Origin of the sequence: Psychrobacter sp. AOP7-A1-24 (assembly GCF_052376235.1) — a bacterium.
GTDB lineage: Bacteria > Pseudomonadota > Gammaproteobacteria > Pseudomonadales > Moraxellaceae > Psychrobacter.
This window is the reverse complement of record NZ_JBQSVM010000004.1, coordinates 57,672-115,342: the sequence shown is the minus strand read 5'-3', so window position 1 is coordinate 115,342 and position 57,671 is coordinate 57,672. Positions and strand designations below refer to the sequence as shown.

Genomic DNA, 57,671 nt, shown 5'->3' with positions numbered 1-57,671 from the left:
TTGCTAGTACTAAGTTGTTTGCACCCCAAGGGCGGCTTGGATCTTCATAGAACGATAGTAGGTATGTGTATACCCAATCATCGCCACGCAGTCGCGTCTCAAGTGATAGATCAGGAGGCGCTGCACCAAACCAAGATGCTTGTACATCAGGATCGATTTCAGCATCGATATGGTCACCGATTTGATCGGTAGTGACCATCAGATACTTTTCAACCAATTCAGGCGGTATCTCTAAATCTTGAGCAATACGAGAGTGTCGAACATACTCTGCTGAGTGACACCCAGCACAGTAGTTCATAAAGATTTTAGCACCGTTTTGTAGTGAGCCCTTGTTGGTAAAATCAATTGGGGCTGTACTACAAGCCAAGTGTTCTTCCACACCTTCAGCGTTGACGAATGTACCACATCCACCACCGCCAGCTGCCATTGCGCTACCAGCAGTTAAGATCAATGCCGCGCCGAAGCCTAGTCCCGCTAGGGATTTAATTAGCGTGTTCATTAGTGACCTCCGGTAACGCGTTCTGGTGGCTGTTTACACTTCTCAATGGCAGTGTAGAACGGCATCAATAAGAAGAATAAGAAATATAGAATCGTAAATACACGAGCCATGATAGTTGCCGTTGGTGTAGCAGGCGTCGCACCTAAGTAGCCTAGTATTACAAAGCTAATAGCAAATACAGTAAGCGCTATTTTAGATAAGATGCCTTTGTAACGCATAGAGCGTACAGGTGATCTATCAAGCCACGGAATCAAGAACAATACAGCAATTGCAGCACCCATTGCGATAACACCACCGAGCTTATCAGGAACAGCACGTAAGATAGCGTAGAAAGGCGTGTAGTACCATACTGGTGCAATATGCTCTGGTGTTTTCAGCGAGTTCGCTGTCTCAAAGTTTGGTGGCTCAAGGAAGAAGCCGCCGCCTTCTGGGAAGAAGAATACCACTGCAAAGAAACAGATAAAGAACACGACAATACCAACCATGTCATGCACAGTGTAGTATGGGTGGAACTCAATACCATCTAACGGTATGCCGTTTTTATCTTTTAGCTTCTTGATGTCGATACCATCAGGGTTGTTTGAACCCACATGATGCAACGCCACAATATGCATAAAGACTAAGCCTACCAGTACTAATGGAATAGCAACAACGTGTAGCGCAAAGAAGCGGTTAAGCGTGATACCTGAGATGATATAATCACCACGTACCCATTCAGCAAGACCGTCACCAATCACAGGTAGCGCCGCAGGAAGGTTCAAAATAACCTGAGCACCCCAGAATGACATGTTGCCCCAAGGTAGTAGGTAACCAAAGAAACCTTCTGCCATTAATGCTAGGTAGATACCCATACCGATAAGCCAAATAAGCTCACGAGGTTTTTGGTATGAACCGTATAGCAAGGCTCTAAACATATGCAGGTATACAACAACGAAAAACGCAGACGCGCCAGTTGAGTGCATATAGCGGATGAGCCAACCACCTTTTACGTCACGCATGATATATTCAACAGACGCAAATGCCCCTTCGGCACTTGGGTTGTACATCATCGTCAGCCATATACCAGTCACCAATTGGTTGACCAATACAATCATTGATAGCACGCCAAAGAAGTACCAAAAGTTAAAGTTCTTTGGTGCGTAGTACTTTGACATATGGTATTCATAGGTTTCAGTCGCTGGAAAACGCGCGTCCACCCAATGCATTAACTTTTTACCCATACTCATATTAAGCCTCCCCAACCGTCAAGATGGTACCATCCATACCATATTCTGGAACGGGTAAATTAAGTGGTGCAGGGACGCCACTATATACGCGACCTGCTAAGTCATATTTTGACCCATGACACGGACAGAAAAATCCGCCGTACCAATCATTACCACCTAAATCTACCGCGCCCACATCAGGACGATAGTTTGGTGCACAGCCCAAATGTGTGCAAACGCCTTCGACAACCAATACGGTTGGATCTAAAGAGCGAGTAGGATTTTTGCAGTATTCAGGTTGTAGAGAGGCGTCAGATGCAGGATCAGATAATAGAGGTTTGACTGACTCTAGTCCTGCAACCATGTCTTCGGTGCGCTTAACTACGTAGATAGGTTTACCACGGTATTTGACAACAATCATCTGTCCATCTTCGATAGAACCAATGTCTTGGGTCACTGCAGCCCCTGCAGCCTCAGCTTTAGCGCTTGGATACCAAGAACGGACAAAAGGTGTCGCCACGGCAGCTACCCCAGCTGCACCAATCGCGGCAGTTGAGGCAATAAGAACTCTACGGCGTTGTACATTAACGCCTTCGGCTTGGCTCATTAATACTTCCTCCAGGTGAATGAAATGGGATTATCCCACACTGGGTTTGTGGCTTAGAAAATATACAATATCAAGCCACTTTAGCTGTGCCTAATTTTGCTAATTGTTACTATTCTAAGCTATTTCGGTGATAAAATAAATTATTGCGTTAAAAATCAAGCAACCTTAATAGGACATATTAGAAGGTTGAATGTGACAATTAAACCAAAACAGTTGGATTATCAACGTTTAACGCTAACTTTGCTTTAATAAGGATTATGATGTAATGACCTTATAAATAATAAGGGTTTTCAGCAATAGCGAATGATACTTGAAATTAAGGTAATGTTCACTAACTTTCACCATCTAACTACTTTGTAAGTTGCTGTAAAACGAATATCACCACTCTATATAATAAAGTGGTGACATCTTCACGATAACTAACGATGTTTTTAAAATAGAAGAGACTTGCTTATTGAGATTCGCAATACAAAGCATATATACGACATTCCGATAAACGCAGCTGAGTGTTATCCATATTAGCCCTCAAGCTCGCTCCAACGTTCAAGCTTATGCATCATCTCATCTTCTATAGTTAATAGACGTTCACTAGCAGCTGTTGCAGCGTCAAATTCAGTATTGAACCAAGAGCCATCAGCGAGCTTTTCTTGTAGTTGAGCTTGTTCAGCTTCGAGCGCGGCGATTTCTTTCGGCAGGTTGTCCAGTTCGCGCTGATCATTATAATTTAGTTTTTTGGCTGTCTTATTTGGTTTCGTAGCTGTGCCAGACTTGTTAGCCGCTTTGCTATTGGTTGCATTGTTAGCAGTTGATTTGGCAGCACGAGCGGTTTCTTCACGGTTCTTTTGTACGAGGTACTCTTGATAACCACCTACATACTCACTGACCACTCCTTTGCCATCTTCATCTTCGCCAAACACCCACGTAGAGGTAACGACGTTGTCCATGAATGAGCGATCATGACTGATCAACAAAATCGTACCACCAAAGCTGGCTACCGACTCTTCCAGTAACTCGAGCGTCGCCATATCTAAATCGTTAGTTGGCTCATCGAGTACCAGAATGTTAGCAGGTTTCAATAGTTGCTTAGCAAGTAGCACACGGTTGCGTTCACCACCTGATAATGCTTTAACTGGCGTACGTGCACGCTCTGGCGCAAACAAAAAGTCTTGTAGGTAGCTCATAATGTGCGTCTTGCGACCACCCACTTCGACGAAGTCAGAACCTTCTGAAACGTTTTGTGCAACGCTTGCTTCAAGATCTAACTGATCACGTAATTGATCGAAAAAGGCGATTTTTAAATTAGTACCTAATTCGACACTACCAGACTTAGTAACTTCGTCGTCAGACATGTCGAGTAGGGCTTTAATAAGCGTGGTTTTACCAGCACCATTAGGGCCGACAATACCAATCTTGTCGCCACGCATGATAGTGGTCGTAAAATCATCTACCAGTACGTTGCCGTCGTACTCAAGATGTAAATTTTTGACTTTGCAGACAAGCTTACCGCTCTTCTCGCCTTGACCCATCGTGATGTTTACATTGCCCACTTGCTCACGGCGTTCACTACGCTCTTCACGTAAGGCTTTTAGTTCACGGACACGGCCTTCGTTACGGGTACGACGTGCTTTGATACCTTGGCGAATCCACACTTCTTCTTGTGCCAATTTTTTATCAAAGTTAGCATTGTTCTTTTCTTCAGCTTGCAACTGTAGTTCTTTTAGTTCTTGATAACGTGCGTAGCCACCTTCGCCTTGTGTCACGTCATAGCTGGTCAACTGTCCACGGTCAAGCTCAATAATGCGAGTCGAAAGTTTATTCACAAATGCTCTATCATGCGTCACAAACAACAAGGTTAGACCTTGCCAATCGAGCAAAAAGCGTTCTAGCCATTCGATACTTTCAACATCCAAATGGTTGGTTGGCTCATCTAGTAGTAGCACATCAGGCTTGGTAACAAGCGCACGAGCAAGTAGTACACGGCGTTTACGACCACCAGATAGTGATGACAAGTCATCTTCTGGATTAAGGCCCATGGTGGTAATCAGACGCATGGCATCACGTTCTAAATCCCAGCCATGTACTGCATCAATATCATGCTGTAGGGTCGCCATATGCTCACAGGCATCCATATCACCATTAGCGCACAAATCGACTTGCTTATTATAGTTAATGAGCAAATCAGCCGTGCGACGACTGCCGCCCATAACGATGTCTAGTATGCGTCCACTGGTCTCAGGAACGTCTTGTTCTAGCATTGCTACACGCATGCTACTGTTGGTAATAATCTCACCACTGTCAGGCTGTAGTGAGCCATTGATCAGTTTAAATAAAGTGGATTTACCTTCGCCGTTACGGCCAATCAAGCATACACGCTCGCCTGTATTGATAGAAAAATCAATACCATCAAGAACAGGCGCGACGCCAAAGGCTAAGTGGATGTCTTTTAAATGAATCAGTGCCATAGAGTATCTTAAGCTTATATAATAGTGAAGTAGGGGTTGTTGCAAAATTGCCTGCAGTATAACATGCCACCGCGTCACTGTAGTGCGAGTAAATAGCTTTATCAGTACTATTTATTGCTTTTGCTAACTGCTGCTATATAGTGACTATGATCGTAGGTTTACTGCTACTCTATAGTACTCTTCAAACCCCCTAATAATCTGTCCTTTCAATTTAATACCTACTATATTTAGAGAGAAATATGAGCCAATCTACAGCCAAAGACGATACTTCTATAGTGCAAGATAATCTTCAAGCACAAGTGATTGATCTGCAAATGAGCCTAGCGCATCTCGAAGTAACTGTCGAACGTCTGGATGACGTAATTACGCGACAAGACAAAGATATTCATACGCTACAACGTCAGCTACAGCTGATTTATAAACAGATCGAAGGTCAGGATACAGAAGACGGTATTGCACCATTTGACGTCATGGCAGACAGACCACCACATTATTAATAAATGGGAAATAAGAAGAAAAGCCTCTGATAACAAGAGTTATATATGTGTTTATATATAGACACTGTCTGATGACTAGATGGTCATAACATAGAAATAATGTGTTTTTGTAGTTGTTTTAGTGTTAAAAAATCTTTACTATCTCCCACCTCGGATACTGATTACCAGTTAAAACTAGGTAGAACAGTAAAACAATGCGGATGTTTGGAGATATAAAATGCGCCATACCTTTCATTTAAAAACTCTTGCAATAGCTATTGCTACTCTTTCTGTTGCTAGCGTCGCTAGTGCTGCTGGCCTTGATCGCTCAGGCCAAGATATCACCGCATTCCTACAAGACGGCACCTATGCAGAAGCTGTCTACACTTATATCGATGCTGACGTTACTGGTAAAGATACCTCAGGTAATAAAATTGATGACATCGCAGAGTCTTATGACTTTTTCCGTTATGGTGTAAAAACAGATATCAACGATACATTTAGTGTTGGTATCTTATATGATGAGCCTTTCGGTGCTGCTGCTGATTATAGCGGTGATAATAATTTTGTAGATGCAAATGGTGAAGGTACTAATGTAGAAGTACGTACTGAAAGCATTACAGGTATCCTAGGTGCTAAATTTGGTGAAAATAAAAACTTTCAAGTATATGGTGGTCCAGTAGCCCAGCGCGTTAAAGCTGATGTAAAGCTGCGCGGTACAGCTTATAGTGCTGCTAACGGTTATACTGCTCATATCAGTGCTGATCAAGAATATGGTTATATCGCTGGTCTTTCATACAGCAAGCCTGAAATCGCATTGAAAGCTGCATTAACTTACCGCTCAGAAATCGAGCATAATGCACAATCAGCAGAAACCTATCCTGTTGTTGGCTCTGGTCTTATCCCAGAGCCAGTTGTAACGGCATTGGGTCTTACAACAACTAGAGGTGAAAGCATAGAAATTACTACTCCTGAATCAATAAACTTCGATTTCCAGACGGGTATTAATCCTACAACACTAGCTACTGCCAAAGTACGTTGGGTTCCATGGAGTGATTTTGCAATTACTCCATCGCTATATAATGATGTTAGTAAGGTTTCGACTCGAGATGATGACGGACTAGCGTTAGTTAGTTATGATGATGATCAATGGCAAGTAGAGTTAGGTCTTGCCAAACGATTAGCACCAGCACTGGCAGTAAGCGGTACGGTTGGTTGGGATAGTGGTGCTGGTAACCCTGTTACCTCGCTTGGACCTACTGAAGGCTATTATAGCGCAGGCTTAGGTGCTAAATATAATGTTACTGAAAACTGGGCGATATCAGCTGGTGGTAAGTACTTGTGGCTTGGTGATGCCAAAGGCCAGATACCGACTAAGGCGATCGTTAGTGATTTCGAGAGTAATGATGGATATGTACTTGGTGTAAAAGTTTCTTATCAAGCTCAGTAATCTATATCTTAGTTATATAGCAAAATGTCTAAATGTTACTGTTAAAAAAGCGATCCTTAGAAGGGTCGCTTTTTTTATAGACGGTTTTATGGTTGCCATCATAATTAGTCAGTTTTACCTTAAAAATACCTTGTAGATATATATCTTTTTAGAAAAACCATATTTAAAACTATAAGTAAACGACATTATTTGGTTTATATCTTATTTGTACTGTTCAGTCATAATTGGGAAATAAAGCACTTTGATTGTTGTCTTAGTGTCAAAAAGGCATTAGTATTCAACTTAGGACACAACTTTGAGACACTCAATGTTAAGCACAGCAATGCTGTATATTGATTATCAAAGTAGTAATACAACAAGGACCGTTGGAGATATACAATGCGCACGACCTTTCACTTGAAAACTCTTGCAGTAGCAATCGCTACTCTTTCTGTCGCTAGCATGACTAATGCTGCTGGTCTTGATCGTTCGGGCCAAGATGTCACTGCTTTCTTCCAAGATGGCACCTATGCTGAAGCTGTCTATACTTATATTGATGCTGATGTAAGCGGTTATGATAGTGCTAATACTAACCCCTCTCAAAATGACTATGTACGTGGTGATAGTACAGGTGATATTGCTGAGTCTTATGATTTCTTCCGCTATGGCGTAAAAGCAGACATTAACGATACTTTTAGTATTGGCCTACTATATGATGAGCCTTTTGGTGCAGCTGCTGAATATACTCAAAGTAACTTCGTATCACAAGGAGATGTTGACGCCTCTATCGCTTCTATTACCAATGGTGCAGCGCCAAACCTTGCAGCAGCACAGGCTGGAATTGGTGCACTTGCTCCAGGAGAAACAGCTGGTGTTTTGACTCCAGAGCAGCAGGCTCAGTTAGATGGCTTGCGTGGAGCAGTGGCAGTAGCACAAGCTGAAGCAAGTACCGCGGGTGAAAATACTAATGTCGAAGTGCGTAGCCAAAGCTTAACTGGGATTCTGGGTATGAAGTTTGGTGCCAATAAAAACTTCCAAGTTTATGGTGGTCCAGTCGCCCAGCGCACCCAATCTGAAACCAAGTTACGCGGTTTAGCTTATGGACCTGCTAGCGGTTACACGTCAAACAGTAATCCTGATATGGACTATGGTTATATAGCAGGTATTGCTTATAGTAAGCCTGAAATTGCATTAAAAGCGGCTCTGACTTATCGTTCTGAAATCGATCATGATATACAAATATCTGAGTCTTATCCGTTGGTAGCTATCAGAGCTACAGCAGCAGGTGCTACTCCAGAACAAGCCGCTGCAGCAGCAAATAGAAATAGCAAATATGAAATCACGACGCCTGAATCGATTAATTTTGATTTTCAAACAGGTATTAACTCTACAACTTTAGCAACAGCAAAAGTACGCTGGGTACCGTGGAGTGATTTTATTATTACACCGCCACTTTATAATGACACTAGTAAAATCAGCTATGGCCCTGATGGACTGAACTTGGTGGAATATAAAGATGACCAATGGATGGTGGAGCTTGGTTTAGCAAAACGTGTGGCACCAGCATTGGCTATTAGTGGTACAGTTGGTTGGGATAGTGGGGCTGGTGATCCAACAACGTCACTCGGACCTGTTGAGGGCTATTACAGTGTCGGTCTTGGGGCCAAGTACAATTTCACTGAAAACTGGGCTGTATCAGCCGGTGGTAAATACCTATGGTTCGGCGATGCAAAAGGTCAATTGCCTAGCGATAAAATCGTAGGTGACTTCGAGGACAACGATGGCTATATCGCTGGTGTGAAGTTGTCTTATCAAGGAAAATAGTTTCCTGATATAACTGTTGATCAAAAAAAGCGGCCTACTGTAGGTCGCTTTTTTGTGGACTGTACTATTGTGATTGTTATATAAGGTTTTAAATACAGCTGGTTAGTTGGTCACAGACAGTTGGAGAAACGAATGCTGTTACAACAATAGAGTTTGGCTTCATAGCTACTATCCATGTATTGATGCTAGCTTTATATCTATAAAAGATACTTTTAGTTGCTCAATGAGTTTCACTATAGTCGTCTTAATGAGTCACCAACAACATAATGCTGCTAATGCTTTAGCAAGGTATACGTCTAGCGCTGTGACAGCTAGATTATTAGTCAAGCAAGAACATGTACCTGTATAATACTTCAACGCACTGCTTCACTTATCGCGACTGCTTAGCTTGTAGTTGAAAGTTATTGATAAGCGAAGTCAAAAAAACCTCGCCAATAATGACGAGGTTTTTTTATAACAATGAGCTTAAGACATTACATTAACTTATTTATTTAAGTTTAGTTCCATCTCTTTGTACTTAGCAGAAACTGAAGGTCTTGGGCCACCAGTCATAATACTAACCACAAAGATAGCTATAGTGCTTAAGATAAAGCCTGGAACGATAGCATACAACCAGCTATTAAGCGCCATACCGTCGACTTCGAAAGGACCATAGATCCATAAGATAACAGTCAATGCACCGATAACCATACCAGCTACTGCACCGTTACGGTTCATACCGCGCCACGTCAGACTAAAGATAACCAACGGACCAAACGCAGCACCAAATCCTGCCCAAGCGTTAGATACTAGGTTCAATACAGAGCTATCTGGATTAGACGCTAGCATAATAGCAACGATAGCAACGACGATAACTGAAATACGGCCTACCAATACTTGACGAGCTTCTGGAGCTTCTTTATCAAAGAATAATTTATAGACATCTTTGGTTAGAGAGCTTGATACAACCAATAGCTGCGATGAGATAGTACTCATAATTGCCGCTAAAATAGCTGCTAATAGGAAGCCTGAAACCAATGGATGGAATAAGAACTGAGTGAATACTAGGAAGATAGTTTCAGGATCGTCTAACGTCATGGCTGTTTTTTGTACGTAAGCACGACCAGCAAAACCAGTCATTAGTGAACCAATAAGGCTCACAACCATCCAGCTCATACCGATGTTACGTGCAGTCGGTACATCTCTTACTGAGCGAATCGCCATAAAACGTACGATAATATGCGGTTGACCAAAGTAGCCTAAGCCCCATGCCATCAACGATACAATACCAATGAGACTCATACCGCTAGTTACATTTAATAGGCTTGGATCAATGTTTCTCACGGCTTCTGAAGTAGCTGAGATACCACCAAGATCAGTAAAGGCAACCACAGGTACGATTACCATGGCAAACAGCATGATGACGCCCTGCACAAAATCTGTCATTGAAACCGCTAAGAAACCACCGAATAGCGTATAAGCAACAACCACACCAGCAGTAACCCATAGGCCAGTGCTATAAGATAGGTTTAGCGAGCTTTCGAAGAGTTTACCACCACCGACGAGACTTGCAGCGGTGTAGACGGTAAAGAATAGAATGATGACTAATGCTGAGATGACGCGTAGCATATGCGACTTATCTTCAAAGCGGTTTGCGAAATAATCGGGTAGAGTAATAGCGTTGTCAGCCACTTCGGTATAAACACGAAGGCGAGGTGCTACGATGAGATAGTTTAATAATGCACCTAATGTTAAACCAAGCGCAATCCAAATACTGACCACACCATCGGCAAACATATAACCAGGTAAGCCAAGTAGCAACCAACCTGACATATCTGATGCACCTGCAGAAAGTGCTGTTACTGCTGGGCCTAAGTTACGACCCCCTAACATGTAGCCTTCGGTATCATTGGCTTGCTTAAAATAAGCGTAAATACCAATCCCAATCATCACTAAGAAATAGGCGCCGAGTGATATCAGCACACCACTAGAAACTCCGTTCATATAAATTGTCCTTAACCAACATGGTTGGCGGTAATTATTTTTTAACTCTAAAGTTTTGTCCTATAAGGCGACGTTCAAAACAATATCTAAAGACAAAAAAAGCCATTAGTTGAGACATAATGGCTTTTTTCAATAACTTCTGTAGTTTTATATGACTGATGTCGTTCTATGGCTAGCACTCATATAGAGATAGAGAACAATGGGAACTTGCGTTCCGCTTATCTGTTATTATTGCTCGCATCTGCTATTTATATATGAGTATTAGCAACTTGTATAATCAATCAGTCGAAACCATTAAATCTACTGCTAACCATCATATCTTACTAGAAGTGTTCAATATATGACTATCAGTGTCCTTCTGGTAAAGTTTTGTTATAAAAGCAACGCCACGCGTATTATAACGCATGACGGATACAAATGCGAACAAGTCCAATTTATATATAATTGTATTAAGTGGTTCTTACTCAAGAGGAGCCAGTAAATCTAGCAGCGCTGTGACACTACTAGACTGTGTGAGCTTCGGATTAATGACCACACCTAGATAACGCTGTAACTCAATATTGTCTGCCATATCAATACGTTCTAAATCTTGGCTAACCATCGTTTGGGGTAGTACTGACCAACCGAGACCGACAGACACGAGCATACGAATAGACTCAAGAGGATTGGTACTCATCGTGGCATAAGGCTTCAGATTGTGCTTGGCAAATTCAGCCAAGGTAATTTGACTGGTAAAGGTGTTAGCGGACGGCAAAATAGCAGGATAGCGTGCCAACTGCTCCAAGGTGACATTAGACTTAGTTGCTAAAGGTGATAAAGTGCCAGTCATAAAATAAAGAGGATCTGACCATAGCGTATGATAGGTCAAACGCTTATCATAAACAGGTGGTAGCGTGACAAAGGCCAATGACAAATCACCGTCCAACACGGCTTTGTGTGCTGCTTCTGAATCAACAAAATGCACTTCTAGCTGAACAGCTGGATAAGTTTGAATAAAGTGTTTAAGGACAGGTGCCAAATGATGTAGGCCAATATGATGACTAGTACCAATGACTAATTTACCAGAGACAATGTGTTGAGAGTGCTGCAAGTTAATTTTAAAATTCTCATAGTCTTCTAGCCAGCGTTTGGCATGAGGTAGCATTTCACTAGCCGCTTGGGTTGGTACAATTCCTCGTCCTACCGTATCAAACAAGGTAATGTTAAACTCGTCTTCTAAGTTTTTGATACGTTTACTGACAGCAGGCTGAGTAATAAATAGCTTTTCTGCAGCGCCTGAGATACTGCCAGTGTGCATAACGGTAACGAATGTCGTCAAGTTTGTGGTATTCAAACGGATGTCCTTAGCTACTCTATGAGCTATAAATAAAAGTTGGCTGATCTAATCACAACGTATTAGAAATAAAAGTTTGCGTCTGGTTAAAAATCATCAATTATTATTATAGGATTTGCCTGCTATAATCACAAGACATCGAGGCATATTGTGACATATTTATTCTAAAAAATTGGATATTCGACATTTAAAACGTATCTCAAACACTAGTTTTAGTCATATGTCGGGTTTTACGAAGAAATAATATTTAAACCTCAGATGCGAGAGCAATTAATATAGATAAACAAAGTATTTACGTAGAACCTTCTTGGCAATGTGCAAGTAAGTAAAAAATTAAGTAATTAGTAACCTATAAAGGATAGCAACATGGCTGGTCAAACGTTATATGACAAACTTTGGAACGCTCACGAAGTCACTAAGCGTGACGATGGTTCGAGCCTGATTTATATCGACCGCCACCTGTTGCATGAAGTGACGAGCCCACAAGCATTTGAAGGATTGGAGCTGGCCAATAGAGCGCCATGGCGTTTATCAGCTAACATCGCCAGTCCAGATCATAATGTGCCAACCGTCACTAAAGAGCGCTTAGAAGGTGTGCCTGGGATTAAAGATAAAGTGTCACGCTTGCAGGTTGTCACATTGGATGATAACTGTACCAAGTTTGATATTGCTGAATTTACTATCAATGACGCGCGCCAAGGAATTTTGCACGTAGTCGGCCCTGAGCAAGGTTTGGTCTTGCCAGGCATGACGGTTGTTTGCGGTGACTCGCATACCGCAACTCACGGAGCGCTTGGTTGTTTGGCTCATGGCATTGGAACCTCTGAAGTTGAGCATGTATTGGCAACACAGTGCTTGATTCAAAAGAAATCAAAAAACATGCAGATCCGTGTTACTGGTCAACTTGGTGCTGGCGTCACTTCAAAAGATGTGGTGTTAGCCATTATTGCAAAGATCGGTACAGCAGGCGGAACAGGACACGCGATTGAGTTTGCAGGTCAAGTATTTGAAGACATGAGTATGGAAGGTCGTATGACCGTCTGTAACATGGCGATTGAAGCAGGCGCGCGTGTCGGTATGGTTGCGGTCGATGACACGACGATTGATTATGTCAAAGGTCGTCCATATGCGCCAAGCGAAGCACAATGGGAACAAGCGGAAGCTTACTGGCGTACATTGCGCTCAGATGATGACGCAGTGTTTGATACTGTAGTAGAAATAGACGGTAGTCAGATTGCACCGCAAGTATCTTGGGGCACGTCACCTGAGATGGTCGTAGATATCACACAATCTGTACCGACACCGAACCAAGCTATTGATGAAGCCCAAGAAGAAGGCTGGTTACGTGCTTATACTTATATGGGGTTAGAAGCCGGTCAGAAAATTACGGATATCCAACTGGATCGCGTATTTATCGGTTCATGTACTAACTCACGTATCGAAGACTTACGTGACGCGGCAGCGGTCATCAAAGGTCGTAAAGTTGCTAATAATGTAAAAGAAGCGATCGTTGTTGCAGGTTCAGGACAGGTGAAGTTGCAAGCAGAGGCTGAAGGTTTGGATACGCTGTTTACTGAAGCTGGCTTTGAATGGCGCGAGCCGGGTTGTTCAATGTGTCTTGCGATGAATGCGGACAAACTTGAGCCGCAAGAGCACTGTGCCTCAACATCTAACCGTAATTTTGAAGGTCGTCAGGGTAATGGTGGTCGTACGCATTTGGTAAGCCCAGCAATGGCAGCCGCAGCAGCGCTGGCAGGTCATTTTGTGGATGTTCGTACGTTTTAAGACTGATAGTGAGTAGTTGACACCATACTTATATGAGCAGTAAATATATAACAATGGTGTCACATATGGTAAAAACTTATTTATTGTCTACTAAGCTCATCAGTATTATCAGCCAGCAAAAATATAATTGATAGGAAATTTTATGCAAGCTTATAACACCCAAACAGGTATTGTTTGCCCACTTGACCGTGCAAACGTTGATACCGATCAGATTATCGCAAAACAGTTTTTGAAGTCTATCAAACGTACAGGTTTTGGCGTGAATCTATTTGATGATTGGCGCTATCTTGACGAAGGTTATCCTGGTCAGGACAACAGCACACGAGTCATCAATCCAGACTTCGTGTTGAATAAGTCTCGTTATCAAGGCGCTACCATCTTGCTAGCGCGCAGAAACTTTGGTTGCGGCTCTAGTCGTGAGCATGCACCTTGGGCGTTATCAGAGTATGGATTCCGTACGGTAATTGCTCCAAGTTTTGCAGATATCTTCTACAATAATTGCTTTAAAAATGGCATGTTGCCGATCGTATTGGATGAAGCGATTGTAGATACGTTAATGAAGGCGACTTTTGATAACGAAGGCTATGAGTTGACCGCAGACCTTGAGCGTCAAGTCGTTATCACACCAACTGGTGAAGAGTATGCTTTTGAAGTAGACGCTTTTCGTAAGCACTGTTTGTTAAATGGACTTGATGACATTGGTCTAACTTTGCAGCAAAGTGATGCTATTAAAGATTATGAACAAGAAATGATGCAAAAAACACCTTGGATATTTAATGACGTACGAGCGTAGTGAATAACGTCCTAACCTACTACTCATAAAACTGTGATGTAGTCGCAATGTAGCGTTGAGTTATGGCGGTGAACTGTCTAAAATGAAAGTTAGTTTTTCACTACATTTTATTATCTCTCTTGAATAGTAGCCGCCATTATGAATACAAAAAATTATGCTCTATGGACAAGCACAATTGTTGCTGTAAGCTTATTACTGTCAGGCTGTCAGCTGTTGACGGGCTATCAAAAAATAGACGAGGCAGAGAGTGCCGAAGCGTGGGTTGGTAAAATTAAACCTATTGCTGGTGAAGTAAATATTGCGTGTGTGGGTACATATCATTGTGAAATTGTGCAGATAGATAAAACACTCATTATGGCGCCTAATAGTCATGAGCCAATCAATCCCCAGATTATCACGGCTCTACCACGCCAAGAAGGTACAGCAAAAACACCAATGGATATGGATATGACACCACTCGTCAATAAGAATGCCATAAAAATTGTACCGTTAGCAGCTTCAAGTATGCCGGGCTTGACCAATTATTATGCACGGGTTAAGCCTGCGAAACGTGAAGTGCATGTTAATTTTTATCCAGAAAACAACATGGGTTACGTTGAGCGTTTTGCGATGATTCATGATTTTACGGAAGCTGGTACTTATCAGTTACGTGCTTATCAAAAAAAGAATAGTGAAAAATCAGGTAGTTTGTTGGACACAGCATCACCTGAACCTTTATGTGTTGAGCTATTGCAGGATACCAAAGTACAGCGCCGATTCTGTAAGAAGCTAGATGCTGAACATCAAGGTGAGTTTGTAGAAACTGGTATGGCTAAAGCAGCAATATCAGTACCCAAAGCCAAAAGAGCTACAGTATAAAATATGAGCATGAAATGCTCAAAAATATAACCAACGAATAAAAATATTTCCAAAAGGATTAGTATGGCAACGATTTTAACATTAGCGGGTGATGGTATCGGCCCTGAAATTATGGCTCAAGCCATTGACGTGCTCAATGCTGTTAATGATAAGTTTTCACTTGATTTAACGCTTGAGTCTGCATTGATTGGTGGTGTGGCTATTGATGCAACTGGTGAGCCTTTACCAGATGAAACACTAGCCCGTGCCCGTGCCGCAGATGCCGTATTGCTAGGCGCAGTCGGTGGTCCTAAGTGGGATGCGATTGAGCGTAGTAAACGCCCTGAACGCGGTTTGCTGAAGATTCGCGGTGAACTTGGTTTGTTTGCCAACCTACGCGTAGCCAAGCTTTATCCACAGTTGGCCAATGCTTCAAGTATCAAACCTGAAATTATCTCTGGTCTGGACCTACTGATTGTTCGCGAGCTGACAGGGGGTATCTATTTCGGTGAGCCTCGTGGTATCCGTACACTAGAAAATGGTGAGCAGCAGGGCTATAACACAATGGTGTATAGCACAAGTGAGATTCAGCGTATTGGTAAGGTGGCCTTTGAGCTAGCAAAAACGCGCGCCGACGCAGCAGGTACCGCAGCTAAAGTGTGTTCAGTTGATAAAGCCAATGTATTAGAAGTCACCGAACTGTGGAAACAGACGATTATCGAAATGCAACAAGCTAACTATAGCGATGTGGGGCTATCACACATGTACGCTGACAATGCTTGTATGCAATTGATTAAAGATCCTAAGCAATTCGATGTCATGGTCACAGGTAATATGTTTGGTGATATCTTATCTGATGAAGCCGCGATGTTGACAGGATCTATCGGTATGTTGCCATCAGCGAGCCTCGACGAGTCAGGTAAAGGTATGTACGAGCCATGCCATGGTTCAGCGCCAGACATCGCAGGACAAGACAAAGCCAATCCATTAGCGACTATCTTGTCTGTTGCGATGATGCTGCGTTATACCTTCAAACAAGAAGAGGCTGCACAAGCGATCGAACAGGCGGTTAGTGATGTGCTCGATGATGGTTTACGTACGCTTGATATTTTAGATGTCAGTGAAGCTGGACTCAAACAAGTAGGCTGCAAAGAAATGGGTCAAGCGGTCTTAGCTAAATTATCGTAAGTTCACCAGTACCATATAAATTTCATTGTCAGTCTTTTCTATATTCTCTAAACCCATAAGTTATTAAGTAGCTTATGGGTTTTTTATATTTTAGGCAGAGAGTCATGTCTGACTGTAAACAAACCAGTATGTTTAAGTGCTTTATTAACAAATGATTAATAAGAATAGTCAGTTATTAACATAAAGCTGTTAGGGATTGGTGGTGTTGCTATGGCAGTATATTGCTACAGCAAGTTTTCCGATACTTTTTCGGTGCGATATTTTTTTGATAGATAGTAATTGTTTAGGAGTTTTTATGTCTCAACTACTAAAAGTTGGTGGCGTTGTTGCTGCGATAGGAACAGCATCACTATTATCAGTAGGTTGCAGCAGTGCCAACACTACTGAAAACAGCGTACAAACGACTGAAGATAAGTCGGCTGGTAATAGCTCGATAGATAACGGTATGGATACCACTATAGAGGCTACTACGACAGATAGCAATATGAATGTGGGTGCAGAAGCTGATGTGAGCGCTATGAGTACGCAGAATAGCGACAGTACCAATACTGAGAAAACAGACAGTACGATGATGGACAGCAATGATATAAGTCCAGTCACTAATGGTGTCAGTCAGCAAATAACAGGTGATAGCAACACTGCCAAATCGTTGAATAAACTACTGCCCAAAATTAAATACAGCACAACAGAGCTGTCGGAAACTGCCAAAAAAGTAAATGACGCCACATGGAAAGTCGATAGCAAAATAGATCGAAATGTCGGTACTAAAATACAAGCGTTACTAAACTGGAATCATAGTGGTGTTGGTGCAATAGATGGCTACTGGGGAAAAAATACGCGCAAAGCCATGCAAGCGTTTCAAAAGGCGCAGGGCCTACCAGTAACAGAATCGCTGGACGAAAAAACGTGGCAAGCGTTAACCAAAAACAGCACACTTACCTCACAACCGGTATTGGTTAGCTATCAGTTAACCGATGCTGACGTGAGCGTCAAGACAACTCAGATTCCGGCTGGCGCAGAAGCCAAAGCTGAGTTAGAGGGGATGTATTATGAAAGCGTCTTAGAATCTTTGGGCGAAAAATTTCATATCAGTCGTGATTATCTAAAATCACTCAATCCCAATGCCAACTTTGAAAGTGGTGAAACTATTACCGTTTACAACCCAGGTAATCCTAACACTACGCCAGTAAGCCGCGTAACTGCTGACAAAGCCACTGAAACACTCTATGCGTATGATGAAAACAACAACTTGATTGCTAGCTATCCGACGACAGTAGGCAGCACAGAAACACCTTCACCAACGGGTACGCATCAGGTTAAAGTTAAAATTCATGAACCCAATTATACCTATACGGGTGACAATGGTGAAAAATCTATCATACCGCCAGGCCCCAATAATCCAGTTGGTTCAGTATGGATTGGGCTAAGCAAGCCTTCATATGGAATTCATGGTTCACCAGATCCTGAGCGTATTAGCCGTCAGGCATCGGCAGGCTGTGTTCGCCTCACCAATTGGGATGCATTGGCGCTGTTGGGTATTATTGAGAATGATGCTACCGTTGAGTTCACTTAATTCATAATCTAATTAATTCATAAAGCGCAGACAAAAAAATACCGCTGACATTGAGCGGTATTTTTGGGTAAAAATAAACAGCGAATACTAAATAACTAAAACTGTGACAGACAATAATGAGTAGGTTAGTATTTTCATTATTATTATCAGTTAAACCACCCAAGCGTCTATATCAGCTATCAGCGATAACGTAGCTATCCAGTTATTGGTTGTCTATTTTACCAGTGTGAATACTTTCATAATCATATTGATTAGTAAGTATTTAGTTCTTACCACGGTAGGTGATACGGCCTTTAGATAAGTCATAAGGCGTCATTTCAACTTTAACCTTATCACCTGTCAAGATACGAATATAATGCTTACGCATCTTACCAGAGATATGCGCAATGATTTCGTGCCCGTTTTCTAAACGAACTTTGAACAAAGTATTAGGAAGGGTATCAATGACTTCGCCTTCAAATTCAATAATATCGTCTTTTGCCATAATTTGTATCAATCAATTAAAAAATAAGCCCATATTATACGTAAGTTAGTGGCTTAAAGCAATACGCACCTGCTTTTGACTTGACAGTATGTAAGTGATATGTATGCTAAATTATATTAATTTATTCAGGCAAATTTAACCAAACAGGTGTTAGTAGTGCATCTGGTAAAAGGCTTTGAAAACGTTCAGGATAATAAGCATTGATAAAATACAGCCCATCACCTGAAGCGGTGGGCGGTGCAATCGTTCGATCCTTTTTATGCAAAATATTTAAAAAATCTGTTGGTTCTAGCTCATGCCTACCAATAGCATACAATGTACCCATCAAATTACGCACCATATGATGCAAAAATCCATCTGCTTGTATATCAAAAACGATAAACTGACCATGAGCAAAAAGGTTTGCATGGCTAATCGTACGTACTGGCTGATTGGATTGACAGGCAGCAGCACGGTAACTACTAAAATCGTGTGTGCCTACAATATCGGCCGCTGCTTGCTGCATGGCTTCTAAGTCAAGCGGTTCATAAATATGCGTTATTTGATGATTTAGTATTGCGGGGCGCTGTGCTTGGTTGAGCGTAATATAACGATAGCGACGAGCAATAGCACCAAAGCGCGCATGAAAATCAGCTGGCATGGGTTGTATCCAGCGTAGAGCAATATCATCGGGGAGCAAGCTGTTCACACCGCGTAACCAGTTATGAGTAGGGCGATACGCATGAGTCGTAAAATGGGCAATCATATTGCTAGCATGTACGCTTGCATCAGTACGCCCAGCTGCGATGACTTCTACTGGCTCATTGGCGACTTTGCCAATAGCTGTCTCTAACGCTTCTTGTACGCCCAAAACTTCTCGTTGCCGTTGCCAGCCATGATAATGGGTACCCAAGAACTCAATAGCAATCGCTAAAGTGTAGGTTGGTTCAGTTTCGATAGTTTCAATTTCAGACATTAGGGTTTCTAAACTTATAAAATTGGAATGAATTAAAAGTCGCTTAACGTTTCTTGATGCTGGTGCCAGTTTGGTTAATATTATTTAACCAACGCTGTTTGCGTCTTGCAGGACTATCATAGCGAAGTAGTAACCATAGTAATCGAGCATAAATAGCAGGTATGGTTAAACGACCACCAGCAATGACATGATGATCATATTGCCAACTGCCTGCCGCATAGCTGTCGCTGACGCCGCCGAACGGACATTGACTGGCTGATATCACCATGTGCCCACGCTCATGAGCAAGGGTCAGTGTCTCTGCTAATGCAGCTGAGTAAGGAATGTTGCCGGCGCCAAATCCCAATAGAATAATGCCACATGGTGGCTGCGACAATAAAGCTTGTAGCTGATTGTCTATGATAGAAACATCGTTAGGTAAGCAATATAGTGCATGGATACTTGCGTTTTCAGCACGTGTTTTAATACTGGGTAGCAAGTCTTGTTGGTCGTCAAGCCAATGTTGCCTACGAGTATCAGGTAAATTTTTTATATAACTATTGGCTGGATAAGCGGCGCGAGAATGACCAGTAAATGCCATCAGGTCATGACTGTGAATCTTTTGCACCGTTTGAGCAGGCCATGATTCGCCGCCGAAACTAATCTTTACGCCTGACTCACCAGCAGCCGCTAGTTTTAATGAGTCGTTGAGGTTGCCCCAAGCATCACTATGTTCATCGATGTTGTAGGAATGCAATATCTCACTGTCTAATAACGGACGCATACTTGCGGTCAGAACAATACAAATATCACTACCTGCAAAAGCCTCTGCTAAAAATGCGCCTAAATAACTCAGCGTATCTGTGCCAGTGATGAGTACAAAACGTCTATCACCTTTTGCATAAGCATTGAGTAGTAGTTGATAGAAATGCGTAAAATCGCTAGGAGTAAGTTGACTACTATCTTTAATCAGGGTGTTTTTTAACCATGAGACTGTCGATAAGTTATTCTTACTGTCTTGTGTAGCAAAAAGCTTTTGTAGAGTAGGCAGAAACACTTCTGCTGATAATGGCGCTAAAGGTCTGCCGTAGCTACCAAAAGTGCCGCCAGCATAAATCAGTTGAATAGGATCGGATAGATTCTTGAGCATAACAGAAGATGGCATAGTATCAACACAGTAAACAAGTATGGAAGAAAAGAAGTGCTGGAGAGTTTGAGCAACGATGGCTAAAGAGTTTAATAATAGATAGTATTGGAGTTAAATGCAAAAAAAATCAGCAAGCACCTCGTGATTAGGAAGTACTTGCTGATGAAAGACTAGGCTATTGACTATGCAGTACGATCAAGCAATATCTGTGCTTTCTGTTTCTGTTCGTCATTACCTTGAGCTATCACTTCATTGAGTAAGCGTTTTGCACTGTCGTATTCACCCAGTTGTAGATATTGATCTGCTAGGTTTAACGTTACTTGATTACTGTCTAACGACTTCACAAAATCAAAATCTGCTGCGAAACGCGATGAGAAATCTTCTGCTGACTCAGTCTCTTGAGGTATAACAGGAGCGTCACTCTCAACTGGTGCTGCTATAGGAACTGGGGTATCAGTCGACGGGGTGTCAAATAAAGAGTCAATGTCATCAATATTAAAATCGTCATCTATCAGTGTATTATCATCAAATCTCAGTGATGCAGCAGGTGCGATATTTGATTCTTCAACATCAGAAACCTTTATCTCATCATGAAGTAATGGTTCCTCAAGGTTGATATCTGCAAAGCTGTCTTCTTCAAGAGTGATGTTCTCAGAAGCATTGTTCTCAAAATCAGTGTTTTCAAGAATGAAACTATCGAAATCATTATCGTTTTCAGTCGTAGATAGGTCATCATTGGAGACAGTATCGATGTCATCTGATGTATCTAGGCTGTCTAAAGATAAGGCAAAGTCATCTTCATTGCTTTGAATAGTATCAATAGAATGTTCTTCCGAGTTGAAAGATACGTCATTAGTTGTGAGGTTTTCTTTGTCTGCATCGGCTGCTAAATCATCGAAGTCCAAGACAAAATCTTCTTCTAGTATTGTTTCCTGGCTACTATCACTATGCGAAGAATTATTATCTACTGAAGCTTCAGTCGAAGTGTTGTCGTCAAATGAACCAAAGTCAAATTCAAAGTCACTAAGATCGTCATCTTCGCTATTGTTAATATTATCGTTAACAGAGGCTTCTAAAATGTCGTTGTTTACGTCGTCTAATGGTGTGACAGAAGTCTCACTTGTCGCACTAGGTGTATCGAAACCATTCTCTAAATCGCTGAGGGTCAGATCAAAGTTGTCCTCCTCAGTATCAAGGCCAGTTCCAGATGAGATGACCGAGCTTTCGATAGGTGCATTCATGACATTATCGTTAGTGTTTTCAATAACTGAATGACTAGACATTGTATCAGTATCAATGTTACTCGTCGGCAAATCAAAGTCTATACTTTCAAAGTTAGTCGTATCTTCTGCTGGTAGTTCTTGAGCCTGTGGGGCTACTGGATTTGGCTCTTCCAAATATAAGCTTTTTAGCTCATTGGCACGAACAATAGTGCTCTCATCACTATGTACTTTTATAGTTTCATAAACATTATTGAAATCTTTTGGCTGATTTATCGTAGCGTATACGCTGAGTAGTTTAAGAGACAATGCACTGTCGTGAGGTTTCTCACTTAAACCACGTTTAATGGTTTCGATCGCCTTGTCGTAGCGCTGTTGATCCATAAAACGCTGAGCAATAGTGATATGGTCAAATTTATGGCTATTGCTGACACTAGTATGGGCAGGAGTACCATAATCTACTTTTGGCGATAGAGTAGACGCATCTTCTCTTGAATTAATAGGTGGTGGTGATTTCTGTGCCTTATTTTTACGCAAAAACAAAGCCGCCACTAATAAGATAAGCGCCAATCCGGCAATGATATATAGCATATTGTCCATAGTTATTCCTACGCCTGTGATCACAATCTAATGTATGAGTCAGTTAGGCAATTATTGATTGCGTAATTTCTCGAGACGAGCTTGTAGCTCAGCTAATTTTTGGTTTTGTAGTTGAATTTTCTTAGTATAGCTACTAAGAGTGCTACTCGTACTTGATAAACGTTGGGCCTGTGATGCTGTCTGCTGTCGAGATGCTTTGAGGGTTTCCAATATATCTGTATTCAAACCATTTCCTGTGTTTGATGCCGACTTTGCTTGAGTGCCATCTGCATTCCCATTTCGCCCAGGCGCAAGTACAGAAAACTGTGCTTTTGATAAGGTCTGTGTTTTAGTCGTTGTGGATTTTTTGGGGCGCTTAGCCGCTTGCGTACTTATAGAAGGTTTTTTAAAAGCTCTCTGAGCTGTTTTTTGCATTGCGGCTGTATTTGCTCTGCGAATATATTGTCTTTGCGCATCGATAGCCGCTTCTAATTTTTTCTGCGATGGTATGACATCATAGCTGGGTAAAATAAGCTTAGCGTCTGCTTTCAATTGATCCGCGTCTTTATTGATAAAAGCGTCAGGATTTTGCGATTGAATCTGTTTCATCACAACTGAAGTATCTAAGTCGTTTTCTTGCGCAATCTGTTGAGCAATAATCCATAGACTATCGTTACGTTGTACTTGGTATTGATTGACTGTTGAGTTGTCTATTGTTACGTCATTTGAAGGCGTATTGTTTGTAGCGCTATTAGTATTTTTTAAAGCTGCATTATTAGAAGTTGCATTATTAATAGAAGCTTCTATGACGCTAGGATTACTGTTCTCAGTACTACTTGCTATAACACTAGTAGTCGGATCAGGTGTGGACAATGCGTCAACGTCTGTTTTTTTACGACTTGGCTGTATTTGTCGTGTGACCTGAATATTTAGAGTGTCGAGTGGTTTATCAATCAATACTTTATCTAAAATTGGAATGTTTTTGTTACTTATTTTAGTACTATCATTGGCAATAGCTTTTGTAGTTGCAGTGCTATTATTTGCACTCAAAGCACTGCTATCTAAACGATTCGATGAACTAAAGCTGTTGTCAGTCTTCTTTACATTACTGCTGGTGTTCTTGATATCAGAGCTGTTATTCAAGCGACCGTTATCAAGCCGACTAGGTGCGTAAGTAAGATTGCTAGTCTGCGAAGTCGCTGTTACTGTTGGTGCTTGTATGTCAGATGCTGGTCTAGAAACAGAAGGATTAACTGCTGCTATGTTTGCTAGAGCTAGCTGATTTTCAACAGTGTTGGATACTGATATTAGTGGCGGCGGCGCACCTTTTCTTACGGTCAACGGTTTGGCTGTGCTTGCAGAAACACTAGGAAGATTGAGTTTTTGAGTAGCTTTGACAATATTCTTTGGAGTTGTATTAATCGGTAGGCTATCGTTTAACGGCATTAATAATGTCTTTGGTACGACATTTTGCTGCCCACTATCATTGATCGATAAGACCAAATCAGCGAAAGGATTGGATACAGGCTTTGATGTGCTAATTAACACCTTGCCACTGGTCGCTGAAGTTGCTTGAAAACGTACCTTCATTGAGTCGGTCGGAGTCAAGCCCATCTGTTGATATATGACTGGATTGGCCAAGCTCGCTGAAAAATCAGACGCTTGTATATCAGTAATCGCGATACTTGCATTCAACGGTTCATGTTGAGCTGAGCTAACGACTGTATTACCGATAGTTGCAGCCTGCGCACTTGGAATAATAGCGGCTAAACCTACAGAATAAAGTAATGCCATCGATACCGCGCGATGTACAGGAGTCAAGCGACGAGATAAATGACAAGACATGAGCAGTCCTTTAGGATTTTAGTTATCTTTGCTGTTATAGCAAAGTATGGTTTAGTTTACCAGTTTATTTCACAACTGTTGCGTCCAGTGCATAAGTGTTTATTTAATGTTTAACTCATTTTCTTATCAAGTAGCATGGCATCCCCGTAACTAAAAAAACGATACTCTTTTTCAATGGCATGTTGATAGGCGTATTCAATTGACGCTTTGCCAGAAAAAGCTGATACTAACATCAGCAAGGTCGATTTGGGTAAATGAAAGTTTGTTAGCAAACGATCAATAACACCGAATTTAAACCCTGGATAAATGAAGATGTCCGTGTCCCCTGACCAGCTAGAAAGTGCTTGTCCATTGATAGCTGTTTTTTGATAAGCCGTTTCAAGAACACGAGTCACCGTAGTACCAATAGCAATAACTTTGTTACCATTCGCATGCGTCTGATTAATCAGTTCGGCAGTTGCTTGTGGTAGATGTGCATACTCACTGTGCATAGTATGATTAAGCAAGTTATCTGTCTTAACTGGCGCAAAGGTACCAGCGCCAACATGTAATGTCACAAAAGCAGTATTGATGCCCTTTTCTGACAGCTTATTAAGCACCAAGTCGTCAAAGTGCAAACTTGCTGTTGGGGCAGCAACACTTGCAAGCTTGGCTGGGTCATGGAATACAGTCTGATAACGGGTATTATCAGTGTCATCAGCATGACGTTCAAAGTAAGGTGGAATAGGTAGCTCGCCATAAAGTTCTAAATCAGGCAAGATTGATGTGTCAAATGCTAAAACAAACAAATTATCCTGACGACCAATCATCACACCACTCATATGGCTATCAGCCAGTTGAAAGCGCTGTCCGAGTTTCAGTGCTTTGCTGGCTTTTACATGGCAAAGTGCAATATGTTCTTGATTAACTGACTCATTATTTGAATCTTTTAAATGCAATGTTGCTATATCTAAGTCTGAGACACTAACCAAGCGCTCAATCAAGACCTCAAGTTTACCGCCGGTATCTTTTTGACCAAATAAACGTGCCTTCATCACCTTTGTATCATTAAAGACAATCAGGTCTCCAGCGTCTAATAATTCAGGTAGCTCAGAAAACAAACAGTCCTTTACAGAGGTAGCATTTAGGTCAGGTAAATACAAAAGTTTTGAAGCAGATCGCTGTGCCAGTGGATATCGCGCAATCAAGCGGTCTGGTAGGTCATAGTCATAATCTTCCACGCTCAGATAGTCTAAGGCATCGCTGTTCTCATTGTTATTAATCGGGGCGTTAGAGTCGGAAGATGCAGTGTGAGAGTTGGTCATAGTTAGTCTTTAAATGAATAGAAATTTTGGCATAATTGTAGCAGAAATGCTGCTATAAAAGCTTTCTTTACTAAGTAGTCATCGTGCACAAAATATATTTAATTTATATAAATAGCCTAAGCATAAATTATACGTTCTAACTACTTCAACAGTAATTTGCTTTTGATTTATTCAAATAAATTCAATTGAGGCAATGACTGGGCTGCAGATGCTAATGAAGAGAATGTGACGCCGACTAACCGAATAGGGATCTGGCGTGGAATACCTAAGAATAGCTTATCTAACCAGTAATGTGCAGATTCAGCGCTACTAAAAGGGGTAGTTAGCGTATGCGTACGAGTAATTTGAGTAAAGTCAGCGTACTTAACCTTGAGTGTTATAGTATGAGCAATCAGATTTTTTTTGTGTAACTGTTGAAAGGCATCCGCATTCTGTTCATAGATTTGGATGCGTAGCGCCGTATCATCATCTAGGTTTTCTCTAAAAGTTGTCTCCGAACCAACAGATTTATGCAGACGCTCAGATTGGACAGCGCGTTCATCCCGACCATGAGCGATATCATGATAAAACTGTCCACGCTTGCCAAACTCTTGTACCAGTACATCAGCTGATGTACGTCGCAAATCAGCACCATTGGTTATACCCATGGTATGCAATCGTTTTGCTGTTGCTTTACCGATACCATGAAATCGTTCAATAGGTAACGTGCTGATAAAAGCATCAGCATCTTTGGGTGTAATAATAGCGGTGCCATTGGGTTTGTTGATGTCAGAAGCAATCTTGGCTAACATCTTGTTGAAGGAGACACCAGCAGAAGCGGTCAGTCCTGTATGTTGTAATATTTGTGCTCTTAACCAATTGGCCATCAATGTCGCTGAGCCTTTATGTACACTGATTCCAGTAACATCAAGATAAGCTTCATCTAATGATAATGGCTCAACATGAGGCGTTAAGCGATACATGAGATTTCGAATATCTCTACTAACAGCTCGATATACTTCAAAACGTGGTCTGACAAATATGACATTTGGGCAGCGTTTGCGTGCCTCATAGCAAGACATTGCTGAGCGTACCCCAAACTGACGAACCTCATAGCTAGCCGCTGCTACAAACCCCGACTTTCACAAAGCCACCTGACAAATCTTATTATTCATAATTTATAGTGTAGGCCTTATCAATCCTAGCTTAGATGAAATATCGCTATAGCATATTCAAGTTTTGGCTGATAATAAGTATTTCTATAAATGCGATTTGCAAACCCGCAATATTATAGGTAATCACATCTAACTATTTTAAAATATAGATATGAATTTCGTTTGCAAAAGCTTACTATCTCATAACCACCTTGCCAGCCGCACCATTCATGCGATAGTTTTAAATGTCCCCAGTGATAACCAGATTAATGACTTTTTCTATTTCATCAAAGGGAACTTTGAACCACTCTATCACCTTATATAGGTTGTCGCTCGTCTCCAAGTTTTTTGGCGAGCTCATCATTCATCCAGTCAAGATCAGTAATAATTAGCTGGTAGCTGTTTTCATATTTATATTGAGCAGTAGCTAAAGAGCGAATAAGCATATTGGACTAAATACCGTTAGCAAATATTAAGCGTAGTCGCTGCTGGTTACGCTCATTTTCGCGCTGCTCCGCATGATAGATATCCGCCACATAATAAAGCATACTGTAATTACTGTAAGGGTTTTTGTTTTTTGCAATGTGTGCTGGGCCCAGTATAAACCACATATTAATCTTAAATTATTGATTTAGAATAATTTATTTAAATATATTTTTTATTATACCAACAAAAAATATTAGGATAGTGCTTAGATAAATTACTAATAAACGGTGAGCTTTACTTGAGAACTTATTGTCATATTTTGTTAAAATAGAGCTGCTTTAAACAGGGCTAACCTTATTTAGATTAGCATACATACATATTGAAGGAGTCTATAAGACATAGCTTAGAGTAAAATCACACTGTAGATAAGTAATTAGCCTGTTTTATGATTAAATCAAGAACTATAAAGTAGAGATATCTATGACCAATAGGATAAGTTCTGAGCAAGCTTTTGAGCACGCATGGAAGTATTTTGAATTGCATTCTAGCCAAAGAACAACTTTATTTAATTATTTTTTATTTATTATAGCGGGTTTGGGTGCGGGTATTGGAGCAACTCTTCAAGCGTCCAATGATCTTCTGTATATGGGTACATTTTTAAGTATATTCGTTGTTTTAGTATCTATTGTTTTTTGGAAGCTAGACCAGAGAACTTCATTTTTAATTAAGCAGTCAGAGTCAATATTAGAAACACTAGAAAATAATTCAGACAGCGCCATTGGTATATTCATAAATGAGAATGCAAACTTAATTGAAGAAAATAAGAATCGAAATCATTTTAGCAAAATATTAACTTATGGAGCTGTATTCAGATTTACCTTTAGGGTTACAAGTTTTGTAGGAATTGGTTTGGTTATTCTATTCGTAATAAAAATATTAGGCTGCTTGACTTAACAAACCGCAATATTAACAAATTCACTCGGGAAGATTAAACTTCATACTTGGGGTGTTATAAACCACTAAAATGGGACAAAGTAAGCGGTTAAAATATATAGTAATCTTTGATGTTCTATTTATTGAACAAGAAAAAAGGACAATTTGAATGACTGAGTCAATACTTCAAACCTATCTTAACGAACAGCATATCAAAACTGATGTTACGGAAAACATTGAAAACCTGAAGAAGGCGGTAAAAGAACTTGAAAAAAACCTAACAAGGAAAAAAGTAAAATCGGATATCATTCCGTATACCCTAGTTGCGCTCGACCCAAAGGTAAAAGGCAACGATCCGGTAGTGCAACAAGTGGAAAAGATTATTATTAAAAAGTGGCCTACTTTTAAGAATGGTGTGACAGCTACTAATGATACATCCACCACCTACGTACGGGCAGTGATTCTAGAAGCGCTATCCCAGCTATCGAGAAAGGATTCAGCTACGGCTACGTTAGTTTGGCTAACCGTCCGTGATGTGATCGAGCATTACCAGCTTGGTGCGGAGGAGAGTTCGATTCGTGGGCTTTTTCAGGAGTTGGCCGACCGAGCGGAGGAGAGCGGGCAAGCGAGATGGGGAGTCGGTCATAAGCTTCAGGTCAGAGAATTTAATGAAGTTGAGATTTCTATTCCAGCAGTTAAAGCGACTGAAATAGATGAGAAGTCTCTAAAGGAACAGTTACTCGATGCGATGGTCCATTCAGCATGGAGTCAGCAAGCTGGAGGAGGAAAGAACCCTCACCATCATGGTCAAAATTCCTGGGAATGGCCTAAGTTTATGGCTGAACACTCAGCTACAGGAATTATTCAAGTTGTTAATTCAGCTTTATCCCAACAAGCCCAATCCCTTTTTGTCCAACTCAAACCGTTTTTCGAAGAGTTGGATAATTCTATCGTCAACAACATCACCGCCAACAACAAGCGTAGTGAGCTTCTGTGGTGGAAACAATCGCTTTATTCCCGTTCTTTGAATGCTAGTTACCGTAGCCTTGATCTGTTAAACGCAACCGTTTGCATGGCGTACGATCTTGCCGAACAAGTGGAGCCTATTTACCCAGAAAGCTTAGATTATTTACTGCGAGAAACGCTGAAAGATGTTCACAGAGAGCAGGTAGCCGAAGAACGCCCACTTATAGACTGGTTAGAAGATAGCCTTAACCTGCACGAGGAAATCCAATCAGCATTGAAAATATATACAGCACAAGAGGAACAACGCAAGCCCTTGCTTAACGCATGGGCCAATGTTTTATATTCCAATGAAACTTCTCATTTTTTTACAGAAACTGGTATTGACGAAGATGCCAAACTGACGGCGTCCGATCTAGCAGTGTGGTTGTTTCATGGGTTACAAGCGCAAAAATTGGCAACAGATAAATAAGGCGAGACATGGCAAAGCGGAGATGTACTAAAAAAGGTTGCTATGCACCTGACGATATATGTATTGAACTCGCGGGCCCTCTGCACGAACTATGTGAGTTTTTCCTAAAAGAAGAAGTCACGGAAATATCAGCTAAAACTATAAAAAGTACGGTTGCTGCTACATCCATTCCATGGACGGGAGAATGGTTGCATCCTGAACAACTCGACCTTCTAGCACATAGGGGAAAACCCAAGATTATTGGTTTGGTAGGATCGTCTGGGGCAGGTAAAACTACCTACCTGGCCATGCTGTATTCGCTGCTATTCAACGGTAAGCTCATTGAAAACTGGGACTTTGCCGGTAGCTATACGCTGAACGGGTGGGAATTACAGGCTAAAACATTGCAAGTTCAGGAAGATGGCACGGTTCGAAATCCAGATGCCACGCCTTCCAATAAAGATTTCTACAGCCTCTACCACCTGGCACTACGCCACGATGGTTTTTTACACGATATCTTGTTTGCTGACTCATCAGGCGAAGTATTTTCAAAATGGGCAGATAATGTGAACGACCCTGCTGCTGAAAATGCCCGTTGGATTTATGGTAACGCTCATGCCTTCCTGTTTTTTGTTGATTGCGAGGCAATTGTTGAGCAGCGGGGTAAGGCGAAACGTGACATCATTCAATTAGCGGAACAGGTCAAAAGCAGGGTTCGAGGTAGGCCAGTGGTGATCATATGGTCGAAAGCTGACCTAGCCAAGAATATGCGTGAAAATATTGTAGATGCCATTGAACAAAGCCTGTCCGAAACCTTTCCTGAGGCTACCTCACTGGAAATTAGTAATTATTCGAAATCTGACTCCGACCAGTTATGCCATGTTAATAATATAAGCGTTGCAGAGACGGTGCTTAACCTACTGACCAACCCACAACCACTGCGTATCGCACCTGCATCTATTCAAACAAATGATTTTTTCTTTTTATATCGAGGCAGCTATGGCAGTAAATAACGAAATATTGATTATTGGGCCGCCTGGAACAGGAAAAACTACATTCCTAGCGCAATTATACGGTCGACTATTGGAGAAGAAGGGAAAGCTACAATTGGCTTCAGCACCTGAGAATATAGATGGTATAAAAAGTGCTTATAATAAACTTGCTGATGGGAAAGAAACAGAGCCAACTCCATCAACAGATAACTTGGAGGTCAAAATACCTGTCATATACGAAAGGCAGGAGTTCGTGTTACATTGTAAAGATTATGGTGGGGAACAGGTACGTGACCTCGTAGCACTAATGGAATATGACAAAACATGGATTGAGCGAGCGAAAACAAACGACCGTTGGATTCTCTTCATTCGCCCCTCAGAAATTGAACAACGCTTCGACTTAAGTAAGAAGGGGTATGCCGAAAAAAATCAGAAAGAATCGAATTTACCAGTTTTCGGTACTTCCAATCAATCCCAATTCATCGAGCTAGTACAAGTCTTGTTGCACGCACGCGGTACAGGAATGAAAGACCCTATTAATACACCTCGATTGCTCATTGCATTAACCTGCTGGGACGAACTGGGAACTGATTTGACACCGAAAGGAATTTTGCAGCAAAAGATGCCGTTGTTTACACAGTTTATTACGGCCAATTGGTTGCCAGTAGCCTTCGATATCATTGGCGTGTCTGCACAGGAATTTCCGCTGAAAACGGAAGAGGACCGCGACAAATACTTGGACGATATGCCTGAAAATTTCGGTTATCTGGTATTGGACGATAACCCGAGGGAAAAAGATCTGACCCGCCTCATCGAAAAAGCTCTGACCTTATGACTATTATCCACCAAGCTATATACGGAGAAGTGCAAGGGAAAACCTCCGGGCATGGTCTGTTGGCTGCATCCGATGAAAAAAATAAACTATTCAGTCGGGTGAGCGGCTACACTGATCTGGCCGATAGACCTGAAGACGGAGTTTTATCCAGCTTCGTGGTACGTGGTTTATTTGTCGAAGATCACTTTCTGCTGATTAAGACGTTTCCCGATAGAAGCCCTGGGCTGCGTTCTGGACGAGTTTTTTCGCATGTTTTATTCATACCAAAAACAGACCTGCATCAAGTAAATAATCTCAGTAACCTTTTTCAATACCACCTACATAGTATTCAAAAAGAAGTGAAAATGCACTCATTTGAATACGTCTCGCAAGAAGCTAATACGACTATTGAAATCGTAGACGGAAGGGAAGCAGCCGCCACCAATGCTTTGTTGGGAAATCAGCCATTTGTTTGGCTAGGTGAGGAAGGTTACTGGGAATGGATAGCCCGAATTTGGGATAAGTTACCAAACAGAGAAAAGCAAAACCTAAAAATTGGAGCGGCATTTGGCCCTTCTTATGCGAAAAATGACTGCCTCAATCTACTATACATTCCAGAAGATGCCGAAACTTTATGGGAAAGGAATTCTTTTCGTGTAATTGATAAACATGAATCACAAAACCTACAATCCTTAGCCGCAAGCTGGCTGGTAGAAGATGCTGAAAATACAGCTTCCTTTGAAATGTTATTCGATGATTTCAGTCCAAAAATTGATTCCATAGAAGCGCTAAATAAACTTGCCTATTATGGTGAAGTCTACCTTAAGCTTGACAGTGACCCCGAACTTAACCGTTTATTAGTCTTGGCTCATTTTATTTCGAAAGTTAGTCCCAGTGAAAAGGTTGGGATCAAAGGAAAAAATAAGCTGATGAATGCTATTATTAAAGCAATTCTCAATGCACCTATAAATTTGATCATAGCTCTCCAATACCAGAGCTGGGCAGGCTTTCCAAATGCAATACGTCCTATTACGGAGGCTCTGAACGATTGGCTCAACCACCACCTTCTTAAAGGCAATAAAGCAAAGGAGTGTGGAGAGGTGTTAGCAAATGCACTGGAAGCGAATTCAAAAAACTGGTGGGCCAGCTCGGTTTTAAGCTATACACGTAACCGTCTGAAAAAACGACAATCTAGTGATGCTTCCATTCTTTGGCAATGGATGGAAAAAAAACCTAAGTTGATTGACCAACACGCTTACTGGTTACCAGATGATGCTGAAGACGAACTGACCCAAAAAACTCCAAAATTAGAAACAGCTGTTGCGGAAATGGTTTTGCACATGGCCGAACAAAAGGACTGGCTTGTGCTACATGCAAAAGTGGCTGCGCAGCTTTATTCTGCACAAAACGCCATCGAAGTTCAGTTACTTATCGATACTGATGAAAATCATACTCGAGCGTTCCAAGCTCTTTCCGAATGTATCAAGAGTAGCTCATTTGTATCCGAATCTGCCGGTCATACCGATGCTCGCTTGCACCACATCGCTGGAAAGTTAATTACCGAAAATAACCGTTTACTGAAAAATATCGATATTACCAGCGAAGGTTGGCAGAATTGTTGGCAAGCAGCGATTGAGCAAGGCAGTGAGGTTTGGCAAGGCATTCCCAACCCAAAGCAAACTCTGTTTGAAATTCTTGATCACTTGCTAGCTGGGAATCCGTTTAACAATACTCTATTAAAAGCAATAAGTATTGGAAAATATAATAGTCTAAAGGACTATCCACAGCGGGCATCTATCTGGTCTGTACTGCCTGAAGAAGCACGTTCAGAGTTCGTTAGTGCCACGCTTGTCGAGCTAATCGATGAGTGTACTACTAGCAAATTTAACTATAAAGATCTCGAGTCTGAGTTGAAAAAGGAAGTGCGATCACGGAAAGTGCAACAATTTGTTGTTAGTAGTAAAGCCATCTCTCTCACGAAGAAACTACGACTGTTCGATGTGTTGCCCGGTTTGAGAGAATACCACGTACAGCTGTTAATACAGGAAAACCAATTTTCTCTAAAAGAAGCTGAAGAACTTGGTCGACTTATTTATGAAAATAACTGGAATTTGTTAGCTGAAGAACTGTACGATAATCGCTTTTGTAGAAACGACCTATTACCTGCTTTGTTACGAAGCACCCACTTACTTAGGTTCTTACAACGTCTGACACTTTCTGCCAGTGGGTTAAAACGAGATGCAGTCAGTAGCGATGAATGGTGGAATGAATTTTTGGAAACCGCATTTAGTCTGTTCCCAATTGGACCAGAGCAAAATGGATTATGGGTTAATGCAGGCGGTGATTTGTCACAAATTCAAACAACAGGTACGGGCCGAGAAAAGTGGAGTTTTGCTGTACAAATCTTACGTAACAATGGAAAACCAAAAATAAAGAAACTACTAAGTAAAATGAGCGCTATATATATTGATAATGAAATACTCAGAAAACTAAAAGAGACTTTATGAACAAACCTATTTTAATTCTCACTGCTCTTGAAGTAGAGAGATCGGCAGTCGAACAGCATTTAAAAGACATCGAGCCTATACTACATCCTACAATTGGCACCGACTACACCAAAGGCACCTACCGCTGTAACGATCGAAACCTTGATGTGATCGTTGCACGTACTGATCAAACCAACGTTAATGCAGCTATAGAAACTGAACGTGCCATAGCTCATTTCGAACCGGAATATGTCTTTTTCGCAGGTGTGGCAGGTGGTCTGAAAGATGTAGAAGTTGGAGATATTATTATTGGTCGGGACGTTTACGGTTTTGAGCGAGGAAAGACAGGTGATAACAATTTTAAACCACGTCCACAGTTTGGTGCTTCTTCATATGCTCTGGAGCGGTTGGCCAGTCAGTACGCAAAAAGTACTGCTTGGAATCAACAAGTTGAAAATCTACTGAACTCGAATTTTGCTCCCGTCATTCGAACTTTCACCGGAACGATTGCTTCAGGTGAAAAGATAGATGCCTCCATTAATTCAGATCTTCATAAGTTTCTTAAACAAAACGCTAGTCATGCCCTTGGTATAGAAATGGAAGGCCTCGGCTTTCTGGAAGTCTGTCGCATGCGCCCGCTTATCAAAACCTTACTGCTTCGCAGCATCTCCGACCTAGTAGATGGCAAAAGTGATATGGACGGTAAGGGATCTCAGTTCTACGCTTCTGCAAACGTAGCTGCCTTTTTGTTTGGTCTACTGGAACAACTGGATTTTTCAGATATAACAACCGAACTAACTCGAGAGCAAAAGCTAGTTGAAATTATGTGTAAGCTTTATCCAGCGGGATTGAGAGACAACCAAATCTGGATAGCAGCAGGTGGTGATTTATCTTTAGTTAATCTAGGCCAATCAGGCAGAGGACAATGGGTTGAAGCGATTCGAACATTAAAGTTAGGTGGGGGAGGTAAAGTGAATATGGAAAGTTTGATTAAAAATGTTGCAGAAGAATATAGAGATAATAAAGATGTTAAAGAATTACTGTAGCTTAGACCGAAGTATTCCACAAACCCCGAGCTTAACAAAGCCACCTGAGAAATCTTATTATTAGCCATTTGTAGTGAAATCCTTGTATGGAAAGGCTCAGATGAACTAGTGATATAGCATTTTCACATTTTGGTAAGTAATCAGTACATCTATAAATGCGATTTGCAGACCCGCAATGTTATAGGAAATCACATCTAACAATTTTGAGTTATGGATGTAAGTTAATTCTAAAAACGCTCATTACTTCAAAACCACCTTGCCAGCCGCACCATCCATTCGATAGTTTTTAATGTCCCCGGCGATGACCAGGTTAATGGCTTTCTCAATCTCATCAAGGGGAACGTTGAACCACTCTGTTGCCTTGTAGAGATTATCGTTTGCTGCTTTTAAGGATACTTTGACTCTTTGATCATAGAAGAAGGCATGCAGTACACCTTCCACACTACGAGCATTAGCATCATATACCTGCCACTCAGCAATGATATCTACGGGCTGTTGCAAGAAGGCAGTATCTCTAATCGAGTGCTTAGTACGCGCCTCTCCTGTAAGTGTTGAGAAACCAACTTTATGCAGGTGTTTATAGTGCGCTAAGTTGTTTGGCGTATCAGTCAGCTTAGCAACATAAATGACACCAGTAAGCTGTCGATCATCTCCGAAGTTTTTGGCCAATTCATCATCCATCCAGTCAGGATCAGTAATTAGCAACTGATAGCTGTTTTCATATTTATATTGAGCAGTAGCTAAAGAGCGAATGAGCATGTTCGACTCAGTACCGTTAGCAAACACCAGACGAAGTCGCTGCTGGTTACGCTCATTCTTTCGGTTCTCTGCTTGGTATATATCCGCCACATAACACAAAATCCCGTTTAAGACGAAGACGCTGCCAATGTTGATATCTTTCACTGATGAAAAGTTAGTTTTAGTAAAAGCCCCCGTTTGAATGGCTTGAGATATACGCTCAAAGGTTGCCTCAAACTTATAAAAGTCCTTACATTCAAAACGAGTTGCTATTTCTTCATCATCGTACTGGTCATAAGTATTGCGAGAATTGAGCTGACTATCACTGACTAAGATTTCAGAATGGATGTTGTCAAAAATACCTAGGTCATCACTGTTGAAAATATCATCTAGACTATTAATAACAGCTGGCTCGCTAACAGCCTCTGTTACCGGCTCAGCTTCTTTAGTGTTATCACTGATTGCCTTTTCAGGCTCATCCTCCTTATTGCTCACGCTTTTGTCTGAGAGTGTCGGTTTGTCGTCAGATAGGGTAGACGCCGTACTTTGAGCAGTTAGTAAACCATGCTTATCTAAAGCTAGCAGTTCTTGCGATTTTGCGTGGTTGGTTTGTATGGTAGCTAGGAGGCGAGCATTTATCTTTTCATTGATATCGTTGGCAATGCTACTAGGCACGCGTCCATGTTGATCGATAAAAAGGTTGATAGTGTCAAACTGCTGCGCTAAAACGCTGTTATTCGCCGAGCTTTTGGTGACAGGATTTATATCATCTAGTAGGCCAGTACTGTCATTAGAAAAGATATCGTCTAGTGTTTTGTACTCACGACTTTGATAGATCTCATCAAGTTTAATCATGACTATTGGCTTCTCGCTTGGCTTTTTGGTTTCTGACATAGGAGATAACTTCAGTCATGCGTCGTTCGATAGCATCCTCTGAGTTTCTATTAGGCTGACGACCTTTATTCTTGATAAAAGAAACTATCTTTGGCCACATCAATACCGCTTCTGCCTCAGTTACGGTAGAACGACTGGCATGTACGACGTCATTGATGGTTTGCAAGACTTCTTTATCGACGGTTCTAGAGAGGACTTCATACGCATCATGAAAGGGGTTGACTGATTTGACAAGATCGATGGGAAGGTTGTTTACATTGACAAACTTACTGCCAACCTTCACAAAGCCGTTGCTAGGATTTGAGTCATTGCTACTGCTTGATTTGGTTTTAGGGTTATAGATTTTTGCGTCAGCTGGCAGGTGGCGCTCTTTAATAATGTCGTTTTCATTGAGCTGACTTTTTCGTTCAGCATTTAGAGTAGCGATATCTACATACTCAGTGCCTTGCTTAATGAAACAGCGTTCATTTTCGATGATGGCATCTTCAGGAATATCCTTACCTTCAACTACGCCGCCTTGGCGGTTGATTGCCATATATTGCATCACACCTTCTTGTACTTGCCGTACTTCATTGGCATCTAGTGATGGATACTTGCTACGAATAATACTTGGGATGACGGTATCCGATACAGCCTCGGTCTCGACGTTATTGGTTTCGGCGGCGATATACTTTTTAATATGATCTGCGTTCTGGCATAGCTGAGCCAATATCTCTTCACGGTCTTGATTAAGTATATTCATCACTCGATCAGAGGGAGGATTGACAGTATCATCAATAATAATAGTACCTGCCGGCAAGTCAAGCGTCCCTAATATGTCTAGCTCACTACGACGTTTAAAATTGATGTTAGGCTTGAGCACCTGCTCCATTAGCAGCGATAGGGTAATAGCCTTTAATAAGTCATTAACAGAGCTTGTCACCTCAGACTTATCCGCTTCTGGTTCAGCGATTAGGTTGGTAAATTGAGCATGGTGTTTGCCCGCGCTATCGCGTGTTGAGCGTCCAATAATCTGAACTACCTCGGTCAGAGAACCGCGATAACCAATGGTTAATACATGCTCACAATACTCCCAGTCGAAGCCTTCTTTTGCCATCCCAAGGGCTACGATGATATCCATATCATCACGAGAGGTAATATCAGCCAAGTAAGCTTGCGTATTCACTCGTATGGCGTCATCAGTCACTAAGTCAGCGAGTAGTAAGCGCCTGCCATCATGCGTACGTATGGTGATAACGCCAGTATTCTCATCACGAGATTCACTTTCACCGATAATATCTATGATGCGACCAACGGTTTCGTATTTGTCTGTCTCAGCGGTTAAGCTATTGACGTTAGGGATGTGAATGATGGTCTTTTTACTGGTATCCAAACACTCATCTAAAGCATCAAAGAAGGATTTTTTATAAAAGTGATAACCGAGTCCTAATGATTTTAGGTGCTCATAACCATTCAGCTGTTCGTAATAAGTGTAAGTCACCTTATCGAACTTTTCTTCATCGCTATCTGACAATATGGGTACTGAGTCGCCCCTGAAATAGGAGCCAGTCATTGCCACGATATGTGCGCTAGTCTGCGTCATAATGCCATCGAGTATGGCACCCAAGCGATTTGAGTCATCTGCAGAGACGTGATGGAATTCATCAATACCGATAAGTACATCGTTAAATAGCTCAATACTGCCGCCATCTTCGATTACCTTATCAAAGCCATATCGAAAGCTATGATGGGTGCAGACTAATACTTGGGGTAAGGAGTCATCACTGCTATCTGTGGTCAGAAACTCTGAGAATATAGTGCTTTTGCGAGTATCACTCAAGGCAAGATTTAGACATAGGTTATAGCGATCTGCCACTTCCCAATCCGCAAAAAAACCATAATTACTAAGCGCTGTTGACTTAAAGGATTTACCAATGCTCATCTCTGGGACGGCAATGATGACTTTTTTGACACCTTGGTTGATAAGTTTGTCTAAGGCCAAAAACATCATGGCGCGTGATTTACCAGAGGCAGGTGGCGACTTAATGAGTAAGTACTGGCTATGACGCTTCTCGAATGCACGTGCCTGCATTTCACGCATACCAAGCTCGTTGTTCTTTTTGCTCTGACCAGTGCGGGCGTAAGTTTGATTTAATATATTAACCATTTTGCTCATTGCTAATCCTTAAAAATATAAATTTTCACATCTGTTTGATTAGTTAAAAACTAATCACCATCGCAAATGATTGTTTTATTGCTAGGATTATATTTGGCACCATTGGTGTAAACTTTACCTGGTTCACCCCAATGCGGTTCGTATTGACGAGTACGGAAATTAGAAAATACTGTAGCCATGTTAGCACTGCTATCAAAGTTTAGGACTTGTTGCGAGCCTTCAGTACCAGAGGTGAATTGAAAAGAGAAAGTGTCCAAAGGCTGACCTCGATATTTGACCGTATCTTTGAATATCACGGTATAAGTAATATCAAAGTTGTCTGGAGTTGATACAACAACGTCTTTGATTAAGTTGTGATATCCAGAAGGCCACTGGTTTTTTGGTTTGACGATATATTTAACATTCGACGCTCTAGGGTCAGTTGGCCTAACGTCAACTGTCTCTACAAAGCTGTCTGTAAACTGACTATAGTTATTTCTGATTTTCTGATAAACGGCATTGCTGTCACCCATGCATCCATCTTCCATCCAACCAAATAAATTATACATATCACTATTAGGCATCGTTCTTGATTGCGTACCTGAGTTTTGGTTTCCAGCTTGGCTTATCCCTTCTTGAATGCCGTTTACGGTACCAGTTACAACAGAGTTTACAGTTTGACTTACTGCACTGCTAAGTGCTGATGTTTCAGCGCAGCCACTTAAGAATAAAGTAGCGCCGATAGCCACGGTCAATGGAAGTCTGATACTCATTTTTCAAATCCTTTTGGATAGTTTTAGGTTGGTTTCGTTAACTATTATTAAGTGCTCACTACTAAAGACAATTCATAAAAAGAATTGTTTTTAGCGTTGGAGTTTCACTTGCTTTTTTACTCTGCTTTTAGCCTCTACAGGCTGATTTGTCATAACAATAATATGAAATTAGTAAACACAAGTTATCGTATTATTATTACGATCAAACCTAGCTTTTGAATCATATAAACTATCATCCATATAGTCTGATGTCTGACGTGTTTTGAAATGTTTCCAAACACTTTGCATATCTGCGTTTTTAGCAAACTTTAGAACGTATTCGCCACCTTCTGACTCAGGTCTAAATTTATAATGGTATTCTGCTATGGGCTGTTCGCGATATTTGACCCCATTTGCGAATTTAATATGATATTCAGTATATTCATTACTGGTCTGAATGCTCACATCCTTCATCAGTGGGCTATAGCCAGGGGCCCATTGAGACCGTGGAGCTATAGAAAACTCATAAATCTCATCATTTTCATTTGGTTCTGCAAGCGTCTTCATTTTCATTGTTTTGCTAATGAATTTATTATGATTTTCATTGATAGAACTATAAATGGGTCCGTCTCCGATACAGCCATCCTCCATCCAAGCAAACATTATGAACATATCACCCATAGGAAGGTCTTGATCATTTTTGCCTTTTAGCGATATGAGCTCGCTTTGTGGCGCGGCTGATGCTTGACCCATAGAAAGTACGAGTAGGGCAGTAAAGGCTACGCTTGGTAAGATTTTAGAAGTCATCATAGAACGCTCTTTATAAGGTGTTTAATATTGTTTTGGTATGGATGCTGATGCCAAATAAGCTACTTAGCTTTCTTTTTACCTTTGCTCTGCTTTTCCGCTTCGATAAGCTGCTCATAACGTGCCAGCAAATGCGCCAAGCGCTCTTCAGTATTGGCAAATCCTTGCGGGCGATATAGCTTATCTACCGCACCATCGAGGTTGCTATGCGCTTGTTTTAAGTCGTCGGGCATCTTATCTGGATCGTATAGCTCTGCTAAAGTCATGCCAGCATTACTGGCGCGGGCAAGTAGGATTTCTTCTGCAAGACTTTCAATATGCTGTTTCTGCTCGTTATTTGCATCAGGGAAAGGGAATGTGTTGTAGACGATAGTACTCGTATAACGATAACGACTTTCTAAACGACCAGCTACTAATCGCATCCAGTCGTTATGGATAAATGAAGTTAAAATTGCAAAGTCATATATTGATCCTTCAGGAATAATATTGACGAGATTCGTAGCTATAACTTCGTAGCCATAAAAACCTATAGGCACATATTCTCGGCGTTCAGAGGTAACTCCGGGAATTAGGATATAGTTTCTAGGATTGTTAGTATCTCTAAACTCGTGAGGTTTTTCAGCCAGTTTATTTGCTCCTTTATCTCGACTCGCAAGACGCATTTGTCTGACTTTTTCAACTCTTTCTTTTACAAGAGATAGAGTTTTTAATTCTTCTTGTGTGATATCTACTAACCAAAGACAGTAACGTTCTTTAGCATTTAAAAACTCAGCAGAGCCAAGTAGCCTTTTTATCCATTTCTTAGAACTTGGCTCTTCTTTGATTAATGTTTTATATTCTTCAGGATCTAATAGTAGATTTCCACCGTCAACTGGCTTATTACCGTAGATCATTGGGGATGCACTATGTAAAGGATGACGCCTACTTTCGATAGCTATATTTGAGCCTTTTACCAAATATGGACTTATATTGTTTACTTTTTCTTTGTGCCAGATACTATGTACTAACTTGTAAATGCTTTTTTGAGTTGAGGTTTTTGAAGATAAACTAATAATAACTACATGCACGCCAGCATTATGTTTAGCATTATTTTTCCAAGGGAAACTTTGGTAAGCAAAGCTAATATGGATGCCTAGATCAAAAATATAGGGAAATAACATTGCTACTTGCTCGCCTTGCGCAATCGAGTTAGTCGATACCAATGCGAGCTGTGCATTTGAGTTAGCAATATACTGTGAGCCTTTCCAAAACCAAGAAGCAACATAATCGAGAGATTTAAATTTCTTTAAATCTTTAAATGCAAGTTCCATATCTTTAGATTGCTCGTCAGTTCTATTGGTTGTACCTCCAAATGGCGGATTACCAATAATATAGATCTCATCAGTATTATTATTTGGGCATACCTCATTCCAGTCGATACGCAAGCTATTGCCATAAACAATATGCCCACTTTCTTTGAGTGGCAGCATCGGCTGAGATGCGCCGAACTCTTGCTCGAATAGTACATTCATTTGGTGTTCAGCTAACCAGAGTGACAAACGCGCAATCTGACTAGCAAAGTCGTCATACTCGATACCGTATAGATTGTCTAAGCTGACCACACTATCAAAGCCTAAACCTAACAGATTGTCTTTAGAGCCTAGTAAATCGCGTTGTGCCTTTAATACATCAATTTCTAGTTTGCGTAACTCTTTATAAGCAATGATCAAAAAGTTGCCTGATCCGCAAGCTGGGTCAAATACTTTGATTTGACTGATACGCTTAAGTAGGGCGTCTAAACGTTCGGCTTTATTATTCTTATGGCGATTGTCATGACTCAGCGCTATAACCGTGTCCAGCTCTGTACGTAGCTCATCTAAGAACAGCGGCTGAATGACCTTCATGATATTGCTAACACTGGTGTAATGCTGCCCTAAGCTGCCACGTTGCTCAGGGTCAATCACCGCTTGAAACATAGAGCCGAAAATATCTGGGTTAATCTCAGCCCAGCTCAAACGTGCGCACTCTAGCAAGATACGGCGGGTGCGTGCATCAAACTCAGGAATAGCGAACTGATATTCAAATAAGCTGCCATTAACATAGGGAAATGCACTTAGATGAGTGGGCTTGGCACTACGCTCGGTGCTAGACTCAGGTAAATCGAGAACCTCAAACAACTCATACAAGACGCTATCGACGTCACTGCCATCTATATTGGTGGTTCTATCAATCACGTCATAGAACTGATCTGCTTTAAAAATACCCGTATCTTCGGCATAAAAGCAGAATAGTAGTCGCGTTAAAAATATATTGAGCGCATGTAAGTCATCAGCAGTATTAAACTCGTTGAGCTTACGGATATGGTCAAACAAGCGTCCCATCTTTTCAGAGGCTTGAACATCTGCGGGGTGCTCTGAGTACTCACGTGCACGCTCTAGGCCGGCAAGTGGCAATAGGAAGTGGTAGTTCTTATAAAGATCGGTAAAGTCGCAGTCAAGCGTCTCATCATATTTAGTATCGTTAATCAGTACGGTGTTGAAGTCCGTTACCATCACCATACGGATTTTGTGCTGATTGATGATTGGGCTGTTCATTACCTCACTTAGTGCTTTAGCAAGGTCTTGACCTTCCTCTACAGGCTTAAAGTAGATACGATGCTTATTGGCAACCTCGCCAGCCTCAGGATTGGCTGCGACGTTAAAACGACCGTCATTCTTTTTAAGTGAGGTTATCGTAGATTTTGAAACATCTAGCAGCATTAGAAAATCATATATAAAGTCGTCTTTTTTATTCTTATCAATGACTTTGGTGGTTAATTTTTCTAAATCTTCAAAAAACTGAGTTTGGTTAAATGCCATGGAAATCTCTGTAGATAAATTACTAGTTTAAATAAGTGGGCTAATGTGCAATTATAGCGCTATCTTATCGTATTTGAAGGCTTAAGTGTTCTGAAAAATAGGGGGTATATAGTATTTTATTGCTTATGTAGTCGATACGCTACAAGCTTATTAACAAGGGTTAATGATGATAGTTGGTACTAAGTTTCAGGGTGATTCTACTCGTATTGCAAAGATTCAGCATGATTGCTATGGAGAAGCATTGCGTGTCATATTTAATTTTTCTGTTCAAAAACATCGTGAAGCTGAAAGGGTAGTTGCTGTTCGCACTGAGCTGAGCGACTTACGTGATGAACCTAGTAGTTTTAATGATCATAGGCCTCTGCAGTGGCTTCATGACCGTATGGCAGCCGCGTTCCGTATGGAGTATTGTCTTAATGCAGATTTATTCACTTATGTGATACCCGATCCTCATACACCCGCAGAAATTACTACTTTTTGGTTTGACTTTCTAAGAAGAGAGCTGGCGAAAGTATTTGCTAATCATTTAGAGCTACCTAGATTGATACTTACCGCTGCTGCCTATCCTAATCCTAATCCCAAGGGATCAGATGCAGAGGACGAGATTTATAGATTAACCAAGATTCTATATCCTGAATTAGAATAGATAAGTGTTTATCCGTTAAAATCATATACTAACTTTTAGTTCATATTTATTAGTTTTATAAACTATTTTTTCATCTTTAGTCTAGGGCTAGCGTGTCTTCAATTGGATAAGCTATAAGTAATAGTTACAATACCGCATCTATTGAGTCGCTACTAAAAATACAAGTTATTGCAAGAAAAGCATTAACAGAAACGCTTTGAGATCAAACCCCAGTATTCACAACGTTACCTAAGTAAAATACTAAATCAGATGAAGGCTTAGGAGAAGATAAACCCTAATTACGTGCAATTATCTTATAGTCCTCTGAAAATAAAACTGTTATAAGTTTAGACACGCTACTGGTATAAATTTTACTTGCGTGCTGCGTTCCTAGAGGCTGCGCAAAATTCATCCCAGTAGCGCTATGTTATTTTTAAAGCGTATTCACTATAGAAAGCATGAGCATATGTAAGAATGAATTGCTAGCTCAAGAGTCAAAATAATTAAGGGTCAACATGGCTTTTATTTGCATAAAAAATGATGAAAAAATCTATAGTTTTATATATAGCTTAAAAGATTGGATAGTTTTAAAAGAAGATAAATCGTCCAGTTTCAATATGGCTTGCTGTGGTAATCAGGCAATACTAAAGACAAGTAAGCTAGGTACGAAGTTCTTCGCTCATAAGGCAAAACCTAAAGACTCTAACTGCTCGACTGGTGGTGAAACTGCCGAACACATGCATATCAAATATCTTGTTATGAAAGAATTGGATAGAAACGGTTGGGTTGTAGAAGTTGAAAAAGCGGGGCTTACCCCAAGTGGTGAGGAGTGGATTGCTGATATTTATGCAGAGAAAGGCAAAGCTAAGATTGCCATTGAAGTGCAATGGAGCCCTCAAGCTTTTATAGAAACAAAACGCAGACAAGAAAAATATGCTCAATCAGGCGTAAGGTGTGCGTGGTTGCTTAGAAGTGGCTCAGTTAAAGATACTAATGCAATTACAGGCGATTATGCCTATAGTACGAAAGACATACCTGTATTCTCTATTTATAGAAATAAGACGCAGGACAATCAAGCTTATATGATCTATAACGTGAATAGGCTAGACAGCAACAGTAGTCGGTACAACCACCGTTCATTTAAGCCTATTACGCTACCATTAGAGAGTTTTATACAAAGATTGGTGTCACAAGGCCTAGTTTTTATACCTTATGAGCGATTCACCTCTACAAAGTTTAGATTTAAATCCAATGGTATCACTGAGATGACTTTAGGGGTGAGTAAAGACTCTTGCGCTAAATGTGGTTACTCCAATCCGATAATTTCTGAGGTGAGATATAAAGAAGACTATAAAGTACGTTCTAAGAAAATAAAAAATTGTAGCGATAAAGAGCTTAGAATTATTAATACGCATTTTTCTAAGCATTATGTTTTTTCACCCATAAAAAAGGTGCGTAGTGAAATACTGAACAAAGTTTTTATAGTCAACACTTGTGTTGAATGTGGTTTTGTCATAGATAGAGATGGTCAGTATAGTACCTATTTAAAAAAAAATTTCACTAAGCCGCTTTTTATAAAGCATTTAGGTCTTAATACAGAAAAATTCTATACTTCGAATACAACTCTTAATACGGAATGTGTCTACCGTGTAAACAACAGTTTTAAAATCAAATATAACGAGAGTTTTGAGTTTGGTAAATGGGTTACTAGAGATAGTGAACCAGTTTAATCAGGATAATTGGCATATATGATTGTTTATAAAAAATCATAAAATGTAATTTACTACTGGAGACCATCCCAGATTCTGTGTAACTGCCATTTAGATTAAATGCTTACTGATACGGTCATCAAACATAATCATAAAACGATTCAGAGCAGACGTCCAGTTACGGATTGGCATCGACCACTTTTTAGACGCCTGCTGGGTGGCTAAGTACACCACTTTGAATGCTGCCTGATCAGATGGGAACACCTTACGCTTATTCACTGCCGTCCGAATCACACTGTTTAGCGACTCTATCGCATTGGTGGTATAAATCACTTTTCTGATGTCTTTCGGATACTCAAAGAACACCGTTAAGCCCTCCCAGTTATTGCGCCAAGATTTGACCACGTGCGGGTAATCTTTGCCCCAAGTCTCATCAAAGTGCTCAAGATTGGCCTCTGCCATCTCAAGCGTATCAGCACCGTAGATGGCTTTTAAATCAGCCGCTACGGCCTTTTTATCCGTCCATGGTACAAACTTCATGGAGTAACGCACCATATGCACGATACACAGCTGAACCTGAGCGTTGGGATAAACGGTGTTAATGGCATCAGGGAAGCCCTTTAAGCCGTCGACACAGGCAATGAGGATATCTTGTACCCCGCGGTTTTGTAGTTCAGTGAGAACACCCAGCCAGAACTTAGCGCCTTCATTCTCTGATAACCACATACCAAGCAGCTCTTTTTTACCGTTAAGAGCAACACCTAGCGCCAGATAGATAGCCTTGTTGATGATCTGCTTGTCTTGACGTATCTTCACGACGATGCAGTCCAAATAGACGATAGGATAAACACTATTCAATGGCCTGTTCTGCCAAGCGGTGATGTCCTCTAATATGTTATCGGTGACTCTTGAGACAAGAGAGCTTGAAATGTCGACATCGTAGAGCTCTTTAATGCTCTCTACAATCTCGGTGGTGGTTTGACCCTTGGCGTAAAGGAATATGATCTTGTCATCAAGACCTGAGATACGGGTTTGATGCTTACTGACCAGCACAGGCTCAAAGCTGCCACCGCGGTCTCTTGGGGTGGATATCTCAAGATCGCCTGTGTCACTGCGGACGGTCTTTTTAGTGTGGCCGTTGCGCTTATTAGGTTTATCTGCTTTCTCATGCTTGGGATAGCCGAGATGGTCTTCCATCTCAGCCTCTAAGGCAGTATCGATAAAGGATTGCATGAGCTGCTTTTGGAAGTCTTTGATGTCATCAAAGCTTTTCATGCTACCAGCCATTTGCTCGGCCAGTTTTTTAATGTCAGATTGAGTAGTCATTGCTTATTCTCCGGTTATTGGATTATAAGCAGTTACACAGTTTTTAGGAAACTCCCTACTACTGTAGATTTTGCAATAATTACTAGATCTCTTGCATAAGTCATTGCTAGCCTTCGTAACTCCGTCAGTGGAAGTCAATGAACTGGTACTTTTGCAAGAGATCTACTATATAAGTTTGAAAGCAATCAAACGTAATCCTTTTGCCATACTGCGTTTTTGCAAACCATACAACACCAACTATCTTGAGCACGCATATATAGGATATCTGCTGGCATCTCTACCGGGCAAGCACTTGCGCAGTACTCACAGAGCACATCATCTAAACAAGCGTAACATTGAGCAATCGTCTCAAACAATAGATTTGAGCTGATTCTATATTTATGACATAGCATTCGTACATGTTCAAGATAATCCTCCTTATGATCATATGCCCAATAGTCGACACAGATTCTTTCGTCTCTAATATTCTGTGTCATACTCAGTTCAAGCTTAATACCCATAATATATCTCCTAATCAAAATGTCGTTATATGTTCTATCGATTAGTTAGTTGTACAGAACTTTAAAAAATTATATGAAGTTATGTCTGCAAGAGGCTCTTAATTACCTCATCTTGAGTCATTCCAATACGCTTGCAATAAGAATCTTCAATCTCGTCTAAAGCTTCACGCAATTGTCGCTGTGATACTTGTATGTATTGTAATGTCACATCATCACTAGATTTAGCCTCACGATGATTTAGCAGTCTCTTGAGCACAGGGTAGCTTACATTGAGACTATTGGCGACAGTGCCAAATGTACGGCGTAAATCGTGAGGGGTAATATGCATGCTAGCCTTATTTGATATCGAACGGTAACTACCGCTCAAATCCTTGACATGGTCATCATTTCTCTGCAAATCACTCGGAAATACCCAATGCTCTCCATAGCTCAATCTAAATCGTTCACTGAGTATGGCTTGAAGTATTTTTCCAGTTGGCATATGGTAATCAGAACCATTTTTAGTGGCTTTAAAGACAATGCGAGCAGCGTCAAGGTCTACATCTTCCCATCTTAGTGATTGCGCTTCATTTAAACGAACACCAGCAAACATAAAAAGCAATAAAATATCGCGAGCGTTATTACTATAAGGTGCTTGTTTAAATGAACTACCGTCTCGGTGCTCTATCAAAGTTTTAAAATATACTCCCAAATATTCCTCCTCAACATGGTGAGTACGAGGTTTAATTTTGTTCCAATCATTTTTGGCATTCAGTATTCGAATGGGTTGGTCCTTTATTATGTACTCTTCATCATCATCTAAGAAGCTATCTTGACAATAATTCCATACTGATCGAAGAGCTCGCATAGTGGCATTTGCCTGAGCTGGACTAGACTTACTTATTTGCTTATGTTTTTCACTTATCATAGTTTTAGTTATATCGTTTAAAGACACTTCAAGCCAATCATCAAGTCGACTAAGTATCTGTTGGTCGTAAGTCTCAACAGTACGGCTGGCAAGATTAGGTTTCATAGATTTAAAGTAGATATAAGCTTCATTTAGTGTTGGCACGTTAAAATCTGGTGTATCTTTTATTTTTGGAGTAGCGTGATAGCTATCATATACATCAAGTCCCTTCTTTATATTGACCATCATTGTGCTGGCTTTTTCACGAGCTTCAGTCAAAGTGATAAGGTGTGTTTCTTCAACTTCGTCACGATAGAGCTTACCGTTAATGCGTTTGTGAAGTGTGTATCGCTTAGATTGTTTACCCACACGAAGTGCGAAGCCTGTTAATACTTCATCCATGTAAATATCTGTGCCGCTTGAGGTGTATGCTACTGAATCAACAAACTTCTTACTAAGCTTAACTTTCATATCTCATCCGTACCGCATTATTTATCGTGTTAATAATACTATAATACGTTAAATAACAGATGCATCAAAGTATCAAGATAGTATCAAAATTTTATTTGATACTATTATTACTCGAATAATTTATAAATAATTCACGCAATAAAAAACCCTCACAATCCATAGACTGTAAGGGTTTCGTATATTGGTACCAGTGGTCGGACTCGAACCGACACGCTTTTAAAGGCAACGGATTTTGAATCCGTCATGTCTACCAATTCCATCACACTGGCATGTTAGGTGACAATAGTTATTGACTAAATATTATCGAATTGGGCTACAGGGTTAACTCTGTATAGGCTGCGTATTATAGCAGGCTATTTTTAGTCGTCAAGAATTATTTACTATAATTTTTGATTTTCTCAAAAATCTCAATCTCTGTATCATACTAACCGACGAAAGCACGCTCAACTGCGTAATCTGCCTGCACACCCATACGAGGTGAAACCGTCAGGCCAAAGTCGTCTAGAATCGCTGAAACCTCAGCATTGAATGGCATACTGCCACAAAGCATGACGCGGTCATCGTCCTTATTCATTGGCGGTAAACCAATGTCTTCGAACAGCTTACCTGATTTCATCAAATCAGTGACACGGCCTTGGTTTTTGAACTCTTCACGTGTAACGGTTGGATAATAGATGAATTTTTCGCGATACCATTCACCAAAGATTTCATCGTTAGGCAGCTCATTTTCAAACATTTCACGATAGGCCAAATCTTTGGTATGACGTACGCCATGGACCAAAATAATTTTATCAAAACGCTCATACACTTCAGGATCACGTGCTAGTGATAAGAAAGGAGCAAGGCCAGTACCAGTAGAGAGCATATAAAGGTTTTTGCCTGGTAGTAGATCGTCCAATACTAGTGTGCCCGTTGGTTTTTTACTGACTAACAGCTCGTCACCTACTTTGATATGCTGTAATCGAGAGGTTAGTGGGCCATCTTGAACTTTAATAGAAAAGAATTCTAAATGATCTTCATAGTTAGGGCTAGCAATTGAATAAGCGCGTAGTAGTGGCTTGCCATCAACAACAAGTCCAATCATCGCAAATTCGCCATTACGAAAGCGCAAGCCATCGTCACGAGTGGTTTTGATACTAAATAGAGAATCATTCCAGTGGTGAACCTCTGTGACCGTTTCGGTGCGAAGTTTTGACATAAAGTCCTCGTCAATAAGTTGTTATTGGTTTGTTAAGTTTGAATAAGTATTAAATCAGAATTTTCAATAATAGTTTGAACATTATAAAAACGTATCAGTCTTTCAATCGTCGACGAAACTGCTATTTTTATCAAATAGTAAATGATGAACAGGCATACTAGAGCTGGTTCATTAATTTATATACAACCAACTATTAGATCTGTATCAACCATGACAATATTATGTGTCATATCGCTCAAATGTAAATGACTCTCATCAAATTCTTGCTCATAATACCAAACTTTAAAATAAAAATCCGTCTAGCAGTGATTGTCTAGCATGATAAAATGGAATATCGTTAGTGAGTAATTTTGTATCATTTGGCCAAACTGTTTTATAAAGGCAGTTCTGTATTACTGGATTTATTCTATGCTTGATGAGAAGCCGCTGTTAAATAACTACCACCAAGCTCCTGTTATCGGTTATCACCGCGCACCGCTGTCACAAAAGTTTGGTGTGCCGCGCCAACCAAATTTGGTCGCTTTGACTAGTGTCATTGAGATGTTAGCACCATATGATACGCCAGCCGCATTTGATGGTTTGGACAAGTTTAGTCATATATGGATCAGTTGGCAGTTTCATCATAATTATCGATATAAAAATAACAATGAAACCAGTACTGGCTTTCGCGCTCAAGTACGACCACCAAGATTAGGCGGTAATCAAAAGATAGGGGTGTTCGCCAGTCGTAGTATGTATCGTCCTTCAGGGTTAGGCCTATCTGTTGTTAAGCTCGAACAGATCAAAGTAGTCCAAGGTCGCGTATTACTGGTTATCAAAGGCGCTGATATGATAGATGGCACGCCAATCATTGATATCAAGCCATATGTTGCTTACAGCGATGCGTTGATAAAAGCTGAGAGCGGATTTGCATCAACTGAGCCAAAATTACTAAATGTGACCGTGACCGACGCTGCTAATGAGCAGTTTATGATTCTGATAAACAACGGCACTTATAACGATGATACAAGTATCAACGACGCAAACCCTAGATTGAGTAATGCGACAGTTGCGTCTACGATTCACCATATACAAAGTCAATTGATAGCCTCAGATATGAGCATTATTAAAGAGTTAATTGCCCAAGACCCGCGTCCAGCGTATCGTCGGACAGAGATAGCCACATCATTTATTATGCGTTATAAATCTGTTGATGTGAGTTTTCAGCTGATGGAATCAGGACAGCTACAGATAACTGCTGTGATATTAATATAACTGGCTTACATTGATATCATTTTTGGCAAAACATTTTAAAATAATAGAAGAAGAGAGATATGTCTGCTCAACAGTACTCGATAGTAATTGATTTGCGTTGGTGTCTAGATGAGCTATTGGCAGATAGAGTGATTGATCAACGTGGCTATAACCTAGTCATTACTAGTCGTCGCGATAAAGCGCAGCATCCTCTACTAACGATTAGTGAATTTGGTTTACCTAATGGCCATGCGACGGACAATAGCGCTGAAAATAAATTATCATTGGATTGGCTCAACCAGTGGTTGGCGGCTAAAGCAGGTATGTCTCTCGTTCGTATTGATCCTCTAAAGGTCGATGTTCCTGCGGTCACTCAATTGATGTCATTTGAATATGCACGTTCACAGTATATTTTACCGATTGAGGTCGCTGTAGATGAAGTGATTATCGGAACGGATCAGCCTTTTTATAATGACTGGCACTCAAACATTGAAAAACTGATCAAATCAAAAAGCTATCGTACGGTCTATATTAATCCTGAGCAGATCAGACGCTACCGGCAAGAGTTCTATCAAGTCACCCAAGCGATTGCAGGCGCAAATAGTGTCCATAAGCGTGCAGCTGCCGACGTGACCAATGTCGAAGCATTACTGCAATTGGGTGACAATACTAACCCTGATGCCAATGACCAGCATATTGTCAGAGTTGTTGATTGGCTGTTGCAATATGCCTTTGAGCAACGAGCTAGTGATATCCATTTAGAGCCACGTCGTGAGACGGGTAAGGTTCGCTTCCGTATCGATGGTGTGCTTCATACGGTGTATGAGATGCCGTTGGCAATCATCGTCGCGGTGACCGCACGTATCAAAATTCTAGGGCGGTTAAATGTTGCAGAAAAGCGTAAGCCGCAAGATGGTCGTTTAAAGACGCGAACGCCGAAAGGGTTAGAGACAGAACTACGTTTGTCGACTATGCCAACCGCTTTTGGTGAAAAGTTGGTCATGCGGGTGTTTGATCCTGAAGTACTAGTACGTTCCTTCGCTCAGCTTGGCTTGTCAGGCAAGCAGCTTGAAACGTGGCATGAATTGACGGCCCATCCAAATGGGATTATTTTGGTCACTGGGCCTACAGGTTCAGGCAAAACCACGACTTTGTATAGTACTCTCAAGCAACTGGCGACCGAACAAGTCAATGTCTGTACTATTGAAGACCCTATTGAAATGATTGAACCTGCATTTAACCAAATGCAAGTGAATCCAGGTGTTGATCTAAACTTTGCTGATGGCATTCGCTCTTTGATGCGTCAAGACCCTGATATTATTATGGTGGGGGAGATTCGTGATGCTGAAACAGCCAATATGGCAGTACAAGCCTCATTGACAGGGCATTTGGTGCTCTCGACACTACATACTAACGATGCGCCAAGTTCAATCACTCGCTTGCATGATTTGGGTATTCAACCATTTTTGACATCAGCAACTATCTTAGGCGTGATGGCACAGCGCTTATTACGTACGCTATGTCCACATTGCAAAAAAGCAGTGGACGTTATGCCAGACAGCGAGGTTGCCATTCAATGGCAAGAGTTGGTACAACCTTGGCGCGCACCTGCCCCAGCACAAATTTATATGGCTCAAGGTTGCGAGCACTGTCGACACACTGGTTATCAGGGACGAGTCGGCCTATACGAGATTATGCCATTGTCTAACGAATTAAAAAAACTGGTCGCAGCCGACACGAATTTAGATATGCTCAAACAACAAGCCTATCGTGAAGGTCTACAGCCATTACGTTTATCGGGAGCAAAGCGCATTAGTGAGGGTGTAACCACTATAGAAGAGGTGATGCGTGTCGTGCCTCTTAATTAACTATTGTATTTGAAGTCGTGTTTAGCGTTCCCAACATACGTTTTGGCGAATAATTTTTGCTGGTGTGCCTGCTACCATACAGTTTGGTACCGTAACGGGTTTGTTGACAAAAGCACCTGCTGCGATGATACATCCGTCAGCGATAGAGACGTTTTTTGAAATAGTCACATTAGCCGCAATCCAAATGTGATCTCCTAGAATGACGTCAGAATGTGCTTTGTTCACTCGTACGTTAGTATCTATATCGTATACCTTGTGCACATCGGTAGCACGAATTTCAATACCGCGCGATATCATACAAGAATTACCAATAGTCACGCTCTTATCACGTGCCAATATATAGCAGTCGATGGCAGTGGTATGATCACCAATATGAATACGTAAATGATTACCAACGACTAACAACTGACCAGAAAATTTAACATTTTTTGCGATAGTGACTTGATTGTGATTACCATTGATGTCTATTTTTAATTTGTTAAATTTTCCATGACTACCGATGGTGATGCGATTGTTATCACCCTTGCGAATAGTGATTGTAGAGTTGCCAATGATACGTATGTCTTTGGCAATTTCAATATGATTGTTATGACCTCTATCTTGTAATAAAAAACATTGTTTGTACAGTTGCTTGGGCAATAGTGTTTTGAAAACAGGGTGCAAAGTGATGGTTTTTTTATGGTTCATAGTATGGCGCTTATGAGAGATAATAAAATTTTCATGGCTTCGGTTTTTAAAGTATTTTGACGGTACCTTCTAAGTGCTCATCTTCCACTTAGCTAAAATATACGATTAGAGTGTTTTTTATAACAATCAACGTAGTGTACCGCTAAACCATACTTGAAAACAGCTTCCTTCATAGCAATTAATATTAAGAAAATTTAAATTCCCAGACTTTTAATTGAGAAAATTTCAACAACGAGATTATTTATGTTTACAGATACTCATTGCCACCTCAATCGTTTAGATTTGACCAAATATGACGGTAAATTATCTGGCGCGATTGACGCCATGAAAACTGCTAATGTTACCCGCGCGATGGCAATTATGTGTGATTTTGCAGAGTATGACGAGATTGCCAATATTGTGAGCACCTATGGTGACGAGACACTAAATCTAGGGATGAGTGTAGGGATCCATCCTTGCGAAGATATCGATGTACTGAAATCAGCGACTGTTGAACGTTTAATAGAGACTGCCGATAAAGACCATGTATGGGCAATAGGTGAGACAGGGCTAGATTACTACTGGTCTACAGAAAACAAAAAAGAGCAGCAAGCCAGTCTTGCACATCATATCCATGCCAGTCAGCAACTAAAAAAACCGCTTGTCATACATATGCGTGATGCAAAAGAAGATACGATCGATATCTTAAAAAGTGAAGGTGCTGAGCATGGTATTATTCATTGCTTCACTGAAGATTGGGAGACTGCGAAACGTGCTTTAGATTTGGGATTCTATATTTCTTTTTCGGGTATTGTCAGTTTTAAAAGCGCACAAAACATCCAAGACGCTGCACGACATATGCCTAGAGACAGAATCTTGATTGAGACAGACAGTCCATATTTGGCGCCTGTTCCTAAACGCGGTCGCCCCAATGAGCCTGCCTATGTACCCTATGTCGCGAGCTTTATTGCAGATATGTATGGTTGTGATAGTAACGAGGTCGGCGCATTAACCGCAAAAAACTTTGAAAATTTACTGGCACAGTATCATTAAAATGGTTATGCTATGACCAGTCAGTCATTTGTACAATAGTCTTATAGTTCAATCCTATTTAGTATTTGATTCGCTAAACGCAACTACATGATTATAAATGACTAATTTTAAATATAAGCATATCCCTTTTATGGTATTTCAGCAGCTTTTGTATAGTTTTATACGCTCATTGCCAAATGTACGTACATAATTGATGGACATATGCTTAATCTTGTCATGTTTTAGGAGAGATTATGAGTCGTCAGCACCAGTTCAAGGCACGAGAAGAGAATATCTTAGCGATGGCAGAGCAATTGCTACTTGAGTCAGGCGATGGTGATATCACTTTAGACAGTTTGGCGGATCAGCTCGATTTGGCTAAAGGTACCTTATACAAGCATTTCTCCAGTAAAGATGAGCTTTATCTGCGTATTATTATTCGTTACGAAGAGCAATTGTTTGAGATTAACCGCATTGATGACTGCCCGTCGGCAGGTGTTGCCCGCATGATTTTTCAGCAGTTATTTAACCCGCAAAAAGCCATGCTATTGAACCAAATCGAAGAGCGTCTGGCAGCATCAGTGACTGGTCTCAATCGTTTGTTTGGTGAGTTATATGATATCCGTCGTCAGCGCATGAAGCGTTTGATTGATATCATCAGCGTATACCTAAAAGACGAGCACAGCAACCTGAGTACTCGTGATTATCTATCGTCTATTTGGGCGATCGGTCAGGGCGGTGCAGGACTATTAAACTCAAGCTTTTACCAACGCTACTTAGGTCGCCGTGATACGCTGCGTTATGCCTTTGTTCAGCAGGTGCTAGAGTTGCCAAGCCATTATCCTGCTGACGATGACGAAGTTATGGATGAGGATATGCAGGAGCTGGTAGAACAAATCGATACTGAATCAGAAGAGCATCGAAATACCAACTACTAAAGCAATTATTGATAAAGTAGCTCTTAGTAAAGGAACAATTAGTTTTTGGGTTGTGAACCTTTTTTGGCTCTAATAAGTCGTGTTGTAATGGTTACTATTGCAGCACGAATTTGTATATCTTGTAATATTCTTCAAAACCTCTTTCCCATCCTGCGACAATTAAAATTGGACTTATAGGTGCAATATGCCGGTCACTGTCAAGTCTCAGTCCAATTCAGCGGCTACTTGCTCTTTTACTTTAATTAGTCGAAATTCTCGGCCAAATTTCTCAAATACAAGATCTATAAACCATTGTCATAGTTGCCCCTCTACACTAACTTATACTCATCACTTATCGTCTGCTTCATCAATAAAAAATCGGGCACAGACTGGTTTTACGTTGGTAGAAATCGTAGTAGTAGTGGTTATCCTATCTATATTTGCTGGCATGATGAGTTTGTCTGTTGGTAGTAGTGAATCTCGCAAAAACCGCGCTTTTTATGAGCATCTTACCGATTCATTGAGTTATGTTCGTTTGTTATCGGCTGAACGTATGCAGCCCATGGGTTTGCGTATGCAGGCAGATAAGCAAGGTCAAGTAGAACCAGTCATCGTTACCTTATCAAACCCATATGTTGCGTATCAAACAACGGAAATAACGTCAGATAGTACCGACAGTCAGCCTAAGAATGGTATGGAGCTGTCGGCAGAGGTTGCTGGTCTTTCAGGCTCTACTGATGAGAAAAAACTAACGCCAAGCTGGGAGGTTGAGTCGGGTGTGAGCTTGCCTGAACTACCCACTGGCGTAAGTATCAGAGTTCAAAGTCTGGATTTTAGTGGTTCAAAAAATACGGGACGAACCCAAACGTTACAGACTTGGTTTAGTGATCAAAATGTACCGCAAGTATTGTGGTTTGGTACGGGACAAGCAGCGCCCGTCACCATTGAAGTACTTCACGACTCGCGTTTAGTGGGCGAGGTGATTACGATAATGCCAGATGGCAGCATGCGAATCGGACAGGGGGTCTAGTGACTAAATTGTATAAACCTCCTATGACAAGCCAGCCTATGTTATCCAAGTCTATATCAACCAAACCTGGACGCGAGAGCGGCTTTACCCTTATTGAAGTGATGGTTGCTCTGGCTATTTTAGCAGTGGTAGCAGTCGCGGCGAGCCGTGCTAGTAGTGCGTATTTAAGCTCGGTTGATATATTGCGTACTCGTACACTTGCTCACTTCGTCGCCCAAAATGCCGCCGCTGATTTGCGAACTCAAGAGACGTGGCTAACAGCCAATCGCACTCAAACCGTTAATGCTCAAGGGCGTGATTGGCAAATAGTAATGACAGTCGGTGACGCCATCACACCCGCCTTAAAAGAAATCAATATCGCAGTGGCACCCATTGTAGATGGGCAGACACGCACATCGGTTACTGATATCACTGTGATGCTAAGTAATGCTGAGCAAGATACGGGCAGTTTGGACTTAAGTGGTCTAAGTACAGGTAATAGCGAGCAGGCAGGGGGCGGTCTGTGAGGCATCAGCGTGGTTTCACACTGCTTGAGCTAATGGTTGCGATGGTAATATTTGCGATGTTAGCCGTTGCAGGCTGGCAAGTATTTGATGGTGTAAATCGTGCTCGTGAGCGCGCACAATTCCATGCTGATAATCTGGCTGTCTTGCAGTACGCCTATTTGCAATTACAGCAAGACATGGGTCAAATTATCCCTTATCAAACTGCGACTACCCAGAGTGTCAGTGCAGCGAACAACAGTACTAACGCAAGTAACAACCCTCAATCAAGCGAGCAAATAGACGAAATAGTACCTGAGACTTTTATGAGCTTAGACGGTGACCATGTTAGCTTTGTACGCTTTGCCGATCCTGATCCAAGATATCAGATTAGCAGTAGCCTCCAACGTATCGAATACATTTTCGCAGATGAGCGCTTGATACGTCGTCAATATACCAGTATTGAAGGCGGGCGTGACAGCGTTAGCTTGGATAGCGTGTTACTTGAAGGTGTTACAGCAGGACGCTGGCAAGCCTACCTACCAGAGCTAAGCACCAATTTTCCGAGCGACGATACTAATAGTGGCAATAGGACAAATACAGCAAGAGGACAAGCAGCAAATACAGTGAGTCCTAAACCCACAGCTATTTTATTACCGAAAGGAATTGCGGTTAACTTTACTTATCAAGATATGCCAATCACTTGGCAATGGGCACTTGCTCCGCAACCGATACCACATAGTAATAATCAAAGCATAGTCAACAACACAGACGGTAGTAGCAATGATAATGCTAACAGTGACAGCAGCGGTAGT

General features: G+C 41.1%; 46 protein-coding genes, 1 tRNA gene and 1 pseudogene (2 of these 48 cut by a window edge). 23 read left to right on the top strand and 25 right to left on the bottom strand.

The genetic code is table 11. The annotated features are described in order from the left end of the window. From ACT3QQ_RS02890 to ACT3QQ_RS02875, 4 genes are all read right to left on the bottom strand, one after another. Positions 1-499, bottom strand: partial view of a cytochrome c1 gene (locus ACT3QQ_RS02890; protein ID WP_444526832.1) — the 5' portion only. Its footprint begins 218 nt before the window's first position; the window shows 499 of its 717 coding nt (coding positions 1-499); its start codon is at positions 497-499; its stop codon lies beyond the left edge, outside the window. After that, on the bottom strand, positions 499-1,704 hold the full coding sequence (locus tag ACT3QQ_RS02885) for a cytochrome b (protein WP_444519839.1): 1,206 nt from the start codon (positions 1,702-1,704) through the stop codon (positions 499-501). The genes ACT3QQ_RS02890 and ACT3QQ_RS02885 overlap by 1 nt, the downstream gene beginning before the upstream one ends. Before the next feature lie 22 nt (positions 1,705-1,726). After that, positions 1,727-2,311 (bottom strand): ubiquinol-cytochrome c reductase iron-sulfur subunit, encoded by a 585-nt coding sequence (gene petA / locus ACT3QQ_RS02880; protein WP_444526831.1) that lies wholly within the window; start codon positions 2,309-2,311, stop codon positions 1,727-1,729. A gap of 518 nt (positions 2,312-2,829) precedes the next feature. After that, the gene (locus ACT3QQ_RS02875; RefSeq protein ID WP_444521896.1) at positions 2,830-4,773 is read right to left on the bottom strand and encodes an ATP-binding cassette domain-containing protein; all 1,944 of its coding nucleotides are present in this window, start codon (positions 4,771-4,773) and stop codon (positions 2,830-2,832) included. Between the two features lie 239 nt (positions 4,774-5,012). On the opposite strand from ACT3QQ_RS02875, the gene ACT3QQ_RS02870 reads away from it, so the two are divergent. From ACT3QQ_RS02870 to ACT3QQ_RS02860, 3 genes are all read left to right on the top strand, one after another. After that, the gene (locus ACT3QQ_RS02870) at positions 5,013-5,270 is read left to right on the top strand and encodes a SlyX family protein (RefSeq protein ID WP_444526830.1); all 258 of its coding nucleotides are present in this window, start codon (positions 5,013-5,015) and stop codon (positions 5,268-5,270) included. 217 nt (positions 5,271-5,487) lie between these two features. Next, positions 5,488-6,699 carry an OmpP1/FadL family transporter gene (locus ACT3QQ_RS02865; RefSeq protein ID WP_444526829.1) on the top strand — a complete coding sequence of 404 codons (1,212 nt, stop codon included), beginning with the start codon at positions 5,488-5,490 and terminating at the stop codon, positions 6,697-6,699. 378 nt (positions 6,700-7,077) lie between these two features. Continuing rightward, a complete protein-coding gene (locus tag ACT3QQ_RS02860) occupies positions 7,078-8,502 on the top strand; it encodes an outer membrane protein transport protein (RefSeq protein WP_444526828.1) in 1,425 nt (474 codons plus the stop codon). 483 nt (positions 8,503-8,985) lie between these two features. On the opposite strand, the gene putP is transcribed toward ACT3QQ_RS02860, so the two are convergent. Together putP and ACT3QQ_RS02850 are read right to left on the bottom strand one after the other, a co-directional pair. Then, positions 8,986-10,485, bottom strand: coding sequence for a sodium/proline symporter PutP (gene putP, locus ACT3QQ_RS02855; RefSeq protein WP_444526827.1), 1,500 nt, complete (start codon positions 10,483-10,485; stop codon positions 8,986-8,988). A gap of 460 nt (positions 10,486-10,945) precedes the next feature. Then, entirely contained in the window at positions 10,946-11,818 is an 873-nt protein-coding gene (locus ACT3QQ_RS02850; RefSeq protein WP_444521900.1) for a LysR family transcriptional regulator, read from the bottom strand. Between the two features lie 366 nt (positions 11,819-12,184). Here ACT3QQ_RS02850 and leuC point away from each other — a divergent pair, with 366 nt between their 5' ends. The 5 genes from leuC (at position 12,185) to ACT3QQ_RS02825 (ending at position 17,994) form a co-directional block, all read left to right on the top strand. Next, positions 12,185-13,603 carry a 3-isopropylmalate dehydratase large subunit gene (leuC, locus tag ACT3QQ_RS02845; protein ID WP_444526826.1) on the top strand — a complete coding sequence of 473 codons (1,419 nt, stop codon included), beginning with the start codon at positions 12,185-12,187 and terminating at the stop codon, positions 13,601-13,603. 142 nt (positions 13,604-13,745) lie between these two features. Further along, on the top strand, positions 13,746-14,396 hold the full coding sequence (gene leuD, locus ACT3QQ_RS02840; RefSeq protein ID WP_444526825.1) for a 3-isopropylmalate dehydratase small subunit: 651 nt from the start codon (positions 13,746-13,748) through the stop codon (positions 14,394-14,396). A gap of 138 nt (positions 14,397-14,534) precedes the next feature. After that, on the top strand, positions 14,535-15,254 hold the full coding sequence (locus ACT3QQ_RS02835) for a hypothetical protein (protein WP_444526824.1): 720 nt from the start codon (positions 14,535-14,537) through the stop codon (positions 15,252-15,254). Positions 15,255-15,317: 63 nt separating this feature from the next. Beyond that, positions 15,318-16,421, top strand: coding sequence for a 3-isopropylmalate dehydrogenase (leuB, locus tag ACT3QQ_RS02830; protein ID WP_444526823.1), 1,104 nt, complete (start codon positions 15,318-15,320; stop codon positions 16,419-16,421). 295 nt (positions 16,422-16,716) lie between these two features. After that, complete coding sequence (locus ACT3QQ_RS02825) at positions 16,717-17,994, top strand: L,D-transpeptidase family protein (protein WP_444526822.1); 1,278 nt, start codon at positions 16,717-16,719, stop codon at positions 17,992-17,994. A 262-nt stretch (positions 17,995-18,256) separates the two neighbouring features. Here ACT3QQ_RS02825 and infA read toward each other — a convergent pair whose 3' ends face one another. The 8 genes and pseudogenes from infA to ACT3QQ_RS02785 form a co-directional block, all read right to left on the bottom strand. After that, positions 18,257-18,478, bottom strand: coding sequence for a translation initiation factor IF-1 (gene infA / locus ACT3QQ_RS02820; RefSeq protein ID WP_021814850.1), 222 nt, complete (start codon positions 18,476-18,478; stop codon positions 18,257-18,259). 121 nt (positions 18,479-18,599) lie between these two features. Continuing rightward, the gene (gene truA, locus ACT3QQ_RS02815) at positions 18,600-19,433 is read right to left on the bottom strand and encodes a tRNA pseudouridine(38-40) synthase TruA (protein ID WP_444526821.1); all 834 of its coding nucleotides are present in this window, start codon (positions 19,431-19,433) and stop codon (positions 18,600-18,602) included. A gap of 43 nt (positions 19,434-19,476) precedes the next feature. Next, positions 19,477-20,577 (bottom strand): asparaginase, encoded by a 1,101-nt coding sequence (locus ACT3QQ_RS02810; protein ID WP_444526820.1) that lies wholly within the window; start codon positions 20,575-20,577, stop codon positions 19,477-19,479. Between the two features lie 164 nt (positions 20,578-20,741). After that, positions 20,742-22,379 carry a FimV/HubP family polar landmark protein gene (locus ACT3QQ_RS02805; RefSeq protein WP_444526819.1) on the bottom strand — a complete coding sequence of 546 codons (1,638 nt, stop codon included), beginning with the start codon at positions 22,377-22,379 and terminating at the stop codon, positions 20,742-20,744. Positions 22,380-22,430: 51 nt separating this feature from the next. Then, positions 22,431-24,203 (bottom strand): FimV/HubP-related protein, encoded by a 1,773-nt coding sequence (locus ACT3QQ_RS02800; protein WP_444526818.1) that lies wholly within the window; start codon positions 24,201-24,203, stop codon positions 22,431-22,433. A 110-nt stretch (positions 24,204-24,313) separates the two neighbouring features. Then, a complete protein-coding gene (gene queA / locus ACT3QQ_RS02795; RefSeq protein ID WP_444526817.1) occupies positions 24,314-25,507 on the bottom strand; it encodes a tRNA preQ1(34) S-adenosylmethionine ribosyltransferase-isomerase QueA in 1,194 nt (397 codons plus the stop codon). A gap of 167 nt (positions 25,508-25,674) precedes the next feature. Further along, positions 25,675-26,610: pseudogene (dinB, locus tag ACT3QQ_RS02790) on the bottom strand (DNA polymerase IV); the annotation flags it as partial. 482 nt (positions 26,611-27,092) lie between these two features. Beyond that, positions 27,093-27,251 (bottom strand): hypothetical protein, encoded by a 159-nt coding sequence (locus ACT3QQ_RS02785; RefSeq protein WP_192520107.1) that lies wholly within the window; start codon positions 27,249-27,251, stop codon positions 27,093-27,095. A gap of 295 nt (positions 27,252-27,546) precedes the next feature. On the opposite strand from ACT3QQ_RS02785, the gene ACT3QQ_RS02780 reads away from it, so the two are divergent. The 6 genes from ACT3QQ_RS02780 to ACT3QQ_RS02755 all read left to right on the top strand — a co-directional run bounded on the left by ACT3QQ_RS02780 (position 27,547) and on the right by ACT3QQ_RS02755 (position 34,751). Then, positions 27,547-28,020: a RipA family octameric membrane protein gene (locus tag ACT3QQ_RS02780; protein WP_289048636.1), complete on the top strand. Its 474-nt coding sequence runs from the start codon at positions 27,547-27,549 to the stop codon at positions 28,018-28,020. Positions 28,021-28,168: 148 nt separating this feature from the next. Further along, on the top strand, positions 28,169-29,434 hold the full coding sequence (locus ACT3QQ_RS02775) for a GTPase-associated system all-helical protein GASH (RefSeq protein ID WP_289048635.1): 1,266 nt from the start codon (positions 28,169-28,171) through the stop codon (positions 29,432-29,434). An 8-nt stretch (positions 29,435-29,442) separates the two neighbouring features. After that, a complete protein-coding gene (locus ACT3QQ_RS02770; RefSeq protein WP_289048634.1) occupies positions 29,443-30,426 on the top strand; it encodes a TRAFAC clade GTPase domain-containing protein in 984 nt (327 codons plus the stop codon). Further along, a complete protein-coding gene (locus ACT3QQ_RS02765) occupies positions 30,413-31,240 on the top strand; it encodes a TRAFAC clade GTPase domain-containing protein (protein WP_444526816.1) in 828 nt (275 codons plus the stop codon). Before ACT3QQ_RS02770 ends, ACT3QQ_RS02765 begins: the two co-directional genes overlap by 14 nt. After that, complete coding sequence (locus ACT3QQ_RS02760) at positions 31,237-33,726, top strand: GAP1-N1 domain-containing protein (protein ID WP_444526815.1); 2,490 nt, start codon at positions 31,237-31,239, stop codon at positions 33,724-33,726. The genes ACT3QQ_RS02765 and ACT3QQ_RS02760 overlap by 4 nt, the downstream gene beginning before the upstream one ends. Then, positions 33,723-34,751, top strand: coding sequence for a phosphorylase family protein (locus ACT3QQ_RS02755; protein WP_289048631.1), 1,029 nt, complete (start codon positions 33,723-33,725; stop codon positions 34,749-34,751). Before ACT3QQ_RS02760 ends, ACT3QQ_RS02755 begins: the two co-directional genes overlap by 4 nt. Positions 34,752-34,991: 240 nt before the next feature. Here ACT3QQ_RS02755 and ACT3QQ_RS02750 read toward each other — a convergent pair whose 3' ends face one another. The 5 genes from ACT3QQ_RS02750 to ACT3QQ_RS02730 all read right to left on the bottom strand — a co-directional run bounded on the left by ACT3QQ_RS02750 (position 34,992) and on the right by ACT3QQ_RS02730 (position 42,913). Beyond that, entirely contained in the window at positions 34,992-36,383 is a 1,392-nt protein-coding gene (locus ACT3QQ_RS02750) for a GIY-YIG nuclease family protein (RefSeq protein ID WP_444526814.1), read from the bottom strand. Continuing rightward, the gene (locus ACT3QQ_RS02745) at positions 36,337-38,538 is read right to left on the bottom strand and encodes a DEAD/DEAH box helicase (protein WP_444526813.1); all 2,202 of its coding nucleotides are present in this window, start codon (positions 38,536-38,538) and stop codon (positions 36,337-36,339) included. Before ACT3QQ_RS02745 ends, ACT3QQ_RS02750 begins: the two co-directional genes overlap by 47 nt. A 50-nt stretch (positions 38,539-38,588) precedes the next feature. Next, positions 38,589-39,290, bottom strand: coding sequence for a hypothetical protein (locus ACT3QQ_RS02740; RefSeq protein WP_443536364.1), 702 nt, complete (start codon positions 39,288-39,290; stop codon positions 38,589-38,591). A 168-nt stretch (positions 39,291-39,458) separates the two neighbouring features. Then, entirely contained in the window at positions 39,459-40,079 is a 621-nt protein-coding gene (locus ACT3QQ_RS02735) for a hypothetical protein (RefSeq protein WP_443536362.1), read from the bottom strand. Between the two features lie 59 nt (positions 40,080-40,138). Continuing rightward, positions 40,139-42,913: a class I SAM-dependent DNA methyltransferase gene (locus tag ACT3QQ_RS02730; RefSeq protein ID WP_444526812.1), complete on the bottom strand. Its 2,775-nt coding sequence runs from the start codon at positions 42,911-42,913 to the stop codon at positions 40,139-40,141. A gap of 166 nt (positions 42,914-43,079) precedes the next feature. Here ACT3QQ_RS02730 and ACT3QQ_RS02725 point away from each other — a divergent pair, with 166 nt between their 5' ends. Further along, on the top strand, positions 43,080-43,559 hold the full coding sequence (locus tag ACT3QQ_RS02725; protein ID WP_201508718.1) for a hypothetical protein: 480 nt from the start codon (positions 43,080-43,082) through the stop codon (positions 43,557-43,559). Positions 43,560-44,053: 494 nt separating this feature from the next. Next, positions 44,054-45,268, top strand: coding sequence for a competence protein CoiA (locus ACT3QQ_RS02720; RefSeq protein WP_201508719.1), 1,215 nt, complete (start codon positions 44,054-44,056; stop codon positions 45,266-45,268). Positions 45,269-45,358: 90 nt separating this feature from the next. Here ACT3QQ_RS02720 and ACT3QQ_RS02715 read toward each other — a convergent pair whose 3' ends face one another. The 5 genes from ACT3QQ_RS02715 to ACT3QQ_RS02695 form a co-directional block, all read right to left on the bottom strand. Continuing rightward, positions 45,359-46,573 (bottom strand): IS256 family transposase, encoded by a 1,215-nt coding sequence (locus ACT3QQ_RS02715; protein ID WP_443508118.1) that lies wholly within the window; start codon positions 46,571-46,573, stop codon positions 45,359-45,361. 185 nt (positions 46,574-46,758) lie between these two features. After that, positions 46,759-47,073, bottom strand: coding sequence for a hypothetical protein (locus tag ACT3QQ_RS02710; RefSeq protein WP_201532294.1), 315 nt, complete (start codon positions 47,071-47,073; stop codon positions 46,759-46,761). A gap of 79 nt (positions 47,074-47,152) precedes the next feature. Then, positions 47,153-48,430 (bottom strand): tyrosine-type recombinase/integrase, encoded by a 1,278-nt coding sequence (locus ACT3QQ_RS02705; RefSeq protein WP_444526811.1) that lies wholly within the window; start codon positions 48,428-48,430, stop codon positions 47,153-47,155. A gap of 182 nt (positions 48,431-48,612) precedes the next feature. Then, positions 48,613-48,699: transfer RNA gene (locus ACT3QQ_RS02700), tRNA-Leu, on the bottom strand. Between the two features lie 155 nt (positions 48,700-48,854). Beyond that, on the bottom strand, positions 48,855-49,628 hold the full coding sequence (locus ACT3QQ_RS02695) for a ferredoxin--NADP reductase (RefSeq protein WP_444521913.1): 774 nt from the start codon (positions 49,626-49,628) through the stop codon (positions 48,855-48,857). A 408-nt stretch (positions 49,629-50,036) separates the two neighbouring features. Here ACT3QQ_RS02695 and tsaA point away from each other — a divergent pair, with 408 nt between their 5' ends. Together tsaA and ACT3QQ_RS02685 are read left to right on the top strand one after the other, a co-directional pair. Further along, entirely contained in the window at positions 50,037-50,882 is an 846-nt protein-coding gene (gene tsaA / locus ACT3QQ_RS02690; protein WP_444521914.1) for a tRNA (N6-threonylcarbamoyladenosine(37)-N6)-methyltransferase TrmO, read from the top strand. A 59-nt stretch (positions 50,883-50,941) separates the two neighbouring features. Beyond that, entirely contained in the window at positions 50,942-52,729 is a 1,788-nt protein-coding gene (locus ACT3QQ_RS02685) for a GspE/PulE family protein (RefSeq protein WP_444526810.1), read from the top strand. Positions 52,730-52,750: 21 nt separating this feature from the next. Here ACT3QQ_RS02685 and ACT3QQ_RS02680 read toward each other — a convergent pair whose 3' ends face one another. Further along, positions 52,751-53,416 carry an acyltransferase gene (locus tag ACT3QQ_RS02680; protein WP_444526809.1) on the bottom strand — a complete coding sequence of 222 codons (666 nt, stop codon included), beginning with the start codon at positions 53,414-53,416 and terminating at the stop codon, positions 52,751-52,753. A 243-nt stretch (positions 53,417-53,659) separates the two neighbouring features. On the opposite strand from ACT3QQ_RS02680, the gene ACT3QQ_RS02675 reads away from it, so the two are divergent. From ACT3QQ_RS02675 to gspJ, 5 genes are all read left to right on the top strand, one after another. Then, positions 53,660-54,448 carry a TatD family hydrolase gene (locus ACT3QQ_RS02675; protein ID WP_444526808.1) on the top strand — a complete coding sequence of 263 codons (789 nt, stop codon included), beginning with the start codon at positions 53,660-53,662 and terminating at the stop codon, positions 54,446-54,448. A gap of 233 nt (positions 54,449-54,681) precedes the next feature. Further along, positions 54,682-55,365 (top strand): TetR/AcrR family transcriptional regulator, encoded by a 684-nt coding sequence (locus ACT3QQ_RS02670; RefSeq protein ID WP_444519567.1) that lies wholly within the window; start codon positions 54,682-54,684, stop codon positions 55,363-55,365. 349 nt (positions 55,366-55,714) lie between these two features. Then, the gene (locus tag ACT3QQ_RS02665; protein ID WP_444526841.1) at positions 55,715-56,374 is read left to right on the top strand and encodes a prepilin-type N-terminal cleavage/methylation domain-containing protein; all 660 of its coding nucleotides are present in this window, start codon (positions 55,715-55,717) and stop codon (positions 56,372-56,374) included. Positions 56,375-56,412: 38 nt separating this feature from the next. After that, positions 56,413-56,880: a type II secretion system minor pseudopilin GspI gene (gene gspI, locus ACT3QQ_RS02660; RefSeq protein ID WP_444526807.1), complete on the top strand. Its 468-nt coding sequence runs from the start codon at positions 56,413-56,415 to the stop codon at positions 56,878-56,880. Further along, on the top strand, positions 56,877-57,671 hold the 5' portion of the coding sequence (gspJ, locus tag ACT3QQ_RS02655; protein ID WP_444526806.1) for a type II secretion system minor pseudopilin GspJ. 48 nt of this gene lie beyond the right edge of the window; only the first 795 of its 843 coding nucleotides appear in the window; its start codon is at positions 56,877-56,879; the stop codon falls past the right edge of the window. Before gspI ends, gspJ begins: the two co-directional genes overlap by 4 nt.

Coding starts and splice junctions, on each gene's coding strand:
- ACT3QQ_RS02885 (WP_444519839.1), bottom strand. CDS start 1,704: ATGCATTGGGTGGACGCGCGTTTTCCAGCGACTGAAACCTATGAATAC.
- petA (WP_444526831.1), bottom strand. CDS start 2,311: ATGAGCCAAGCCGAAGGCGTTAATGTACAACGCCGTAGAGTTCTTATT.
- ACT3QQ_RS02875 (WP_444521896.1), bottom strand. CDS start 4,773: ATGGCACTGATTCATTTAAAAGACATCCACTTAGCCTTTGGCGTCGCG.
- ACT3QQ_RS02870 (WP_444526830.1), top strand. CDS start 5,013: ATGAGCCAATCTACAGCCAAAGACGATACTTCTATAGTGCAAGATAAT.
- ACT3QQ_RS02865 (WP_444526829.1), top strand. CDS start 5,488: ATGCGCCATACCTTTCATTTAAAAACTCTTGCAATAGCTATTGCTACT.
- ACT3QQ_RS02860 (WP_444526828.1), top strand. CDS start 7,078: ATGCGCACGACCTTTCACTTGAAAACTCTTGCAGTAGCAATCGCTACT.
- putP (WP_444526827.1), bottom strand. CDS start 10,485: ATGAACGGAGTTTCTAGTGGTGTGCTGATATCACTCGGCGCCTATTTC.
- leuC (WP_444526826.1), top strand. CDS start 12,185: ATGGCTGGTCAAACGTTATATGACAAACTTTGGAACGCTCACGAAGTC.
- leuD (WP_444526825.1), top strand. CDS start 13,746: ATGCAAGCTTATAACACCCAAACAGGTATTGTTTGCCCACTTGACCGT.
- ACT3QQ_RS02835 (WP_444526824.1), top strand. CDS start 14,535: ATGAATACAAAAAATTATGCTCTATGGACAAGCACAATTGTTGCTGTA.
- leuB (WP_444526823.1), top strand. CDS start 15,318: ATGGCAACGATTTTAACATTAGCGGGTGATGGTATCGGCCCTGAAATT.
- ACT3QQ_RS02825 (WP_444526822.1), top strand. CDS start 16,717: ATGTCTCAACTACTAAAAGTTGGTGGCGTTGTTGCTGCGATAGGAACA.
- infA (WP_021814850.1), bottom strand. CDS start 18,478: ATGGCAAAAGACGATATTATTGAATTTGAAGGCGAAGTCATTGATACC.
- truA (WP_444526821.1), bottom strand. CDS start 19,433: ATGTCTGAAATTGAAACTATCGAAACTGAACCAACCTACACTTTAGCG.
- ACT3QQ_RS02810 (WP_444526820.1), bottom strand. CDS start 20,577: ATGCCATCTTCTGTTATGCTCAAGAATCTATCCGATCCTATTCAACTG.
- ACT3QQ_RS02805 (WP_444526819.1), bottom strand. CDS start 22,379: ATGGACAATATGCTATATATCATTGCCGGATTGGCGCTTATCTTATTA.
- ACT3QQ_RS02800 (WP_444526818.1), bottom strand. CDS start 24,203: ATGTCTTGTCATTTATCTCGTCGCTTGACTCCTGTACATCGCGCGGTA.
- queA (WP_444526817.1), bottom strand. CDS start 25,507: ATGACCAACTCTCACACTGCATCTTCCGACTCTAACGCCCCGATTAAT.
- ACT3QQ_RS02785 (WP_192520107.1), bottom strand. CDS start 27,251: ATGTGGTTTATACTGGGCCCAGCACACATTGCAAAAAACAAAAACCCT.
- ACT3QQ_RS02780 (WP_289048636.1), top strand. CDS start 27,547: ATGACCAATAGGATAAGTTCTGAGCAAGCTTTTGAGCACGCATGGAAG.
- ACT3QQ_RS02775 (WP_289048635.1), top strand. CDS start 28,169: ATGACTGAGTCAATACTTCAAACCTATCTTAACGAACAGCATATCAAA.
- ACT3QQ_RS02770 (WP_289048634.1), top strand. CDS start 29,443: ATGGCAAAGCGGAGATGTACTAAAAAAGGTTGCTATGCACCTGACGAT.
- ACT3QQ_RS02765 (WP_444526816.1), top strand. CDS start 30,413: ATGGCAGTAAATAACGAAATATTGATTATTGGGCCGCCTGGAACAGGA.
- ACT3QQ_RS02760 (WP_444526815.1), top strand. CDS start 31,237: ATGACTATTATCCACCAAGCTATATACGGAGAAGTGCAAGGGAAAACC.
- ACT3QQ_RS02755 (WP_289048631.1), top strand. CDS start 33,723: ATGAACAAACCTATTTTAATTCTCACTGCTCTTGAAGTAGAGAGATCG.
- ACT3QQ_RS02750 (WP_444526814.1), bottom strand. CDS start 36,383: ATGTCAGAAACCAAAAAGCCAAGCGAGAAGCCAATAGTCATGATTAAA.
- ACT3QQ_RS02745 (WP_444526813.1), bottom strand. CDS start 38,538: ATGAGCAAAATGGTTAATATATTAAATCAAACTTACGCCCGCACTGGT.
- ACT3QQ_RS02740 (WP_443536364.1), bottom strand. CDS start 39,290: ATGAGTATCAGACTTCCATTGACCGTGGCTATCGGCGCTACTTTATTC.
- ACT3QQ_RS02735 (WP_443536362.1), bottom strand. CDS start 40,079: ATGATGACTTCTAAAATCTTACCAAGCGTAGCCTTTACTGCCCTACTC.
- ACT3QQ_RS02730 (WP_444526812.1), bottom strand. CDS start 42,913: ATGGCATTTAACCAAACTCAGTTTTTTGAAGATTTAGAAAAATTAACC.
- ACT3QQ_RS02725 (WP_201508718.1), top strand. CDS start 43,080: ATGATAGTTGGTACTAAGTTTCAGGGTGATTCTACTCGTATTGCAAAG.
- ACT3QQ_RS02720 (WP_201508719.1), top strand. CDS start 44,054: ATGGCTTTTATTTGCATAAAAAATGATGAAAAAATCTATAGTTTTATA.
- ACT3QQ_RS02715 (WP_443508118.1), bottom strand. CDS start 46,573: ATGACTACTCAATCTGACATTAAAAAACTGGCCGAGCAAATGGCTGGT.
- ACT3QQ_RS02710 (WP_201532294.1), bottom strand. CDS start 47,073: ATGGGTATTAAGCTTGAACTGAGTATGACACAGAATATTAGAGACGAA.
- ACT3QQ_RS02705 (WP_444526811.1), bottom strand. CDS start 48,430: ATGAAAGTTAAGCTTAGTAAGAAGTTTGTTGATTCAGTAGCATACACC.
- ACT3QQ_RS02695 (WP_444521913.1), bottom strand. CDS start 49,628: ATGTCAAAACTTCGCACCGAAACGGTCACAGAGGTTCACCACTGGAAT.
- tsaA (WP_444521914.1), top strand. CDS start 50,037: ATGCTTGATGAGAAGCCGCTGTTAAATAACTACCACCAAGCTCCTGTT.
- ACT3QQ_RS02685 (WP_444526810.1), top strand. CDS start 50,942: ATGTCTGCTCAACAGTACTCGATAGTAATTGATTTGCGTTGGTGTCTA.
- ACT3QQ_RS02680 (WP_444526809.1), bottom strand. CDS start 53,416: ATGAACCATAAAAAAACCATCACTTTGCACCCTGTTTTCAAAACACTA.
- ACT3QQ_RS02675 (WP_444526808.1), top strand. CDS start 53,660: ATGTTTACAGATACTCATTGCCACCTCAATCGTTTAGATTTGACCAAA.
- ACT3QQ_RS02670 (WP_444519567.1), top strand. CDS start 54,682: ATGAGTCGTCAGCACCAGTTCAAGGCACGAGAAGAGAATATCTTAGCG.
- gspI (WP_444526807.1), top strand. CDS start 56,413: ATGTTATCCAAGTCTATATCAACCAAACCTGGACGCGAGAGCGGCTTT.